This is a genomic window from Collinsella aerofaciens ATCC 25986 (genome assembly GCF_964259375.1).
Taxonomy (GTDB): domain Bacteria; phylum Actinomycetota; class Coriobacteriia; order Coriobacteriales; family Coriobacteriaceae; genus Collinsella; species Collinsella aerofaciens_BO.
In genome coordinates, this window is sequence record NZ_CAXVJM010000001.1 from 115,344 (window position 1) to 173,014 (window position 57,671).

The following is a 57,671-nucleotide window of genomic DNA, read 5'->3' on the forward strand; positions in this document are numbered from 1 at the left end:
CGCATGCGCAGGCTGAGGAGCTGGCGTTTGACATCGTGACCGGTCGCGCGAGTGCCGCGGATGTCGCTCGCTTTGATGCTGTGGGCGATGCTGCGGGCGCAGGTGTTGCGCCCGTGGTCGCTACCGGTTCTGTTGCTTCGACCAAGAAGGAGGCGTAAGTGCCATGGGTAAGCCCGGTGCTTTTCTTGATATCGATCGCGTGGCCCACGAGCTTCGCCCCGTGGAGGAGCGCAGCCGCGATTTCGATCCGCTGTACGTGGAGCTCGATGACGATGCGCGCCGCGCCCAGGCGAGCCGCTGCATGATGTGCGGCGTGGCGTTTTGCCAGATGGGTGCGAGCTTTGGCAAGGCACGCCCGAGCGGCTGCCCGCTGCACAACCTGATTCCCGAGTGGAATGAGCTGGTGTACCGCGGCCGCTGGGACGAGGCTGCCGAGCGTCTGTCGCTCACCTCGCCCATGCCCGAGTTTACGAGTCGCGTGTGCCCGGCGTTTTGCGAGGCCGCGTGCAACCTGGGTTCGGTTGACGGCCAGCCCACGACGATTCACGATAACGAGCGCGCGATTAGCGATCATGAATGGGCAAATGGCGGTCCGCGTCGCTTTGAGCCGGCAGGGAAGGATGCGCCCTCGGTTGCCGTGGTAGGCTCCGGTCCTGCTGGTCTGGTGGCTGCATGGGAGCTTGCGCGTCGTGGCGCCCGCGTGACGGTGTTTGAGCGTGACGACCGCCCGGGCGGCCTGCTCATGTACGGCATTCCCAACATGAAGCTCGAGAAGTCTGTGGTCGAGCGTCGCGTGGCGCTCATGCGCGAGCTGGGTATCGTCTTTGAGCTGGGCGCTGACGTGAACGACCCCAAGGTTGCCGCCAAGCTCGATGGCTTTGACGCCGTTGTGGTGGCTGCCGGTGCTCGTGCGCCCCGTGGTCTTTCGGCTACGAATGTGGATGCCCCGGGCGTGGTGTATGCCGTGGACTACCTGACGGCTTCGACCGTCTCGGTGCTCGATGGCGGTGAGCCCGCGGTGAACGCGCACGGCCTGGACGTCGTGGTCATTGGCGGCGGCGATACTGGCAACGACTGCGTGGGTACCGCGGTGCGCCAGGGTGCGCGCAGCGTGCGCCAGTTTGAGTTCTTGCCGGCGGCGCCCGATGCGCGCGCGGCGAACAACCCCTGGCCGCAGTGGCCCAATGTGAAGAAAACTGACTATGGCCAGCAGGAGGCCATTACCGCCATGGGTGGCGAGATGCGCGCCTGGGGAGTGGATACGCTCGAGGTGCTGCTGGACAAGAAGGGTGCGGCCGCGGGCCTGCGCGTGGTCGATCTGGATTGGTCGGCCGGCAAGCCGGAGCGCATCGCAGGCTCCGAGCACGAGGTGCCGGCGCAGCTGGTGCTCATCGCCTGCGGCTTTACGGGTCCGGAGCACAGTGTGTTCGATGCGGTGAGCGTGCCTGTTGCCACGGCGGGCCGCCCGCTGCCCGTGATGGCTTCCGAGGGCTCGCACCTTGCGGCCCGCGTGGAGGGTGTCGCCGCCGATGCCGCGCCGGTGTATGTGGCCGGTGATGCCCGCAACGGCAGCTCGCTCGTTGTGAACGCCATGGCCGATGCCCTGGCCTGCGCAGCCGAAGTCGCTGAGGCGCTGGAGCTGTAAAGTAGTCATTTAAGAACGTCCCCAACGACTAGTCATTGGGGACGTTCTTTTTTTGTCTAGTCGTTGGGGACACTCTTTGTGGGGCGCCTGTTCGTTTGTCGACGTGCAAGTGTTCATTCGTCGACGTTTGCGACTGTGCTACTCTGCTCTTTCTGTGGTGGCTGCGGGCATCTGGCTCAAAAGGGCGGGTTGGCTGTCTATGCCTACCTGCCGTTTCTTTGCGGTGCGCTCATTCGGTCAAGTGTCCCGTCAAGTGTTTGGTTAGCATCTGGTTTGCAGTCGAAGGCCTATTTTGCCCGCGCTGACAGTGGCTGCTCGCCCTCCTCGTAAGCTCAAATTGAGGCCCATCAGTTTGAGGAGGATGCCATGACTGACCAAGTTTTTGACCGAGCAGAGCTGGCCGAAGCCGTCGGCAACGATATTGCCGACATGGCTCACTTTTGGATGCTGCGGAAGTTTCAATTCCTGGAGCCGGCGCGCGAGCAGTTCGAGATTATCGTCGATCCGTGGCTCAGCTATTGCGAGGAACCTTCTCAAAACGAAATTATGGCCTACAACATGGCGTTTACCGATTGGCTGCTGTTTGAGCGCCCCTATTACCACGGCAAGACGCTGTTGGAGCTGTATGTGGACGAGCCGCCAGCGTCAATTTCTCCTGCTTCGCTCGGGCGACTTAAGCAGGTGTGCGACACGCAGTATTTCTCGCGCTTTGGCATTTTGGACAAGGATCCCGCGACTGGCATGGTCGTGCTGAAGGACACGCGCACCGACCGTCGCTTTGACGTCTACGACCCACATATCGTGCAAAAGGAGCATTGGAACGATGGCGCGATTGCGGTGCGACTCGCGTGCGTCGACGATGTCTGGCTGACGGCGGGGCAGCTCTACCTGTATGACGTCGCGCGGCTGAGCGACACGGCGGTCGACGGGCCGGGCGCGGTGCATCCCGAGGACCTAGAGGACGGTTTCGACACCTCGTGCATCAGCTTCTTTTTGCGCCTGGTTCGCGACATCATGGGCGCTCAGGGGCGGTACGTGAAGTCGCTCAATATTTACGAGCAGGAATGGGAGTAGGGAGTGGGCTGTCGCAGCGCCGCCGCCTGTCTATTTGTCTCGGTCTGTAACGTTTAGGGACAAAAAACCAGTCTAACTGTTACAGATTGAGACAAAGGTTGGGCGCACGACTGAAAATCTCGATCTGTAACAACTAGAGGCTCAAAGACTGTCTTCCTGTTACAGATTGAGACGTTTGTCGACAGCGGCAACGGTGACAATGGCCCATTTCTCCGATGTGGTGGTGATGGAAGTGTCTAATACCGTTCTTAAACATAAGCAGGCGACACGGAACACCTTGGCGCGGAATAGGATGCTTGCCAGGCTCACGGAGGCGGCTGAACAAGGCGTGCTGCTTGTGACGCACGACAATGCCGAGCTCATGTGGCTGCGGCGTCATGTGGGAACCGATGATATTGCGGAGCCCGAGCCGTATTTGTTCTGCTTGCAACATGATTGGGGTGTACTGACACCGGCGGAGCGAGCGCTGCGCACCATCAAAGGGCTTGCAGAGTTTCATCCCGATTGGGCGTTTTGGGGTTATGACGCGGCGCTTTTGTGGGGTCTGGAGGTGCCGAATGATCTGCTCGGGCCACGATATCTTGTTAAGACAGGTTGCTCAGTGCCGCTGAGTGCAGGATGCCGGCTGTTGCGTCCGCAGGCGGCGGGTGCGCTTGAACAAGTCGACGGCGTGCGGGCGACGCCGTTTTGGCGCACGGTAGAGGATTGCCTGCTGCGCGTGCCGTTTTCGTATGGCTTGGCGATTGCCGATTCTGCGTTGCGAGCAAAGGGCGTATCGCGCGATGACTTTTGTGAGCGGCTTCGTATGGATTGTGAAGGCAAGCGCGGGTATCGTAGAGCGCAGGTGATTGCGTCGTATGCGGACGGGCTGTCCGAAAACGGCGGCGAGTCTCGTTTTCGGGCGTTCTTTATTGCGTACGGCTTTCCAGTTCCGGAGCTGCAGGTGGAGTTTCGTGATCCGCTCGATTCGAGCCAAGTGTTTCGCGTTGATTATTTTTGGAGGCTCGAGGACGGGACGTGCGTGATTGGCGAGCTCGATGGAAAGGGAAAGTATGCCTTACAGAACGACGAGGGTCGGGAGTCGATCGACCCATTCGTGGCAGAACGTCAGCGGGAGTCCCATCTGACAATGCTCGGGCACAAGGTGCTTCGGTTTACGTTTGATGAGCTCAAGAATCCGGGGAAGCTGGTTGAGAAGATGAGGCTGGCGGGTATTCCGCGACGGGCCGATCTGGCTGAGGAATGGAGATGCCAGTGGTATGGGCGCTGAGGGGTGCAACTGACGCGGATGTGGTTGTTCCTGTCGAGTTTGTCTCAATCTGTAACAACAAGGGGCCGTTTGGCCTCGTAACTGTTACCGATCAAGACAGAAGGTCGGCGCCTGCTGAAAGATCTTAATCTGTAACATCTTGAGGTCGAAAACCTGTCTACTTGTTACAGATTTAGACGTTTGACGACAGGGCTGGAAAATATCTCGATCTGTAACATCTAACGGCCAAAATTCGACCTAACTGTTACAGATTGAGACAAAGGTTGGACGCGGTGCCGAAAGATCTCGATCTGTAACATTTGGAAGGTTAAAGACGGTCCACCTGTTACAGATCTAGACATTTCCCGGATGTCGCTGGGGTGGGACTGCAGTGCATTCCATTCCCCGCATCTCCTCCTTTCTCCGTTAACCGATATGTCTGCAGCAATCCTGCCGTGCTGGGTAATAATGGACAAATGTTCAAGTTAATCGTGAGGGAGGAGCTCGATATGACGACTGCCGATCGTCCCACGTTGTTTATCAATGCGACCGTTCTGGATGGTTCGGAACATATGGAGCCGCAGCCCGATATGGCCGTGGCCGTCGAGCGTGGCATCATCACCTGGATGGGACCGAGTGCTGTGGCGCAGGCGCCTGCAGGTGCCGAGGTCATCGACCTGGCAGGGGCGTATCTCATGCCGGGCCTCATCAACATGCACGTGCATCTGTGCGGTTCGGGCAAGCCAGTCTCAGCGGGCGATGCGGGCGCGCTGATGAAGAAGCTTGATAATCCGGTGGGCCGCGCCGTCGTGCGCCATATCCTCAAGGGCAGTGCCCAGCAGCAGCTGGCAAGCGGCGTGACCACGGTGCGCGGCGCGGGCGACCCGCTGTTTGCCGACATTGCCGTGCGTGACGCTATCGATGCCGGCAAGTATCAGGGTCCGCGCCTGGTAGCGCCGGGAACGGGCGTCACGGTGCCGGGCGGCCATGGCGCGGGCTTGTTCGCCCAGGTGGCCAACAGCCCCGTCGAGGCAGCCGAGCAGGTGCGCGATCTGTATGCGCGCGGCGCCGACGTCATCAAGCTGTTCGTGACGGGCGGCGTGTTCGACGCGACCGAAGTAGGCGAGCCGGGCGTGCTGCGCATGCCGCTCGATGTCGCCGCGGCAGCGTGCAAGGCGGCGCACGAGGTTGGCCTTCCGGTCATGGCCCATGTCGAGAGCACCGAAGGTGTGAAGGCCGCGCTTCAGGCCGGCGTCGACACAATCGAGCACGGCGCTCCGATGACCTCCGAGATTCTGGAGCTGTACCGCGGCGCCGCGGGAACACAGCTCGAGGGACGTGCGCCGAGTGTGACCTGCACGATTAGTCCGGCGCTGCCGTTTGTACTGCTCGATCCGGGAAAGACCCATTCGACCGACACGCAAAAGAAGAACGGCGACATCGTGTGCTCGGGCATTATCGAGAGCGCTCGTGCGGCGCTGGAAGCCGGCGTTAAGGTGGGCCTGGGCACGGACTCGAGCTGCCCGTTCGTGACCCAGTACGACATGTGGCGCGAGGTGGCTTATTTTGCCAAGTACGTGGGTGTGAGCAACGCGTTTGCGTTGCATACGGCCACGCAGGTCAATGCTGAGCTACTGGGCCTGGGTGACGAGACCGGCACGATCGAGTGCGGCAAGGCGGCCGATATCCTGGTGACGCGCGAGAACCCTCTGGGTGACCTGGCGGCCCTGCGCGATCCGATGCACGTGATGTGCCGCGGTGACCTGGTGCGCAAGCTGAAGGTCAAGCACATCCCCGAGGTGGACACCGAGCTCGACGCGATTATGGCCATGCCTGCAGAGGCGCTGGCCGAGGAGCTCGCTCGCGACGGCATAGCTTAGGCGCTGGCGCGACGGGGCGACAGCTTCATCGAATGCTGCCGTCATATACAAAAAGCCGAGGTCTAAACACGAGGCCTCGGCTTTTTATCGAACAAATACTTCAGATTTGGGGAAATAAACCTGGTAAGTTTGCCCCACATACGGGCGTTAGGAGCGCGTCTCCATCTTGGCGTGGCACTTGGGGCAGGTGACGCGGATCTTGCCCTTGCCCTTGGGGACGGACAGCATCTGACCGCAGTTGGGGCACTTGAGGTAGGCCGTGGTCTTCCGACCCTTCCACATCTTCTTAGCCGTGCGCTTGGCACGCTCAAAGTCTTCCTTGCTCGTACCCGATGCGCGCGAGGCGTTGGCCGCCGCCGTGCCGCCGCCCAGGCTGGCGACGAACTTGCCCAGGCAGGGGACGTTCGCAGTCGCGGCAACGAAGGCATCATTTTCCTTGCGGCGGGCGCCGATGTTTTTGGACAGGCCACGCAGCACGCCGAGTACGATTACGGCGATGGCGATCCAGATGAGCCACTGGTGGCGGGCCGACGATCCGACCATCGCGAAAATAATTCCTATGAAGCCCAACACGATGGTAAGTTCGTCGGCGCCGTTGCGACCTTTCATAAAGTCATTCATGCGAATTGCCTTTCATTCGATCTTCTGCACGCCTTTATACCCCTTTTGGTGCAAAGGGGACAGGTTAATCTGCACCAAGGTGGTGCAAACGTACCTGTCCCCGATGCACCAAGATGGTGCAAAGAAATCTGTCCCCCTTGCACCAATTACTTGGTGAGTTTGTCGACGACGCGTTCGATCTCGGCGAGCTTGGCGGCTTTGAGGTCTTCGTCGCCCGATTCGATGGCCGAGGCGACGCAGCCCTCGATGTGCGCCTTCAACACATCGGCGTTGATGCGCGCGATGAGCGCCTGCGTGGCCATGAGCTGCGTGGAAATATCGACGCAGTAGCGGTCCTCATCGACCATCCGCAGGATGCCGTCGATCTGGCCGCGTGCCGTCTTGAGCATGCGGGTCACCGATTTATGGTCTGCCATCATGGCGGGTCCTCGTTTCTGGTCGATGGGGTCGAATGCCTCTGGTAGCTGCTACGCTGCGGTCACAGACAGGGCGTGGAACTTCTCGCCGGCGCCCTCGACGGCGGCGGCGAGCTGCTCGGCGGTCACGGTGTCGGCGCACTCCACCTGGACGGTCTGGGTCTCGTGATCGGCGTCGGCGTCGGTCACGCCGGCCACGTTGAGCAGTGCCGTCTCGACAGTAGCGTCGCAGTGGCCGCACATGAGGCCGGAAGTCTTGATTGTGTAACGCATGGGTGTACTCCTTATCGATTGAGTTTATCTGACAGTTTAGTCGTGAACAGAGTCATCTTAAAGGCACGCTGAGGTGCCCGAGATTGCCCCGAAAGAGGAGCGAAGCGTACTTTGGTACGTGAGCGACGGTTTGAGGGGCAAGGTCGGGTGCATCAGTGCGCCGTCTTAGGCTTAAAGGTTCGTAGACGCAGCGCATTGCTTACGACGCACACGCTCGACAGGCTCATGGCCGCGGCGCCAAACATCGGCGAGAGCTGCCATCCGGTGAGCGGGAAGAACACGCCCGCCGCCAGCGGAATGCCGATGCCGTTGTAGAACAGTGCCCAGAACAGGTCCTGTTTGATGTTGCGGATCGTGGCGCGCGACAGCTCGATGGCCCGCGCAACATCCATAAGGTCGCTGCGCATGAGCACCACGTCGGCACCCTCTTTGGCGATATCGGCGCCGGTGCCGATGGCAAGGCCCACGTCGGCGCGCGCCAGGGCGGGGGAGTCATTGATGCCGTCGCCCACCATGGCGACCTTGCCGCCCGCATTCTGCAGTTCGCGCACGTGGCGTTCCTTGTCGGCAGGAAGAACGTCGGCGATGACCTGTTCGCTGCTCAGCCCCACGCGGCGGGCGATGGCCTCGGCCGTCACGTGGTTGTCGCCGGTGAGCATGCGCACATCGACGCCGAGCGAACGCAGTGCGGCGATGGCCCCGGCGCTCGTCTCTTTGACCTCGTCGGCCACGGCGATGGTGCCGACGAGCTCGCCGTTCTTGGCAAAGAACAGCGGCGTTTTGCCCTCGGTGGCAAATTGCTCGGCAAGGTCCGTAGGCACGGCAGCGCCCAACTCGCCCATGAAGCGCACGTTGCCGGCTGCGATGATATTCTGCCCCTCGCGCGCCGTGACGCCGCGACCGGGCACAGCGGCAAAGTCCTCGACCATGCGTGCGACGATTCCGCGTGTCTCGCACTCGGCCATAATCGCTTCGGCCAGCGGGTGCTCGCTCGAGCGCTCTAACGCGGCGGCCAGCTTGAGCAGCGCCTTTTCGCTCATGGCGGGCGAGCCGTCAGCGCGCGTGGCTACCACGATATCGGTCACGGCAGGCTTGCCGCGGGTGACGGTACCCGTCTTATCGAGCACCACGGTGCCCACGCTGCGCAGGTTCTCCAGCGTCTCGGCGCTCTTAAACAGAATGCCCATCTCGGCGCCCTTGCCGGTGCCAACCATAATGGCGACGGGCGTGGCCAGGCCCAGCGCGCACGGGCAGCTGATCACCAACACGGCCACGGCGGAGGTGAGCGCCTCGTTTATGCTGCCGGTCAGTGCCATCCACACCGCAAAGGTCACGGCCGAGATCACAAACACCACGGGCACAAACACGCCGGCGACCTTGTCGGCCAGGCGGGCGATGGGCGCCTTGGTGGCGTTGGCGTCCTCGACGAGCTGGATGATCTTGGCGAGCGACGTGTCGGCGCCCACGCGCGTGGCACGGAAGGTAAACGATCCGGTGCGGTTGACGGTTGCGGCGTTGACGGTGTCGCCGGCGGTCTTTTCCACGGGGATGGACTCGCCGGTGAGCGCACTCTCGTCGACGGCCGAGCCGCCCTCGAGCACCACGCCGTCGACGGGGATAGACTCGCCGGGGCGCACGCGCAGCACCTGGCCGGGTAGGATGCTGTCGACGTCGACGGTGGTCTCGGTGCCGTCGTCGGCAACGACGGTCGCGGTCTTGGGTGCTAGGTCGATGAGTGCCTCGATAGCGCCGCCGGTTTTGGACTTGCTGCGCGTCTCGAGATATTTGCCCACGGTGACGAGCGACAGGATGGTGCCGGCGCTCTCAAAATACAGGTTGTCCATGCCTGTCATCATAGCCTCGTGAACCTGCCCGGCGGCCAGCTGGTCGGCCATGGTAAACATGGCGTAGAGCGACCAGGCAATGGAAGCGGTGGCACCGACGGCGATGAGGGCGTCCATGGTGGGCGCGCCGTGCACGAGTGATTTGAAGCCGTTGATAAAGTACGCGTCGTTGATGTAGACGATGGGGATGAGCAGGACAAGCTCGGTGAGGGCGAGCGTCATGCTGTGGATATGGTCCGTGAAGATGCCGGGCAGCGGCCAGCCGAGCATGTGTCCCATGCCTATGTAGAACAGCGGGATAAGAAAGATGATTGAGATGATGAGTCGGGTGCGCATAGCGGAGGCAGTGGCCTCTAGCTTTTTGGTGGGCGACTCCATATGGGTGGCTCCGAATCTGGCTTGCGCGTTGCCGCTTGAGTTGGCGGCATCGGTGCCCGTGCTGACGGGCGAGGCCGAATAGCCCGCGCGGTCGACGGCGGTGCAGATATCGTCGGGGGAGACCTGCGCGGGGTCATAGTCGACCATCATGGAACCGGCGAGCAGGTTGACCGCGACGCTTTGGACGCCGTCGAGCTTGCTCACGGCGCGGTCCACGTGCGCCTGGCAAGCGGCGCATGTCATGCCGCCCACGTCGAACTTATCTTGAGCCATGGCTTCTCCTTTCTGTGGCGTAGTGTTGGAATTGTTAACCTGCCGATACTATACACCCATACCCCCTGGGGGTGTCCAGTACAGAAAGAAATGTATGACATTTCGATACAGATGAGGGTGGCTGCTCAATCGTTGGCAGCCCCTGTCAAACATCTCAACCTGTAACATCTAACAGGGAAAATGACCTCTAACTGTTACAAATCGAGATTTTGTTTTGCGTGGCTGAGTTCTGTCTTGATCTGTAACGGTTCGGCCGGTTTTTGCTGAGCAGCTGTTGCAGATTGAGACAATCGGCCCAGACCCGCCCCGTCCGCCCTGTCATCTGTGGTTTACGTGGGGGCATGCGAAGCGCGGGTATACTAACCGGCGGCGAATCTGCTCCATCGCTTAGAGCTGCTGCGTCTGGACGGCGCGTGATAGGGTTGCCAAAGCGATCGCCAGCGTGCTGAGCAACGTCCTCTCTGTGCGCACCTGTTTTGTATGTATTAGCGCACTACCAAGCACGCCCGCGCGGCCGCATGCCGTGCCCATAACGCGTGCAGATAAGGAACAACAACATATGCGTAATTCTGTATCCGACGTCACGGACGCCGAGATTCTGGACGAGACCCGCGAGGCCATGACCCAGGCTGCCTTCGATGCTGCTGACGAGGCCAGCGCCGCCGAGACCGTCGAGTCCGCGACCGAGAACCTTCCCGCCTTCAACGAGCTGGGACTTTCGGACGAGATGCTTCGTGCCATCGAGAACCTGGGCTACACGGCGCCCACGCCTGTCCAGGCCGGCTCGATCCCCGTGGTGCTCGAGGGCCGCGACCTGCTTGCCGCCGCTCAGACCGGCACCGGCAAGACGGCCGCCTTCTTGCTGCCGACCATGAATAACCTGGAGCACATCGCTCCGCCCAAGCCCGTGCGCGAGCGTGGCGGCCGCAACCGCCGTCGCGGTGCCAAGAAGCCCGAGGGCAACGGCCGCGGCCCCGTGATGCTCGTCATCACCCCCACGCGCGAGCTTGCCCAGCAGATCGATGAGGTCGCCGGCAAGATTGCCGACGTCACCGGCCATGTCGCCGTGACCGTCGTGGGCGGCGTGAGCTACAAGCCCCAGACCGCGGCACTCAAGTACGGCTGCGATATCCTGGTCGCCACGCCGGGCCGTCTGGTCGACCTGATCGAGCAGGGCGCCTGCCACCTGGACGAAGTCAAGGTGCTGGTGCTCGACGAGGCCGACCGCATGCTCGACATGGGCTTTTTGCCCGCTGTCCGCCGTATTGTGCGCGAGACGCCGGCCGGGCGCCAGACGCTGCTGTTCTCGGCCACGCTCGACGAGGAGGCTGTGGGCGAGATCACCGACCTGGTGAGTGACCCGGCCCGCGTGGAAATCGCGCCTGCCACGTCGACCGCCGACACCGTCGACCAGTTTGTGTTCCCGGTGTCCATCGAGGCCAAGAACAACCTGCTGCCCGAGTTCCTCAAAAAGGAGGGGCCGGAGCGCACTATCGTCTTTATGCGCACCAAGCACCGCGCCGACAGCTGCTGCCGTCGTCTGGAGCGCAAGGGCATCAAGGCCGCCGCAATCCACGGCAACCGCAGCCAGGCCCAGCGCGAGCGCGCGCTTTCGGCCTTCCGCGACGGCACCGTTGACGTGCTGGTGGCAACCGATGTCCTCGCCCGCGGCATCGACATTAGCGACGTGCGCTACGTCGTGAACTTTGACGTGCCGGCCGAGCCGACCGACTACATCCACCGCATTGGCCGCACGGGCCGCGCTGGCGAGCTGGGCTGGGCCATCACGTTTGTGACCGAGCAGGATATCGATGAGTTCTACGAGATCGAGAAGCTCATGGACAAGACGGCCGACATCTACGAGGCCGGCGACCTGCATGTGGGTCCCAACCCGCCCGCGGTTGACCCCGAGCGCGACCCTGCGGCCTTTAAGGTGAAGAAGAAGACCAAGCGCGGCAAGTCCAAGAGCAAGAAGAAGCTCGAGCAGGCACGTCGCGACGGCAAGCGCAACGGCGACGATTACGGCGATGTTGCCGGTCGTTCCAACCGCGGTCGCGACGAGCGTCGCGGCGACGGCGAGCGTCCGAGCCGTCCCAAGCGCGGCGGCAAGACCCGCGTGCGCGAGGGCGTTCAGGCTCGCGTGGACGAGGCCGTTGAGAGCGTGGCCCGCGAGGTGGCTGCCGAGGAGCGCGGCGGTGCTGCTGAGCAGGGCCCGCGCGGCAACCGTGCCGAGCGTCGTGCCAAGCAGTTCCAGGGCGAGGCACACCGCCGTCGTCGTGAGGACGAGGACCGTGGCGGTCGTCGTCGTGTTGAGCGCGAGGACGAGGGCCGTGGCTCGCGTGGCGGCAAGCGCGGCTCGGGTGACCGTCGTCGCTCCGGTCGCGATGGCGAGCGCGGCGAGCGCGATGAGCGCCGTGGCGGCGAAGGCCGTGGTTCGCGTGACGAGCGTGGTGCCCGCGGCGGCAAGCGCTTTGACGAGCGCGGAGGCCGCGAGGGCGGCCGCGGTGGTGAGCGTCGCGAGGGCGCTCGTGGCAACGGTTGCCGCAGCGGCGCCGGTCGTTCGAATGAGTCGCGCGATCGTCGCGACCCGCGTGCCAGCCGCGATCGCCGCGATGACTGGCGCAACTACGACGATACCCGCGAGGAGCGCCGTGGCGGCTATCGCGGCGGGCGTGGCGGCAACCAGGCCGGCTCCCGTGGCGGTCGTGCCGGCGGTCGCGATAACCGTGGCAGCTATGGCAACAGCCGTGGTGGCAAGCGCGGCGGCAGCTCCCGTCGCCCCGGTGACGGCGGCGGCAAGCGCAAGTAACATACGCATCGCGCTCTAAGTCGAGGCGACCAGAGGGCTCCGGGCATGTTTTTTGCTCGGGGCCCTTTTTGGTGCAAGGGGGACAGATTGGTTTGCACCAACGTCTTGAAGTTGCGGTGGAATACGGACTGTTTTGGCCTTTTGAGCGGCTTTTCAGTCCCTATTTCACCGCAACTCATGATTGGTGCAAAGTAGCCTGTCCCCAATGCACCAAACAAGGAGTGTCCCTGGGTGCCGGCAGAAAAGGAACGTCCCTAAGTGTCGCCTAAATACCGTTTATCGGAGAAAAAATACCGTTCATCGGTCATAATGGTTGTTCCGGCTTTGGGCTTGTCTACAATATCCCCCGTAAAAAGAAATGCGGAAGGTTACCGAGTCCCTCGGACGTGGGCCTAACCAAAGTCTTTGAACGGGTGTGTCTCTATGGATGCATTCGTTTGATTTTGGTTGGGCTATATTTATGAAGGGACATGCCACCATGGGTTTCTTTTCTCGCCTGATGGGCGGTTCGGATGAGCAGAAGACTGCGGCTTCCGAGTTCGAAATCCTTGCTCCCGTTTCCGGCGAGCTTGTTCATCTAGAAGATACCAATGACCCCGCTTTTAGCAGCCGTGCCGTGGGCGATGGCGTTGCCGTGGTTCCCCAAGAGGGAACGGTGTGCGCTCCTGTTTCCGGCACCGTCGCGGCGCTGTTTCCGACTGAGCACGCGCTGGGCATCATGTCCGACGACAGCTCTGCTCAGGTGATGCTGCATATCGGAATCGACACTGTTAAGCTTGAGGGCAAGGGCTTCCATGCGCTTGTTGCCCAGGGTGACCATGTCGACGCGGGCCAGCCCCTCGTCGAGGTCGATTTCGACGCGGTCCGCGCCGCCGGCTTCGATCCCACGGTCTTCGTTATCGTGTGCGAGCGCTCGGAGAACTCGACTCTTCGTGAGCATGCTTCCGGCCCTGTTGCTGTTAAAGAGCCTGTCGTCTGGCTTTCCGAGTAAATTCTTGTGGTGGGTACCGTGGTTATCAAGCGAGTTTTTAACAACAACGTCGCAATGGTCACTTCGGACGATGGCTCCGAGCTCATCGTCATCGGTCGAGGCCTCTGCTTTGGCCGTCATGCCGGCGATGCCATCGATGAGGCGTCGGTCGAAAAGACCTACGCGTTGCAGGAGGGAACTTCTCAGGACTCGCGTACGATTGACCGCTTGGCACATCTTTTGGAGTCCATCCCCACCGTCAACCTCGTGATTTCCGAGGACATCGTTCAGATGCTTCGTCGAGAGCTCAATGTCGACATCAACGACAAGATTCTCATTGCTCTCGCAGACCATATCAGCCTCGCTTTGGAGCGTGAGCGCAAGGGCGTCTCCTGTGAGAATCCATTGCTGCTCGAGATCCAGCAGTTCTATCGCAAGGAGTATGCACTTGCGGGCCGTGCGCTGCAGATTATCAAGGAGTATATGGGCATCCAGATGAGCGAAGAAGAGCAGGGTTTCATTACCTTGCATATCGTCAACGCCACCATGCCGCAACGCTCCGATCGTCTAATCGTCTCGGTCCAGCTTGTTCGCGACGTGCTCGCGATTGTTTCTGAGCGCTATGCTACGACCCTCGATGACACCTCGTTGCCTTACGAGCGTTTCGTCCGCCACCTGCAGTTTTTCGCACAGCGAGCGCTCGATCCTACGGCCGGGCAAATCAACGGAGACGCGCTGTTCCGAATCGATGAAACGGCGTATCCGTGCGCATTCTCGTGCGCGGACGCCATAGCCGCCCACTTGTCGTCTACCTATAACGTTGTCGTTACCGATGCCGAGAAGAGTTATCTCGCATATCACATTGTTAACCTGCTTGGAGAACCTGGTCTCTAGGCATAACGTGCCCACACATCGATTGATATAAGGCAAGGCTCACGGTCTTGTCCAGGGCACATCTGTCTTAATTTGCGGAAAAGGAAGGGGAGTACCGCTATGACCGCAAAAAAGAAGTTCAATTTCAAAGCGCCGTTGGAGGTGTTCGCGAAGTCGATCGTTCAGCCGATGATGTATCTCTCGGTTGCCGGCATCCTGCTCATCGTGGGCATCATTCTGACCAACAAGACCATCTGCGCTTTGGTTCCCGTACTGGGCTCCGGTCCGTTCCAGCTTGTGGGCGCCGTTGTCTACCAGTCGCTGATGTTTATCATCAACAACCTCTCGATTCTGTTCTGCGTGGGTATCGCCGGCGCCATGGCAAAGAAGAACAAGGGCCATGCTTCGTTGATCGCCCTGATGTCGTTCTTCCTGTTCCTGCAGGCTAACAACATCGTGCTCAACGCCACCGGCTCTCTTGCCGATGCGAGCGGCATGCTCGGCCTTACCGGAACCGGCCAGGCCACCGTTATGGGCATCCAGGTGCTCGATACCGGCGTGTTTGGCGGCATCATCCTGGGCTGCATCACCGGTGCCGTGTTCAACAAGTACTCGAACAAGCAGTTCCCCATTGCCCTTTCGATGTTCTCGGGCGTTCGCTTCCCGTTCCTGATCATGATCATCATTTCCTGGATCATGGGCGCTGGCTTCTGCATCGTTTGGCCTCCGGTTCAGGGTGCCATCTCCTCAGTTGCCGGCATCATTAAGGAGTCGGGCAACATCGGCCTCTTTATCTACGGCATGCTCAACAAGCTGCTCGTTCCCACCGGTCTGCACCACCTCATCTACACCCCGTTCCAGTTCTCCGATGTGGGTGGCACCCTGACGCTGGGCGATCAGGTTATCGCCGGTGCCTACCCCATCCGTGTTGCCGAGATGGCAATGACGGGCCAGCCCTTCTCCGATAGCACCTACTTCAACAGCTACACCTTCAACAACCTGTGGCCCTACATCGGTATCGGTCTCGCCTTTATCGTCACCGCTTACAAGGGGAACAAGGATAAGACCAAGGCCGTTATCATCCCGCTGATCATCACCGCCGTGCTCTCCTGTGTCACCGAGCCCATGGACTTCCTCTTTGTCTTTGCCGCTCCCGTGCTCTTTGTCGTTCACTCGGTTCTTTCCGGCATCTTCCTGGTCCTGCTCAAGGTCCTCTCCGTGCCCGCTTCGACTGCAGGCGGCATCATCAACATCGTGGTTTCCAACCTGGTCCTCGGTGTCGACAAGACCAACTGGCCGGTTATGCTGGTGCTTGGAGTCGTTAACGCCGCTCTGTACTTCTTCCTCTTCACCTTCCTCATCAAGAAGCTCAACCTCCACACGCCTGGTCGCGAGGAGGAGTCCGAGCTCGCCGAGTCCGTTGCCGAGGGCGAGGCCGCCGCGTCTGTCGCGGTGAAGCAGGGCGCTGTTGCCGCGGCTCCCGCAGAGGGCGTCGATGCAGGTATTGCCGACCTGGTCGCAGGTCTTGGCGGCAAGGACAACATCGAGGAGCTCGAGAACTGCTTTACGCGTCTCCGCGTGAACGTTAAGAACCCGGACCTCATCAATGAGGACCTCATCAACCACGTGCCCAACAGCGGCATCAACCGCAACGGCAATAATATCCAGATCATCTTTGGCATGAAGGTCGCCGAGATGCGCGACAAGGTCGAAAACGCAATTGAGAAGGAGCAGTAAACAATGATCATTACTCTGTGTGGTGGCGGATCCACCTTTACCCCCGGCATCGTCAAGTCCATCGCCCTGCGCAAGGACGAGCTCGACGTTGATGAGATTCGTCTGTACGACATCAACGAGGAGCGCCAGCGCAAGATCGGCGTGCTCGTGGACTGGATTTTGCACGAGGACCTCGGGCTGGACATCAAGCTCACGGTGACCACCGACAAAAAGACGGCTTTTACCGACGCGAGCTTCGTGTTTGCCCAGATGCGCGTGGGCGGCTACGCCATGCGCGAGCAGGACGAGAAGATTCCGCTGCGTCACGGCTGCGTGGGTCAGGAGACTTGCGGTTGCGGCGGCCTTGCCTACGGCATGCGCACCATCTTCCCCATGGTCGAGCTGATCGATGACGTTGAGAAGTACGCCAAGAAGGACTACTGGATTCTCAACTACTCCAACCCTGCCGCCATCGTCTCCGAAGGCTGCCGCGTGCTGCGTCCCAACGCTCGTATCATCAACATCTGCGACATGCCGATCGCGATCATCGACGTGGTTTGCGCCGCGCTCGATATCGACAAGAAGGATGTCGAGTACGATTACTTTGGCCTCAACCACTTTGGTTGGTTCACCTCGATCCGCCACAAGGGCGAGGAGGTGCTCCCGCAGCTGCGCGAGTACATCAAGGAGCATGAGATTCTGCTGCCCGACTCTTACCTCAAGGGCATGGGCTCGCTCATGGCAAAGAAGCCCGAGGAGGCCGTCGACGAGCACCCCGAGCAGAACCGCCACACCAAGGGCAGCTGGTACTACGTCTGGAAGGGCGAGTACGAGATCATGGAGTGCTTCCCGGAGTACCTGCCCAACACGTATCTGAACTACTACCTGCAGCAGAAGGAGTTCGTCGAGCACTCCAACCCCGAGCGCACCCGTGCTAACGAGGTTGAGGAGACGCGTGAGAAGAACCTCTTTGATGGTATCGACCATTACGAGAAGACGGGCGAGATCGACGAGAGCACGTTCTATGCGGGCAGCCACGGCGACTGGATTGCCGATCTGGCTATCGCTCTGAAGAACGACACCAAGCAGCGCTTCCTGGTCATTTGCGAGAACAAGGGCGCCATCCCCAACATGCCCTACGACGCTATGGTCGAGCTGCCTGCCTACATTGGCAAGAACGGCCCCGAGGTCATCAGCCGCGACAACATTCCGCTGTTCCAGCAGGGCCTCATGATGCAGCAGCTGAACTCCGAGAAGCTCATTGTCGAGGCTACGATCGAGGGTTCGTACGAGAAGGCGCTTAAGGCCTTTACGCTCAACAAGACCGTGCCGTCGATGAAGGTCGCCAAGGAGGTTCTCGACGACATGATCGAGGCCAACAAGGGTTACTGGCCCGAGCTTAAGTAAAAGCAACAGGGTCGCTGGCCGCATGCCTGAAGCAATGCCCCGCCCACGTGATTGCGTGGGCGGGGCATTGTCGTTTGGTAACGCGTTTTATCAAATATGGCATTTATCTGCGGTAATGTTCTATTTCACCGCTGAGGGTGACATTTTATACCGCCTGCCGAACCGTATGGAGACCTCACAACTTTTTAGGTCAGTGTTGTGCGTGTAGCAATTTCGCCCGGCCTCGCCTCCGGGCTGCCATGTGAGAGGGGACCTTATGGCTCGACTGCACGTAATGGAACGCAGCCACGCTCAGGCCGTCATGGACGACCTGCACGATGCACTCGGACGTCGTCTGGCGGTGAGTTCGCTCGCCCCGTGCCCCGTCGAGTTTACGGCGGCGCTCGTCAACCTGTGCTCCACCCAGAGCTGCGGCAAGTGCACGCCCTGCCGCGTGGGCCTGAGCGCGCTGAGCGACCTGCTCGCCGATGTGCTCGAGGGCCGCGCCGACGAGTCCACGCTCAACTTGATTGAGCGCACCGCCCGCACCATCTATCTTTCGAGCGACTGCGCCATCGGTTACGAGGCCGGCGCCATGGCGCTTACGGCTATCCGCGGTTTCCGCGACGACTTTGAGCACCACATCCGCGAGCACTCCTGTGGCTTTGACCGCGAGGCCCGCGTCCCGTGCGTCTCGGGCTGCCCGGCGCACGTCGACATTCCCGGTTACATTTCGCTGGTCGAGGCCGGCCGCTATGCCGATGCCGTCAAGGTCATCCGCAAGAACAACCCGCTGCCGCTCGTTTGCGGCCTGGTGTGCGAGCATCCCTGCGAGATGCACTGCCGTCGCGGCATGGTCGACGATCCCATGAACATCCTCGCCCTCAAGCGTTTTGCCGTTGAGCACAGCGACCTCAACGATTACAAGCCCAGCGTGGCCGACAACACCGGCAAGCGCATCGCCGTGATCGGCGGCGGCCCGGCCGGCCTTTCCTGTGCCTACTACCTGGCCGTGATGGGCCATAAGGTGACCATCTTTGAGCAGCGCCACCACCTGGGCGGCATGCTGCGCTATGGCATTCCCAGCTACCGTCTGCCGCGCGAGCGCCTGCAGGCCGAGATCGACTGGATCTTGAGCGCCGGCATCAACGTGGAACTCGACCACTCCGTCAATGGCGAGGAGCTTGCCCGCCTGCGCGACGAGTTCGATGCCGTCTACCTGGCCATTGGTGCCCACAGCGATAAGAAGCTCGGCCTTCCGGGCGAAGAGGCGCCCGGCGTGGAGTCGGCCGTCAAGATGCTGCGCGCCATCGGCGACGACGAGCTGCCCGACCTGAGCGGTCAGCGCGTGTGCGTCATCGGCGGCGGCAACGTGGCCATGGACGTGGCGCGCTCTGCCGTGCGCTGCGGTGCCGAAAAGGTGAGCATCGTCTACCGCCGTCGCATCTGCGACATGACGGCCCAGGATGCCGAGATTGCCGGCGCCCAGGCCGAGGGCTGCGAGGTTCTTGAGCTCACCGCACCGCTCGCTATTGAGACGGGCGAAGATGGTCGCGTGAGTGGTCTGCGCGTGCAGCCGCAGATTATCGGCGAGCCCCGTCGTGGGCGCCCGGCCCCGCGTGCCGCCGCGACGCCCGAGCGCGTCATTCCCTGCGAGCGCGTGTTTGTTGCCATTGGTCAGGACATCGATTCCAAGCCGTTTGAGGAGATGGGCATCGCCTGCAAGTGGGGCTGCGTCGTCACCGATTCGGACGGCGCCGTGCCTAACTTCGACGGCCTCTTTAGCGGCGGTGACTGCCAGACCGGTCCCGCCACCGTCATCCGGGCCATCAACGCCGGCCGCGTTGCTTCGGCAAATATCGACCGCTACCTGGGCTTTGACCACAAGATCAAGCTCGACGTTGAGCTGCCGACCGTGCAGTTTAAGGGCAAGCACGAGTGCGGCCGCTGCGAGCTGGGCGAGCGCGAGGCCGGCGAGCGCATCCACGATTGGAATCTGGTCGAGCAGGGCCTTACCGAGGAGGAGGCACGCCAGGAGGCAAGCCGCTGCCTGCGTTGCGACCACTTTGGCTTTGGCGCGTTCCGCGGAGGGAGGAACCTGGAATGGTAGAGCCCAACAACCCCACTGTCAGCGACAACACCGAAAGCGGAGCACTCAATATGGTCAAGCTCACTATCGATAATTGCGAGGTCATGGTACCCGAGCACACCACGATCCTGGACGCGGCCAAGTCCGCCGGCATCCAGATTCCCACCCTGTGCTACCTGCGCGATCTAAACGAGATCGGCGGTTGCCGCGTGTGCGTGGTCGAGGTTGAGGGCTGCGACCAGCTGGTTGCCGCCTGCAACAACTACGTGCTCGACGGCATGGTGGTCCACACTAACAGCCCCAAGGCCCGCGAGGCGCGTCGCACCAACGTGCAGCTGCTGCTGTCCCAGCACGACTCGCGCTGTACGAGCTGCGTGCGCAGTGGTAACTGCAACCTGCAGACCATCGCCAACGACCTGGGCATCTTCTATCTGCCGTACGAGCAGCACCTGGCGCGCGAGGGCTGGGATTTCGATTTCCCCATCATCCGCGATAACGACAAGTGCATCAAATGCATGCGCTGCATCAAGGTGTGCGAGAGCGTGCAGGGCTTAGGGATTTGGGATCTGACCAACCGCGCCACGCATACCGCCGTGGGCACCCGCGGGCGTGCGCCGATCGGCAAGACCGATTGCGTCGCGTGCGGCCAGTGCATCACGCATTGCCCGACGGGCGCCCTGCGCGAGCGTGACGATACCGAGACCGTGTTCGATGCCATCGCCGATCCCGACAAGATCGTGCTGGTGCAGATTGCGCCGGCCGTGCGTAGCGCCTGGGGCGAGGAGCTCGGCATTCCGCGCGAGGAGGCTACTGTCGAGCGCCTGGCTTGTGCGCTGCGCCGCGTGGGCTTTGAGTACGTGTTCGATACCGACTTCTCGGCCGACCTCACCATTATGGAGGAGGGCTCCGAGCTGCTCGAGCGCCTGGGTAAGGCCGCCAAGGGCGAGGGCGACAGCCGCAGCTGGCCCATGTTCACGAGCTGCTGCCCGGGCTGGGTACGCTTTGTGAAGGCGCGCTACCCGGAGTTTGTCGACAGCCTGTCCACGTCCAAGTCGCCGCAGCAGATGTTTGGCGCCATCGCCAAGACCTACTACGCCAAGGTGCTGGGCGTGGAGCCCGAGCGTCTGTTTGTGGTGTCCGTGATGCCGTGCACGGCCAAGAAGGCCGAGTGCGCGCTGCCGAGCATGGTGGGCGAGGACGGCACGCCCGATGTGGACGTTGCGCTGACGGTGCGCGAGACGGTGCGCATGATCCGCGCGAGCCACGTGAGCGTCGACACGCTGGTTGAGGAGCCGCTCGACACGCCGCTGGGCTTTGGCACGGGCGCGGGTGTGATCTTTGGCGCCACGGGCGGCGTGATGGAGGCTGCCGTGCGCTCGGCCTATTACCTGGTGACGGGCAAGAACCCCGACGCCGACTTCTTTACCGATGTGCGCGGCCTGGACGGCTGGAAGGAGGCCGTGGCCGGTATCGATGGCACCAAGGTGCGCGTCGCCGTGGCGCACGGGCTAGGCAACGCCGCCCGTCTGCTCGACGCGATTCGCGACGGCCGCGTGAGCTATGACTTCGTTGAGGTCATGGCATGCCCGGGCGGCTGCGTCGGTGGCGGCGGTCAGCCCATCCACGACGGCTGCGAGCTGGCAGCCGAGCGCGGTCAGGTGCTGTGGGGCCTGGATGCCGCTGCGGACATTCGCTTCTCGCACGAGAATCCCGATGTTCAGGCGTGCTACCGCGAGTTCTTGGGCGAGCCGCTCTCGCCGCTGGCCGAGGATCTGCTGCATACCGACCATCACGCATGGACGATGCCTAACGAGGGGACGTGCTAGCGATGCGCGCGTTTGATGTTGAGATGTCGCGCCGGGGGTTTGCCTCGGCGCTCGCCGCGGGCGCCCTGTCGCTTGCGCTCGCGGGCTGTGGCGGCGGAGCCGCCGGTGCCGGGTCCGCCGCAGGCTCGGCTGCCGGGTCTGCTGCGGGCAGTTCTGCTGCCGAGCCGGTCGAGGTGCACGTCGCCTCGCTCAAGGGTCCGACGTCGATGGGTCTGGTGCAGTTTATGGACCGGGCGGCCGATGGTGAGACGGACAACGAGTTCGACTTTGCGATCAGCACTGCAGCCGATGAGATCGTGCCCAAGGTGATTCAGGGCGATGTCGATATCGCCCTGGTGCCTGCCAACGTGGCGAGCGTGCTCTACAACAAGACCGAGGGTGCGGTGCAGGTCATCGACATCAACACGCTGGGCGTGCTGAACGTTGTGACGGGCGACGCGAGTGTGGCCTCGTTTGGCGATCTGGCGGGTCGCACCGTCTACATGACGGGCAAGGGCACCACGCCAGAGTACGTCATGAACTACCTGCTGGAGCGCGCAGGCCTGACCGGCCAGGTGACGCTCGAGTTTAAGAGCGAGCCCACCGAGGTGCTGTCGGCCCTGCTTGCCGACCCGTCCGCCGTGGGCGTGCTGCCGGAGCCGTTCAAGACCGCTGCCATCGCCAAGAGCGAAGGCAGGCTGTCGGCTCCGGTAAGCCTGACCGATGTGTGGGACGAGTTGGCAGGTGACACGGGTTCGCGCCTGCTGACGGGCGTGACCGTGGTGCGCCGCGCGTTTGCCGAGGAACATCCCGAGGCTGTGGCGGAGTTCTTGAGCTGCCATGCGGCGAGCGTTAAGGCTGTCAATGCGGCGCCGGCAGACTGGGCGCAGGCCGTGGTCGATGCCGGCATCGTGGACAACGCCAAGATCGCCGAGAAGGCGATTCCCGGGTGCATGCTCGTGTGCCAGACGGGCAAGGATACGAAGGCGGCACTTAGTGGGTATCTGCAGGTGCTGTCCGACGCGGACGCGAGCGCCGTGGGTGGTAAACTTCCGGCTGACGATTTCTACTACATGGAGTAGCCCGTGCGTGCGTTTGCTCGACAAATGACAGAGCGTATGAAGGCGGTGGCGGCAGCAGGTGCCGTCGCCGCCTTTTGGCTTGCCGTGTGGGTCTTCGCGGCGGTGCTGGTGGCGCAGCCACTGATCTTGCCGGGGCCGGGTGCTGTTGCCGTGGCGCTGCTGCGCCTGGTGTGCGATGGCGGTACCTGGGCGATTTTGGTGGGCTCGGGCGCGCGGATACTGGGCGGGCTGGCGCTTGCCGCGGTGTGTGGTGGCGTGCTTGCCGGGATTTCGTCACGGTTGCGGGCGTTTGCGCGCCTGGTGGCTCCGGCACTTTCGTTTGTTAAGGCGACGCCGGTTGCCTGCGTGGTGGTCCTGCTGCTTATTTGGTTGGGATCGGCGCGCGTGAGCATCGCCGCGGTCTTTTTGATGGCGCTGCCGGGCGTGTATTTTTCGCTGGCCGAGGGCTTGGCACAGGTGAATAAACCGCTGGAGCAGATGTTCCGTCTGCATGGCGTGCGCGGCTGGCGCCTGTTTTGCGCCCATACCTGGCGCGAAGTCCTGCCGTTTGTGCTTTCGTGCGCCCGCGCCGTGATCGGCATGAGCTGGAAGGCCGGCGTGGCAGCCGAGCTGATCGGCATGGCGGTGGGCACCGTGGGCGAGCGCATCTATCAGGCAAAGCTTTTGATTGAGACGGCTGATTTGCTGGCGTGGACCGTGCTGGTCGTTGCCGCCTCGTGGGCGTGTGAGCGCGTGCTGGTGTGGCTGCTGCGGGTTTCGGGACCCGTGGCGTGGCGCGCGGCCGTGCGGGCGCATGGGCATGGACTGCGCGGGCGTGCGGGGGCTGCGAGCGATGGCACTGCAGCGGAGCTTGCGCTTGCCGTGGGCGATCGTGCGCCCTGGGCGCCGGCGCTGGATGGTCTGGTGCTCAACGTGCCTGCGGGTGGGCGTGTCTGCGTGATGGGCGCTTCGGGGATGGGCAAGTCGACGCTGCTTTCGTTGGCAGCGGGGGAGTGCGCGCCGTGCTCGATGGTGTTTCAGGATGCACGCTTGGTAGAGGGCAGCTCGGCTTTGGATAACGTGCTGGTGTGTGCCGATGCGCGCGTGGATGCTTCGAACGCTACGACCTTGCTGCGCCGGTTGGTGCCGGGAATCGACGTGCATGTTCGCGTGGCTGAGCTTTCGGGCGGGCAGCGCCGTCGTGTCGAGATCGCTCGAGCCCTGCTGTGTGGCGGCTGTGCCGTCATTCTGGATGAGCCCTTTACCGGCCTGGACGCCGCCGCGCGCGATGCGACGGCCGAGGCCGTGCTAGACCTGCTCGACGGTCGCACGCTCTTGCTCGCCACGCACGATGTCGTCGACGTTCAGGCCCTCGATATCTCGGACATCATCACGCTCTAAATACTAACTGAGCAACAAAATGATTCGTTTTCCTCCGTCCCCATGGGGTCGGGTGTGGTATTCTATCTGCGGGGTAATACTTAGGGATACCAAGTAATACCAACGCCGCAGAAACAAACTCCGGATGCGGGCCAATCGGGTTGCCTTCACAGCCCGTCGCCCAGCCGCGTGGCCCGCATCTATCCGCACTACCGTCGTTTCAAAAAGGAAGCGCCATGGCAGAACACATGACCCCCGTAGTCGCGAAGGTCTTGCCCGAGGAGAAGGCAGCCTTCGCGGCGGCAACCCAGCTCGTGGGCACCACGCCGTCCAACGCCATCCGCATGTTTATCGCCGCGTTCAATCGCTGCGGCACCTTCCCGTTCGACATCTCGCCCAGCGGGGCCTTTGGCAAAGAGTGTCCCCAACAGCTAGTCGTTGAAGAACGTCCCCAATGACTAGTCGTCGGGAGGAGGTTGGCATGCTCAATGCGATGATTTGGGCGCTTGCCTGTTTTGGCGTCGTCGCTGCCGATATTGCCCTGAGCGTCGTTTTGTTTTCCGCCCTTGGCGTCGCATCGGTGTTCATGGGTTTTTCGATCGATGACCTCGACATTCAATTGCTTCAGGCCGTCGCGCAGACAGCATCGTTTTTGATGGCGCTGCTGTGGTGGCGTTATCTGTGGCCGCGTTCGTTTATGGCACGCCGGCAAAGCGAGCACCCGCTCGGCGGGGGAGCGCGTGGGGCGTGGAAACGCATCGCCTGCGTTATCGTGATCGGCCTGGCCCTGCAGGTGGTTGTTGGCTACGTGACCGACGCCGCGCTGTCGTTGTTGCCCGATGCCGCGGCCGACTACAGCGAGCTTGTCGAGGAAACAGGCATGGGCGACACCAGCTATCTCGCCGTCCTGACCACGGTGCTCGGCGCCCCGTTTTGTGAAGAGCTGCTGGTGCGCGGCATTATTTTTGAGTTTTCGCTCCGAGCGTTTAATCCGCAGTGCCGCCCACTTTGGAAGCGCCGGCGTCGTGCGAGCGCGCAGGACGGCGCCATGGTGCCCTGGGCGGCCCCAAGCACGTGGGGTATCGCCGCGGCGATTGTGCTGCAGGCGGCAATCTTCGGTTTTATGCACATGAATTGGGTGCAGGGTTGCTACGCGGGTGCCGCCGGCCTCATCTTTGGTTGGGTGCTCGTGACGACCGGAAAGCTCCGCTACACGATCCTGCTGCACTTTGCCTTTAATGCCGGGTCGTATCTCATGACGTTGCTCTGGTTTGTGAACACGCCGCTCGACGTGGCGGTCACGGTTGCCATCGCCGGTTTCGTACTGGTAGAGGCGATGCGCTCGCTGCGCCACGCGTGTGGGATGGACGCAGCGAGCGCACCGCTTCCCTAGTTGCGACGTCCGCCTCCGTTGGCACCCTGACGCCCCTGGGCCGCGCGATTGCGCCCTGCGGTGTTCTGCGCGCGCGACATGCCGCCGTGGCCCTTGCTGCCCTTGGGCCCCTTGCCAGCGCCGCCGCCATGCGGTTTGCCGCCCTTCTTGCCGGTGCCATGCCCACCGCCAGCAGATGTCTCGCCCGGGCGCGGGGGCACGGGGCGAATCAGGCAATGCTTGGTGTAGCCGATCAGGTCGCGACGGCCAGCCTTTTCCAGCGCCTCGCGCACGAGCTTGTAGTTCTCGGGCTTGCGATACTGGATGAGCGCACGCTGCATGGCCTTTTCGTGCGGGTCGCGCGCCACGTAGATCGGCTGCATGGTGCGCGGGTCCACGCCGGTGTAGTACATGCAGGTCGACATGGTGGACGGGGTGGGGTAGAAGTCCTGCACCTGTTCGGGCATGTAACCCATGTCGCGCACGGCCTCGGCAAGGTCCACAGCTTCCTTCATCGTCGAGCCGGGGTGGCTCGAGATCAGGTATGGCACCACATACTGCTTGAGTCCGTATTCGCGGTTCAAGCGTTCAAATTTGCGGCAGAACGCATCGTAGACGGCGCGGCTCGGCTTGCCCATCACGGACAGTACCGCGTCGCTCACGTGCTCGGGCGCTACGCGCAGCTGACCCGAGACATGGTGCTCCAGCAGCTCGCGCAAAAACTCGTCCGAGGCATCGGCCATGGTGTAGTCAAAACGGATGCCGCTGCGGACAAAGACCTTCTTGACGCCCGGCAGCTGGCGCAGGTCGCGCAACAGCTGCGTGTAGCCGCTCTCGTCGACCACCATGTTCTTGCACACACTCGGCCACAGGCAGCGCTTGTTTTTGCACACGCCGTGCTTGAGCTGCTTGTCGCAGGCAGGACGGCTAAAGTTGGCCGTCGGCCCTCCCACGTCGTTGATATAGCCCTTAAACTCGGGGTCGTGCGTGAGCAGCTCGGCCTCGCGCACGATCGAATCGTGGCTGCGCATCTGCAACACGCGACCCTGGTGGAAGGTGAGCGCGCAAAACGAGCACTCACCAAAGCACCCGCGGTTGGAGCTAATGGAAAACTTGATTTCGGCAAAGGCCGGCACGCCGCCCGCTGCGTCGTAATCGGGATGCCAATCGCGTGCGTAGGGGAGCTCGGCCACCTCGTCCATCTCATCGGTGGTGAGCGTCGCCGATGGCGGGTTCTGCACCACATAGACGCTGTTGGGGTAGGGCTCTACCAGGCGGTGTCCGGTGATGGGGTCCATATTCTGCTGCTGCACATTGAAGCTGCGTGCGTAGTTGAGCTTGTCGGCGGTAAGGTCGTCCCAGCTGGGCAGCAGGTCGTAGTCGTAGACCTCGTCGAGCGAACCCGTGCGGTAAACGGTGCCGTTGATATAGGTGATCTGATCGACGGGCAGCCCCGCGTCGAGCGCGTCGGCAATCTCGACAATCGCGTGCTCGCCCATGCCGTAGATGAGGATATCGGCGCCCGAGTCGAGCAGTACCGAGCGCTTGAGCTTGTCCTGCCAGTAGTCGTAGTGGGCCAGGCGGCGCAGGCTCGCCTCGATGCCGCCGATGATGATGGGGGCATCCTTAAACGTCTGACGGATAAGGTTGCCGTAGACCGTGACGGCTCGGTTGGGACGGCGCCCCTCCTCGCCACCGGGGGTATAGGCGTCGGTGTGGCGGCGGTGCTTGGTCACCGAATAGTGGTTGACCATGGAGTCCATGTTACCGGCGCTGACCAAAAAGCCCAGGCGCGGCTCACCGAGCACGCTGATGCTGGCGGGATCAGTCCAGTCGGGCTGGCAGATGATGCCCACCTTGTAACCGTGTGCGTCGAGGACGCGGCTGATGATGGCCATGCCAAAGCTGGGGTGGTCCACGTAGGCGTCGCCGCAGATGTAGACAAAGTCGCACTGGTCCCAGCCGCGCGCATCCATGTCGGCGCGGCTGACGGGGAGGAACTTGTCGCGGCCCGGGCGCCAGGGACGGACAGGCGCTGCTGGGGCATGAGTGGTGTGGCCGCTCTGGGCCTTGCCACCGCGCTTTTGCTGCTGGCCCTGTTTGCCCTGCTGACTGCGCTGGTTGTTCTGAGCGTGCTGAGGCTTTTTTGCCACGATCCCTCCCGGTGTTTGTATGCTGCACGTAATTGTAACCAGTCTTTTTGGGACGGAGCTAAAAAGACTGGTGGAGTACACGAGCTAGCGGATCGGCGTGTCGATGCGGGTGTCGGCGCCGCGCTCGCTGTTTGTTTCCAGACTGTGTATCTGCGCGTTGGAGAACCCGTCTCGCGCGCACGCCATGTTGTCAATGGGTTACAGTATGAACGGCGGCTATGTTTCCGCCAACGCACGAGAGAGTCGTCAACAAGGAGGATGCACGACGATGCAGCGTGCCAAACAGATATCGGAGTCTATTGAGCTGGGCATCATCTTGGCGCTCGCCGGTGGCTTTATGGACGTGTATTCGTACATTGGGCGCGACCATGTTTTCGCCAACGCGCAGACAGGCAACATCCTGCTCGTGGGCGTGAGCATCTCGGAGGGCAACTGGGCACTTGCGGGGCGCTACTTCTTCCCTGTGGTGTCGTTTGCCGTGGGTATTATGCTTGCCGATCTGGTACACGAGCGGTTTGGCAGCGTGATCCACTGGCGTCAGGTGACGGTGTTCTTTGAAGCCGTCATCTTGCTGGGCGTGAGCTTTATCCCGGGCGGCAATTTCAACCTGCTCGCCAACTGCCTCACCTCGTTTGCCTGCGGCATGCAGGTCGAGAGCTTCCGCAAGATCCACGGTCACGGCATCGCTACGACCATGTGCATCGGCAACTTGCGCAACGCGCTGCAAAACGTGGACGATTACATCATCACCCACAGGCGCGGCTTTTTGGAAAACGGCCTGCTGTACTTTGGCGTGATCCTTACCTTTGTGTTTGGCGCCGTGTTGGGCAACTGGTGTATTGAGCGCATGGGCCTGCACGCCATCGTCGTGGCGAGCTTGCTGCTGTTTGTCGCGTTTGCCATCATGTTCATCGACCGCGAGCGCGACTTGCACAGGAAATGGGCCCGCATCATAGCTGACTGGCAGACCGCGAGTCTTAAGCGCTAAGGTGCATGTTCGTAACAACATCCAGGAGCCAGAAAAAACTATCCAGCTCCTGAATGTTGCTACGAACTGCTTTTTGCGATTTATTCGAGATGCTCTTCAATCCGAGCCCTAAGAAGGGCAATGGCTGTAGGTATTCCAATTGCGGCGGCTAATTCGGCTTTATCCAAAACCTGTATGCTAAAGCACGATTGTTTATCACATTGAAGGACGATAACTGAAGATAGTTTCACTTCCCGTTGGCTGAATATATCGTAATCTCCAAATAGGAAGTTACCTTTTATTGTGTAATTCGGTATGTTCGTTACGCACTTCATCTCAAGTCTGTTTAGGCCATAATCAAACACCGCAACTTCCTCGTGTTCGATGATGAGCGCAACCCTGGGCATGTTGCTAAAACCACCGTCGACGACAGTGAAGAGTTTTTCATTTGCATCGTCATAAACGGTATATTTAAGACTCAATAGCTGTCCTAGTGGACCCGTGAACCCATGTTTTTTGATGTTGAGGTTGTCTCCCGCTGGGTTGCTGAGAGCCAGAGTATGCGGATAAGGGTTACCTTCAATTGAGATTTGATATTGGTTTGTAGCCGTCTTGCTCGATTTAGGACCACTAGCCACCATGTGTCATCGCCTCAATCGAATTGGAACCGTCTTCTGCTTCGTGCGGAGAATTACGCTGTGCGTTGCGGTAGATGCAGCTGCAATAACCGCATGGGCAATTTCTAACAAAATGAATGACGTTATTTGCTGCATGCATGTTATTCATTACAAAGTATCTTTTTATAAACGTATTGTCAAACATATATTGCTAAAACAGAAACAATTTATAGACTGAGTCGGTCGTATTCTTTGGGCGATTGCTCCTATAATCTAGCCTTCGCTGCTGTCGGGAGGGAAGGATTAGGGCTCCGTTATTCTGTTGAAACGCTTTAACACTTTTGATGTTCTCACGCGTTTTTTGTTTCAAAAGCGTTAGGATGGGACTTATAGCGCGGGGCGTAATGGGTGCCTCGCACACGATGGGAGGCTATCAATGGCTAATCGTTTCGTTCTCAATACCATCTCTTATCATGGTTCCGGCGCCATCAAGGAGATCCCCGGCGAGCTCCAGCGTCGCGGCTACAAGAAGATCTTCGTCTGCTCCGATCCCGATCTGGTCAAGTTTGGCGTTACCGCCAAGGTGACCGACGAGCTCGACGCCGCTGGCATCGCCTGGAGCCTCTACTCCGAGATCAAGCCCAACCCCACGATTCAGAACGTCAAGGACGGCGTCGAGGCCTTCAAGGCCGCCGAGGCTGACGCTATCGTGACCATCGGTGGCGGCTCCTCCATGGACACCGCTAAGGCCATCGGCATCATCATCAACAACCCCGAGTTTGCCGATGTCCGCAGCCTCGAGGGCGTTGCTCCGACTAAGAACCACGCCGTGTTCACCATCGCTGTGCCGACGACCGCCGGTACCGCTGCTGAGGTGACCATCAACTACGTCATCACCGACCCCGAGAAGGTCCGCAAGTTCGTGTGCGTCGACACCAACGACGCCCCCGAGGTCGCCGTCGTCGACCCCGACATGATGGCTTCCATGCCCGCCGGCCTGACCGCTTCCACTGGCATGGACGCTCTGACCCACGCCATCGAGGGCTACACCACCAAGGGCGCTTGGGAGCTTTCCGACATGTTCCACTTTGAGGCTATCAAGCTGATCAGCGAGAACTTGCGCGACTCCGTCGCCGAGGCCAAGTCCGGTCAGCCCGGCTCCGGCCGCGAGGGCATGGCTCTTGGCCAGTATGTTGCCGGCATGGGCTTCTCCAACGTTGGCCTGGGCATCGACCACGCCATGGCTCACACCCTGTCCGCTCACTACGACACCCCGCACGGCGTCGCCTGCGCCATGCTGCTGCCGATTGCCATGGAGTTCAACAAGCCGGTTTGCGCCGAGCGCCTGGCCAAGGTCGCCGTCGCCATGGGCGTTGACACCACGGGCATGAGCACCGACGAGGCCGCCGATGCTGCCATCGCCGCCGTCAAGCAGCTTTCCGCCGACGTGAACATCCCGCACGTCTGCGAGGCCATGAAGGCTGACGAGATTGAGGTCCTGGCCAAGGACGCCATGGCCGACGCCTGCTTCCCGGGCAACCCGCGCGAGGCGACGCTCGACGACGTCATCGAGCTCTTCAAGAAGATCTGCCCGGCTGCCTAGCCTCGTTTGGTGTTCTTTCGCCTGTAGGCGTGCGGTCGCTTTTTGACTTGCCGCTGGCCCCGCCGCGCTACGCGCGGCGGGGCTTTTTGTGCTGCGTCGATGTCCCGAAACGGGCAAAACCAAGGCATACTGCCCGCTGCGGATAGGTGGTGCACTTCCCAGCGTGCATTTTTGGGAGTATTCAGCAGGCTCTGAAAAATGCATAACGTTTTGAATGGCCCGTAGTGGCCCGCAGGCGCCCATCGACAGCCATTGTGGGCGGGCTATCGATGAGTGGAGGGGGCTGTCGCCGCGTTTTTGGTTTGCGACGACCTGCAACACTGCTGTAACCGCGTCGTTTTGTCGTTCGCGATGGGGTCGTTGGGGCCCACGGTGCTGAATACTCCGTTTTTTGCACGGCCCAAGGTGGGGTACCCTGAGACGAAGCAAAAAGATTCCTCATTTCTATGCAGATACCGATAGGATTTATGCAAGATTGGGATTGTAAGCCGTGCGCGTGCGTAAAATCGGCGGGAGGACGTCTGGAGGTGGCTCGGCTCCCAGAGCCTTGCGCGTGTAGAACGGTTAAAATCGGGACTCGGTCTTAGTTTTGCTTGGAAGGATGCACATGGCTTCTGTAATCGATGCTTCTCTAGAGGAGACGCTCTCCTATATCGCGGGACAGCTTAAGACGCTGACTTCTATCGCTTCGCCGACGGGCTATACCCGTGCGGCGACTGATTATCTGATGGAAACGTTGCGCGATATGGGCTTTGGGCCCGAGCGTTCTAACAAGGGCAATGTGCTCGTTGAACTTGGTGGCGAGGGCGAGCCGCTTGTATTGGCGAGCCATGTCGACACCCTGGGCGCCATGGTGCGTTCCATTAAGGACAATGGTCGTCTGCGCCCCACGACCCTCGGCGGGCATCAGTGGTCTACGGCCGATGGCGAGAACTGCACCGTTTATACGCGCGATGGCAATGTGTACACGGGCGTGGTTCTCAACACCGAGCCTTCGGCGCATGTGGCCGATGAGCCGGTCAAGACCATCGAGAAGAACATGGAAATCCTGCTCGACGAGAACGTTGACAGCAAGGATGACGTGCTTGAGCTGGGCATTCAGACGGGCGACATCATCGCTATGGATCCGCGCACCACGGTGACGGAGAGCGGCTACATCAAGAGTCGCTTCCTTGACGACAAGCTGTCCGCGTCGATTCTGCTGGGTTTGGCCCGCGCCGTCGCCGACGACGAGGTGACGCTTTCGCGCAAGGTATCGCTGCTCTTTACGGTGTACGAGGAGGTCGGCCACGGCGGTGCCTTTGTGCCGGCCGACACGCGCGAGATGATCAGCGTGGACATGGGCTGCGTGGGCGACGACCTGGGCTGCACCGAGCGCATGGTTTCGATTTGCGCCAAGGATTCGGGCGGTCCGTACAACTACGACCTGGTAACCACGCTGTCCAACATCGCGCGCGAGCTGGAGCTCGATTACGCCATCGATGTGTACCCGCACTATGGCTCCGACGTCGAGGCCACGCTCTCGGCCGGCTACGACATTCGCCATGGTCTGATCGGCCCCGGCGTGTACGCGAGCCACAACTACGAGCGCAGCCACATCGACGGCGTGCGCAATACCTACGAGCTGGTTCGCGCCTACGTTCAGCGCTAGGGGAGTAGCTTGCGACTCGGCTGACCATCGCTAAGGCCCGATTTCTCGGGCCTTTTTTCGCTTTGGGTTGTTTAGTATTATGATGTATATAATGTATTAACTAAACGTTTAAATTACTTAACGAGGTGATGCGGTGTATGGATACGTCTGAGTACTTGTCTATGGGTGATGCTGCCCGCCTGCTGGGCGTTACGAAAGCCCGCATATCTCAACTTGCCTCATCGGGAACGCTCGCGTGCGATATTGTGGGCGGACGGAAGATGGTCGAGTACAATTCCGCGGTCGCTTATCAAAAGGTCCGCAAACGTGGACGCCGTCCTGCGGCCGATGTGGGGCGCAAGTTTACGCTGATGTCCGCCGACCATGAGGTCGCGCATGTCTCATTTGATCCGACGCGTGAGTTTCCCTTCGAAATCGCCGAGGTCCTCGATGCGCAGAGGATGCCGTTTGGCACGTGCTCGAGCTCTTCTCCTACGGTGAATAAACGGGAGCTCAACGTGTGGTGGAGCCATCGGTCGGTGCCTGACGTCCGCCCTGGGCTTATCTCGCGTTACCGCGAGCTGGGGATTGTCAACGGCGTTGAGGTGCCGGTTCAGTGCCTGGGCCTCTCGCTTTCGGATTGCTATTGGCTGCGGCCGGCCGATTGCGCCGAACTCAAATGGCAAAACATCAATTACTTTGAGAACGAATTTGAGCGATCGGCGCCCGAAGAGCGTTCGGGTTGGCTGGAAGGCATCGGTCTTAAAAATCCGGATAACACGTCCGAGGGCGAGCTTCCTAAATCGTGGATGATCCGAAACGGCATTCGCGTTTTGGCTAAAGGGCGCGGGATGGACGATCAGCGTCCCTTTAACGAGGCGGTTGCAACGGCTCTACATCGTCGCTTGCTGTCAGTGGGCGAATTTGTTCCTTATACGGTTGAGCGGATGTTCGATGGCCCTGTGTGTCTGTGCGACGACTTTCTTGATGGCCGCGAGGAATACGTTCCGGCTGTTTACGTTAAGAACGCCCTTGGCGGCCAGCGAGGAAGCTCGACATACGATCGATACTGTCGCTACCTTGGCAAGCATGGTGCCGATGAGGCCGCTGTGAGAAGGTCTATGTCGCAGATGATTGTCTGCGATGCCCTTTTGGCCAACAGCGACCGCCATTGGCGAAACTTCGGCATCATCCGTAATGTTGACACCCTGGAGATAAAACCTGCTCCGCTGTTCGATAGCGGCAACTGCCTGTGGTACAACGTACCAACTGCCGTGCTCGCAGCTGGGGAGTTTGGGTTTTCCGCTAAGCCGTTTGGGCCCGACCCTTCCGTCCAGCTGGCGCTTGCGGACTCACTCGATTGGTTCGATTCATCGCGGCTCAACGGATTTGTTGATGAGGCGATCGAGATTCTTTCGCAGAGCGAATGGGCGACGGCGGAGGGTCGACTCGAGGCCATTTGCCGCGGCCTCGAGCGTCGCGTAATCGAGGTTAGTGCCGCTGTTGAGGTGCTTCGACACGTGCAGCGATAAACCTGCGGCTACTTAAGTGCGCCGGTCACCGTGCCGCCGCCCAGGACGATGTTGCCGCGATAGACTACAACGGCTTGGCCGGGGGCGATGGCTCGTTGCGGCTCGTCAAAAGTTAGCAGCATTTGCCCGTCTTCGTCACGCGTAAGGGTCGCTGCCTGGTCTTTCTGACGGTAGCGGTACTTGGCACCTACGCGAATGCCGCCGGCATCCAGCTCGGCCTCCATGCGTGCGTCCGGCGCGCTCCAGATCCACTCATCGGCCGTGAGGGCAGCGGCGGTCAGGTCCTCGGCCTCGCCCAGATGCACGGTGTTGTTGGCGGCGTCGACGCCCGTTACATACACGGGATGCGCCATCGCGACGCCCAGGCCCTTGCGCTGGCCGATGGTGTAGCGCAGCGCGCCGTTGTGGCGTCCGACCACGCCGCCATCGCGCCATACGATGTCGCCCGGTGCAGCGGGATGTCCGCAGCGGCGCTCGATATAGCCCGCGTAGTCACCGTCTGGAATAAAGCAGATATCCTCGCTTTCGGCCTTCTTGGCGTTGGTAAAGCCCTGCTCGGCGGCAATGCGGCGCACGTCGCGCTCTTTGTCTAGGCCCGCCAGCGGAAAGATCGTGTGCGCCAGGCGCTCCTGCGTAAGCGAATACAAAAAGTAGCTTTGGTCCTTTTTGGGATCTTCGCCGCGATGTAGCCGCCAGGTGCCGTCTGCCGCCTGGCTTGTTTTGGCGTAATGTCCCGTGGCGATGTAGTCGCAGCCCATATCCATCGCCGCATCGAGCAGCGCGCCAAACTTAATGTGGCGGTTGCAGATAATGCACGGATTGGGCGTCAGCCCCTCCTGGTAGGCGTTCACAAAGCGCTCGATAACGTTGCGGTCGAAGGTCTGCTGCAGGTCGAGCACATGATGGGGGATCCCCAGACGCTCGGCGACGGCCTTTGCATCGGCGATGTCGCGGTCGACCTTACTCATGCCCGTGGCGGGGTTGGGTACGGGGCAGGTGAGGCGCATGGTGGCGCCGACGCATTCGTAGCCCTGGCTTTTGAGCAGGTACGCGGTCACGCTGGAATCGACGCCGCCGCTCATGGCGACGAGCACGCGCTTGTTGTGCATGGGGAGGTTCTCCTTGGTGGCATGTGGCCAAAAAAGAAAAGCGGCGCGGGAGGCTGGTTCCGCGCCGCAGACATTGTAGCAAGTTCGGACGTCTCGTGGGACACCCTAACGAGATGGGCTCGGGCAGCCAGAAGAGAGGGTAGACCGGCGTGCCATGGGCCTATCGACAAGTGACGGGCCCTTAGTCCTGGAAGAGCGCCGTGGACAGGTAGCGCTCGCCGGTGTCGGCAAGCAGGGCCACGATGGTCTTGCCCTCGTTCTCGGGGCGCTTGGCCAGCTGCAGCGCGGCCCACACGGCGGCGCCGGACGAAATGCCCACGAGCACGCCCTCCTTGTGGCCCACGGCGCGGCCGGTCGCAAAGGCGTCGTCGTTCTCGACGGGGATGATCTCGTCATAGACCTGGGTGTCGAGGACGTCGGGCACAAAGCCGGCACCGATGCCCTGGATCTTGTGCGGGCCGGCCTGGCCCTTGGAGAGCACCGGGGAGGTGGCGGGCTCGACGGCGACGACCTTAATCTCGGGGTTCTGCTCCTTGAGGAACTCGCCCACGCCGGTCACGGTGCCACCGGTGCCAACTCCGGCGACGAAGATGTCGATCTTGCCGTCGGTGTCGTCCCAGATCTCGGGGCCGGTCGTGGCCTTGTGAATGGCGGGGTTGGCGGGGTTCACAAACTGGCCGGCGATGATGCTGTTGTGAGTCTCCTTCTGCAGCTCCTCGGCCTTGGCGATGGCGCCCTTCATGCCCTTGGAGCCGTCGGTGAGCACGAGCTGCGCACCGTATGCCTGCATCAGCTTGCGGCGCTCGACGGACATGGTTTCGGGCATGGTGATGATCACCTTGTAGCCGCGGGCGGCCGCCACCGAGGCGATGCCGACGCCGGTGTTGCCGCTCGTGGGCTCGATGATGGTGTAGTCGCCGCCGCGCACGAGCTTGCCAGCCTTCTCGGCCTCGTCAATCATGTTCTTGGCGACGCGGTCTTTAACGGATCCGGCGGGGTTGAAGTATTCCAGTTTGACGAGCACGCGAGCCTTGAGGTCCTCGTCGGCCTCAAAGTGAGTGAGCTCCAGAAGCGGGGTGTGGCCGATAAGCTGATCGATGGACGTGTAAACCTTGCTCATGGTGAACCTCCAAAGTGTTCAAGTTGCTGGTTGCCGTGTGGTTTCACGGTGCGTGTAGCAGCTAAACCCATAAACCTTATAGGTTGTTCGTTTAGCTGTTGGCAAGCATAGTAGACACTAAAGCCTAGTAATGCAATAGGAAATAGAAGATTATTACGAGTCGATTAACCATCTTGACCGGAACGGGTATTTTCAAACCCAATTTTTCGGCTAGAATTTCAACGGACTAAAAGACCGAAAGGCAGCACTATATATGTTGGTTTCTACTAAGGGCAGGTACGCCCTGCGCGTTATGGTTGACCTGGCCGAGCACCAGGCGGCCGGTCGCATCCCACTCAAAGAGATCGCGGCGCGACAGGGGATTTCCGAGAAATATCTCGAGAACATCTTGGCTACGCTCGTGCGCGCCAACATGCTTTCGGGCATGCGTGGCAAGGGCGGCGGCTATGTGCTCACGCGCCCGCCCGAGCAGTACACGGTGGGCGAGATCCTGCGCCTGACCGAGGGCAGCCTGGCGCCGGTCGCCTGTCTGGATGGCGACTGCAAGGGTTGCTCGCGATCTGATGAGTGCCCCACGCTCGACGTGTGGAAGAACCTGGACAAGCTCATCAACGATTACCTCGACGGTGTGACGCTCGACCAGCTCGTCGCCCCCAGCGAAGGCTACGACTACGTCATCTAACCCACACCTGCCATTTGGGGACGGGGTGGAAATGGTAGATTTTCTTGCCCTCTGAGGATTGACAAATAAGAAGGCCGCCCATTTTTGCGATGGGCGGCCTTCGTTTTGGGCTGTTGAGACGGACACGGTCGGAATGGGCGTTTTAGTCCTCGGCAAGACTATCGAGGATGCTGCGCATGATGGACACTAGGATGCTGCCCATAAAGGCCGAGCCAAAGCCGGCGATGGAGATGCCGACGCCCAACAGGTTGACCGACAGGTAGCTGGCGAGCTCCAGCATAAAGCTGTTGAGCACGAGCTGGAAAATGCCGAGCGTAATGATCGTGAGCGGCAGCGAGATGACCGTGAGGAACGGTTTGACGAACGAATCGACGATGTTGAGGAACAGTCCCACAAAGGCAAAGCAGACCCAGGCCTCGGCAAAACCGAAGGGTTGGATACCGGGGACGAGGAACGTGGCGATCGCGATGGCGATCGAGGTGAAGAGCCAGTTAAGCATAAAGCGCATGGCGTGAATCCTTTCTTGCGCCGGGGTTGCTGGCGTCGCGTGAAGCGGCTTGCGGCGGCGACTTGGATGGTTGCGCGGGCGCGCCGCGGTGTTTGGGCGCCCATTGTCTCAAATAATCGTGGAGCTTACGTGCGCATTCGGTTTCTAAACGGCGTTCGTCCTGAAAAACGTGCCGCTGACAGAGAGTCTTGTCGCTTTAGTTTGGTGGTGTGCTACACTGCTACGGGCAAATAGCCCATGCATAGTTTTATTGCATATTACGGGCGAACGATGCCCGATGTCAGTATCAACTTCGATGCCTTATGGCGGGTTTGGCGGTGATCGATGAATATCGAGAACATGTTTGACAAGCCTGATGTCAAGCAGCTGGTCCACGCATTTAGTCTTTTGGATGACGAGAACGATATCCAGGCGTTTTTAACCGATATCTGCACGCCGCGCGAGATTTGCGATCTTTCTCAGCGCCTGCAGGTCGCGCGCTATCTGGATGAGGGCGAGCCCTATGTTGAGGTTCAGGCCCGCACCGGCGCTTCGTCCACCACGGTGAGCCGCGTTTCAAAGGCGCTGAACGGCGAGTACGGTGGCTACCGCAAGATCCTCATCAAACTGGAGGATGGCGAGTAGGCCAGCGGCAAAAACGAATTTCGCAGAACCGTTCCTTCGGGGGCGGTTTTTTGATCCCTTGGGGACGGAGGAAAACGGATCGTCGGGTTAGACTGACCCCCTCGGTGATCCGTTTTCCTCCGTCCCCAAGGGATCAAATCTGTTGGCGCGGGGCAAATCTGTCCGCATGGGCGGGTAGGATGGATGCATTGATTATTGCGAACGGTTTGAGTGGAGGACCATGCCTGTTCGAATCTATACCACCAATACCGGTACGGACTTGAGCGATGCCGAGGCGGCGTTGCTCGCCGACCTGGTTGCCCGCCACGGGCGTGTCGTTTTGCTGGCGCCCTCGTTTGCCGAGCTCGACCTGTGCCGTCACGATGCTGCGGTTGCTGGCGCCTCGCTGGGTGTTGACTACAAAACCCCCGCGTCGTGGCTTCGTTCGCTGTGGGAGCTTATGGGCGATGGCCGCAGCTTCGTCGACAACATGCAGCGCCAGATGCTGTTCTCGGACATGATCGCTCGTCGTGACGATGCCGACCTGCAGCCGCTTTCGCGCAGTCAGGGCACGGTGCGCATGCTCGCGCGCATGGCCCGCGATGTGCTGCCGGGCGTAGCGGGAACGGGTGCCGAGCGCTGCTGCGGCGACGTTTGCCAGCCCGATCCCAAGAGCGACGCCGAGGCTCGCGTGTTCGAGCTGTTGAGTGCCTATGCGGGCGGCTTGGACCGTCGAGGCATGGTCGAGCCCTGCGAAGCCGCCGATATGATGGCAGAAGCCCTGGCGAACAACCTTCCGGCGTGCGCCCGCGCGGTATGTGTGCGCGGCGTCACGTCGTTTACGCACGGCCTGCTCGAGTTGCTGTCCGCCGTGGCAAACAACGGGGGAGAGGTCGTTGTGCTGCTTGCCCGCGAGCAGGCGGCAATGCGCGAGGACCTGGCTGCTGCCTTTGATGCCCGCGGTGTGCTGTTTGAGGCCGCGCCGCTGGGGGAGGGTGCCGCCGCGCCCCAGACTGCCTTCAAGTCCGCCGCTCAGCCTGCCTTTATAGAGGTTGCCGGCCCTCACGCCCGTGCCCACGCCTATGTGGATGCAATCGATGAGCTGGTAAAAACGTGTGAGGACGCCGCGGTCGACGGCGGTGTCGCGGCGTCCGCGGACGCCGTGCGCGTGCTCGTGGTGTCTGCCCGGGCGCCCCAGCTGTTCGGTGAACTCGCTGCCCGTTTGGCGGCGCGTCACATTGCTGCTGAGACAATCGAGTTCACGGCGTTTTCCCAATCCATCGCGGGCAGGCAGTTCACGGCGCTCGCCAATCTGATCGAGCGCATGAAGGCCGCCGACGAGGGCACCGCCTCCAAGACCGAGTGGTGGCCCGCGCCGGAGCTTACCGACTGGATTTACAGTCCGCTTTCGGGTGCCGACGCCGCCAGCGCGCGCACCTTCGACAAGAACATGCGCCTGTCGCGCGGCAAGACCGCCATGGCCGTCAAAAGCCTGCTGCAGAGCGTGCGGGGCCAGGTCAGGGGCACGCGCAAGGCCGCCAGCGATGAGAACTGGTTTAAGAACGTGCCGTGCGTGGTCTCGGACGTGTTCCAAGCGCTGTGGCGCGACAAACCCGTGACGGCGCTCAAGGCAATGCTCGCCGTCGCCGAGGCGTTGCCCGATCGCGCCCTTGGAGGCTTTGACGGTCAGGCTCGTCGCCAGGCGGAGACCGCCCTACTGCGACATGCCATCGACATCCTTATGAACGACGCCCGCGCGCTCGACGTGTCGCAGGCCGCGACCGTGCCCGTGCTCGACGGCGTTCGTACCAAGGTGGACAAGCGCAGCGCCGCATACGATTACGAGACCTACGAGGTCGACCGCACGCCGCGCGCCCAGGTGCGCTTTGCGTCGCTTGCCGATGCGGCAGCCCTGCGCCCCGCCAGCTACGATGCCGTGCTGTTTGCCGACGTCGACCTGGACAGTTATCCGCTCTCACATGAGGAGGGCCCGCTGGCCACGCTGACGGCAGAGTTGGATCGCAACGGTGTGACGCTTGAGCCCGCGGCCCTGCTGCGTGTGCGCTTTGGCCGCGCGATGCAGGCCGCGCGCGGTCCGGTTGTGCTTGCCCGCGTGACCCACGATCGCCAGGCGCACGAGTGCTATCCGGCTGCCGTGTGGACCGAGTTGCGGGCGCACGCCGAGGCCACTGGCGCTGTCAAACCCACGCGCGTGGGCGAGGGCGGTATCGTCGCCGATTTTGATCCAGCGGCCGGCGAGGGCATCGAGTGCAAGCGCGTCGCGTGCGAGGCTCCTCAGCATTTGAGTGAGGCGGCTGTGCCGTACCTGGTCCTGCGCCGCCGCGATGGCGAGGACGAGAACGCGCCGCTCGTGCCGCGCCTGACGTCCGCCTCGCAGATTGAGGCGTACTCGACATGCCCGCTGTGCTGGTTCGTGTCGTATCGCGTGAAGCCCCAGTCCATCGACGCGGGCTTTGGAAATATGGAGAAGGGCAACTTTGTCCACGATGTGCTGGAGCACCTGCATGCCCGCCTGCCCCAGGAGGGCATGGAGCGCGTGACGCCCGAGAATCTGTCGCGCGCTCAGGAGCTGCTGCACGAGGTCTTTGACGAGACGTTGGCCGAGCACGCCGGCAAGCGAGGCACGGAGGGCCCGCTGGTGCCGCTCTCTGCGGTAGAGGAGCGCCAGGTGGCCGAGATCTTGCCGCAGCTGGAGGGCGTGCTTGCCTACGAGTCCGAGGCACTTGCCCCCTTTGCCCCGCGCTACCTGGAGTTCGCCTTCAACGAGCTCAAGGTCGAGTATGCCGGTTGGCCGCTTGGCGGGCGCATCGACCGCGTGGACGTGGACGCCGAGAATCGTGCCGTGGTGATCGACTACAAGCATCGCACGGGCGTTGAGGAGTTTAAGCTCGCCGACCCCACGGTGCGCGACGAGGAATCGGGTACGGCGCCCATCGACGATCCGCGCTGGTTGCCGCCCCATACCCAAACGCTCATCTACGCGCAGGCCATGCGCCGGGCGCTGGATTTGGACACCCGCGCGGCGCTCTACTTTTCGACCAAGGGCGGCAAGCCGGCGCTGCGAGGCGCCGCGAGTGCCGAGCTGCTCGAGGAAGAGCGCGGCGACGGTCGCATCCCGGGCCTTAAGAAGGGCTTTCCGGGCGAGGGCGGCAGCATGGACTTCGACGCCCTGCTCGATCGTGTGGAGGCCGGCATCGCCGAGCGCCTGCGCGAGCTCGAGGCGGGCAACGTTGCCGCCGTCGACCCGATGTCGGCTCAGGCCGCGCATGCGCGCTGCTCGTATAACCACGAAGGAACGTTTGTAAGGAGGGACGTGTAGACCATGGATCTTTCGACTTTGATGCCGCAACAGCTGCGGATCGTCAAAACGCTCGACCGTCCGCTGTTTGTCTCGGCGGGCGCCGGTTCGGGCAAGACCTTTACCCTTACGCGCCGCATCGTCTACGCGCTCTCGCCCGAGTCTGGTCCGTTCGTTGAGCATCTGGACCAGGTGCTCGCCATTACCTTTACCAAAGATGCCGCGGCCGAGATCCGTGACCGCGTGCGCCGCGCGCTCATCGACGAGGGCATGGACGAGGAGGCCCTGACCGTCGACGATGCGTGGATCTCGACCATTCACGGCATGTGTTCGCGCATCCTGCGCGCGCATGCGCTGGAGCTGGGCATCGACCCCGAGTTCACGGTGCTCACCGATACCGACGAGCTTATGGACCAGGCTGTTGAGCATGTGCTGGCCCGCGCGACGGCGCCCGATGCCGCCCCCGAGCTCGCGGCATCGCTCAAGGCCCTCTACGCCTGGTATCCCATGGCGGGCGAGGGCGGCCCCTTTGGCGCCGGCACCACCATCAAGGGCCTGGTGCGCGAGCTGCTGGAGCTGTCGAGCCAGCTGCCGGGCGGTATGGACGACGTGCGCGTGGCGCGCGGCCAGGCCGATACCTCGGCACTCGCCGATGCCTATCGATCGGCGTTGGGTGCAAGCAAGGCGGCGACCGAGAAGGCGCAGGTTGCACTCGACGCCATCGATGCGTTCGAGGCGAGCGGCAAGACCATGGCCGATGCGGCGCGGCTCATGATGTCGTGCACCATGCCGCGCGCGAGCAAGGCGTTCCCCAAGGAGCAGGTCGAGCTGCTCAAGGCCGAGGCTGCCGATGCATTTATCAATATCGCGCTGGCCTGCGGTGGTCCCGCGCTCGATGCGCTGGTGGGCTTGGCCCGCTCTGTAGAGGCCGAGTATCGCGCGCTGAAGGCCGGCCAGTCTGCCCTCGACAACAACGACCTGCTGCGCATGGCCTACGAGGCCCTGCGCGATTACCCGGCCATTCGCGCTGCGTACGAGGGCCGCTTTAAGATGGTCATGATCGATGAGTTTCAGGATACCGACCAGATGCAGGTCGATCTGATCCGCTACCTGACGGGTGCGGGGGAGCGCGCGCTGTGTACCGTGGGCGATGCGCAGCAGTCGATCTATCGCTTCCGCGGCGCCGAGGTCGAGGTCTTCCGTCGCCAGGAGCGCAAAGTGGGATCGACGGCGGCGTCCGAGACGGTTGCCACGCTGGATGTCCCCACCGGCGAGCTCGTCAAGCTCGTGCGCAACTTCCGCAGTCACGACGAGGTACTGCGTTACGTGGCACGCGTTTTCGACGGCGATGACGGCGGCCTGATGCAGGGCTTTTTGGATCTTGAGGCGAGCGACGGCCGCAAGGACACGCTGGTGGCAGATGCCTCGCGTCGCCAGGCCCTCTTTGTTGCCGGCGGCAGCACGCAGGAGCGCACACAGGCCAAGGCCCGTGCAATCGCGGAGCGATTCCGCGCGCTTGCCGATGCCGGCCAGCCCCAGGGCGGCATGGTGCTGCTGCTGGGTCGCATGACCAACGCAGACGTCTACGCACAGGCCTTCCGCGACCAGGGGCTCGACTGCGTCATCGCGGGCGGCTCGGTCTTTGCCCAAGCCGCCGAGGTGCAGACGGTGCGCGCCCTGGTTTGTGCGCTCGCCAATCCGGCCGATACGGCGCAGGGCCTTATGCCGCTGCTGGCCTCGCCGATGTTTGCGCTCGGCGCCCAGGAGTTCCTAGCGCTGGCGACCAAGCTCGACGAGCAGACGGGGGAGACCTCGCGCAGGAATATCGACGTGGGCATCATGAGCGATTCCGATGTGCCGGGCCTGCAAGACCTGCCGCTCGTGACGCGCGCCCGCGAGGTACTGCGGTATGCGCTTCGTCGCGTGGGCCGCGATTCGTTCGCAGCCATCGCGCGCGACGTGGTCAACGCCTCCGGCTGGTTTGTGCGTCTGGCACAGCGTGGTCCCGAGGGCAAGGCCATTGCCGCCAACGTGCTCAAGGCGCTCGACGCTGTGGCCGAGGCGGAGGCCGAGTTCGGCAACTCGCCGCGTTCCATCGCGCTTGCCTTCGATCGCTTCCTAGCGGGCAAGGAAGCCCCGGGTGCCCTCAACGAGGAGGGCGACGGCGCAGTGCGCATCATGACGGTGCACGCATCCAAGGGCCTGGAATATCCGGTCGTGGCGGTCGCCGAGTGCTTTGGCGTGCGCAAATCGTCCGGTGCGGCTCAGATGGGGCGTGTCGAGGGCGGGGCGCAGGTTGTGGCACTGCCTGCACGCTTCGACGGCGTTAAGCTCGCCGACGGAACCTTTGTGAAGGGCGACGACGTTAAAAAGCAGTTTGAGCATGCGTTTAAGGGCAAGGGCACGTCGCTATGGCTGCCGCCGGAGCTCATGGAGGACGTCTGCGCGACGGGTTCTCCCGCTGAGGCATTTGCTCGCCTGCGCAACGACGACCTGCAGCTTTCGCTCGAAGAGCGGGCTCGTTTGCTCTATGTCGCCATGACGCGTGCGCGCGAGCTGGTGATCTTGGCGATGGATGCCGGCGTGAGCCGTGGCAAGGTGACGGCGCCGACCTTCGACGTCGAGACCGATCTGACCTACGACGTGCTGCGCCGTATTCTGCCTACCGACGCTCTGGACATGCCGCAGCTCGATGCCGACCGCCTGGTGTTCGACAACTCCCAGCCGGGCGACTACGAGCTCATTTCGCTCGCGGACTTTACCTTTGGCGAGCAGGCGTTTGAGGCCAACGCTTCGCTGGATGCCGAGGGCAGGCTTGTCCGCGGCGATGCGGAGCCGGAGGGCGCCGGTGCAGATGCCCGCGCCGCCGTTCCCGGTCCTGCCGACCCTGAGCCCGATGCGTTTGAGCTCGTGTATCCCCAGGCGGTGGGCGTGCGAATGGGCATCTGCCCGTATCCGGCGCGCGATTCGTACAGCTACTCGTCAATTGCAGCGGCGCTGCATGCCGAGTCCGAGGACCGTGCTGCCGAGACGCACGTGCCCATGGACGAGGCCGGCGATGATGCGGAGTCGGATGGTTCCGAGATGACGGATGCAGACGTGGCCGCCGTTGAGCCCGCCGGCAACCCCATGGCGCTGGGCTCGGCGTTCCATGCCGCCTGCCAGTGGCTGATCGAGATGGGTGCCGATGCGCTGCCCGCCGCGCGTGCCGATGCACTGGCGCGTCTGTGGTGCCTGACGCCGGAGCAGCGCGAACGCTTCGACGTTGCTCTGGACCGCTGGCTCAAGTCGGCCGTTCGTGCCGACCTGCTCGCGTGGCCGTGCGTTCGCGCCGAGGTGCCGTTCTTTTCGCTGGGCTGCGAGGACGAGGACATCGCTCGCTACGGTGCATATGCCGAGGGCGCCATCGACGCTTTGGCGACGAACCCGGCCGATCCGTCACGCGCGCTGGTCATCGACTACAAGACGGGCGGCACGCCGGATGAGACGCCGGAACAGTTGCAGGAGAAGCACGTCCTGCAGGCGCGCGTCTACGCTGATGTTCTACACAAGGCGGGCTTTGAGGCCGTGACCGTCAAGTTCGTCCGCGTGGAACAGGCCGATCCGACTCTCTTCGTCAATCCCGCCGAGCCCCAAGTAGTCACCTACAATCTCTAGCCCTCAGATAACTTGCGGTGGAATAGTTCCTGTATTGCGGCCCAGATGGCCCAAGCGGGAACTATTTCACCGCAACTGCAAGAGGAGCCGTGTGGGTTTGGCTAGGTTCGGGTGCTGTCCGTGCCGTGGGGTAAAATCGTTCAGTCAGAACACGAACCCGCATCGGAGCTCATCACATGGCATTCGTCCATCTGCACAATCACACTGTTTTCTCCATGCTCGACGGCGCAACCCGTATCCAGGATATGGTCAACCGCGCCGTTGAGCTGGGCATGCCCGCCGTCGCCATTACCGACCATGGCTACATGTACGGCGTGCCCGACCTGGCGCTGGCCTGCGACGCCGTCAACCACAACACGCCCGAGTACAAAACCTGGAGTCACGACAAGGCCTTCTTAGAAAAGGACCGCCGCGACGAGCTGGTGGAGCCCGATCCCGAGGAAAACCCCCGCGAGCATGCCCAGTATGTGAAGGACATGGCCATGTGGGACGAGAAGGGCAACATCGACGAGCTCAAGCCGCCCCTGGTCATCAAGCCCATCTTTGGGTGCGAGGTCTACTTTACGCCGGACGAGACGCTCGCCCGCGACCATAAGCCCGAGCTCTACCACATGATCCTTCTGGCCAAGGACCAGGAGGGCTACGTCAACCTGATGCAGACGGTCTCCGAGGCCGCCGTGCAGGGCTTTTACTACAAGCCGCGCGTGACGCTCGACAACCTGCGCCGTCATGCCAAGGGCATGATCTGCACCAGCGCCTGTATCGCGGGCATTATTCCCAAGTACATCGACCGCGGTGACATGGAAGGCGCCATTAAATGGGCCGAGACCTTCCGCGATACCTTCGACCCCGGCGACTTTTATATCGAGATTCAGGAACACGGCATTACCACCGATAACGGCCTGACCGACGAGCAGATGGACCGCACGCTCATCGATATCGCCAAGCAGGTGGGTGTCAAGGTCATCGCCACCAACGACTTCCATTACCTGCGCCGCGAGGACGCCCCCGTGCAGGACGTCATCATGTGCATCGGCATGAACGCCAAAGTCGACGACCCCAACCGCATGCGCATGACCGGCTCGGAGTTTTACATGAAGACCGAGGAGGAGATGCGGGCGATGTTCCCGTATTGCCCCGAGGCCTGCGACAACACGCTCGAGATTGCCGACAAGTGCTACGTGGAGCTCGACTGGGACTCCATCATCCTGCCGCGCTTCCCGTTGCTCGATCCCGGCGAGACGCACGAGAGCCAGTTCCGCCGCGAGTGCGAGAAGGGCCTGCGCCAGCACTACGGTGACGACTGGGCCACACGCGAGATCGGTGGCGTCAACATCAAAGAGCGCTTTGAGTACGAATACAAGGTCATTTGCGACAAGGGCTTTGCCGCCTACTTTTTGATCGTTGCCGAGTACGTGCAATGGGCCAAGGACAACGGCATCGGCGTCGGCCCCGGCCGTGGCTCGGCCGCCGGCGCTATCGTCGCCTACGCCATGAACATCACCGCGTTCGACCCGCTCGAGAACGGCCTGATGTTCGAGAGGTTCCTGTCTCCGCAGCGTACCGAGATGCCCGATATCGATATGGACTTCGACGATGAGCGGCGCCTCGAGGTCGTGGAGCACGTTCGCCAGCTCTACGGCCCCGAGAAGGTCACCCACGTCATCACCTACTCGACCATTAAGGCCAAGCAGGCCATCAACGATGCCGCGCGCGTCTTGGACTACCCGGTCTACATGGGTCAGCGTCTGTCCAAGATGGTCTCGAGCGACCCCAAGGTCAAGCTCAAGCAGGTGCTCGACAAACAACCCGGCAAAGAGGATCTGTTTAACCCCGATTTTGCCGAGGCATATAAAAAGGACGACGACGCCCGCCGCATCATCGACACGGCGCTCTCGATCGAGGGCCTCACCCGTGGCGAGGGCGTGCACGCGTGCGCCGTTCTGATCTGCCGCGACCCCGTCAACGAGCACGTGCCCACCAAGCTCGACACCAAGGGCGGCGTCGAGATTACCCAGTACGAGGGCCATACCGTTGCCGACATGGGCCTGCTCAAGATGGACTTCCTGGGCCTGCGTACGCTGACGGTTATCTCCAAGGCCAAAGCAAACATCAAGAAGAACTTCGGCATCGACATCAAAGAGGAAGAGATTCCCTTTGACGATCCCGAGATCTTTAAGCTCATGGGCTCCGGCCACACTGCCGGCGTCTTCCAGGTCGAGTCCGCCGGCATGACGGCCACGATCAAGAACATGAAGCCCACCGAGTACAAGCACGTCGTGGCATTGATCGCCCTGTACCGCCCGGGCCCGCTGGGCGCCGGCATGGTTTCGTCCTACATCAACCGTATGAACGGCAAGGAGCCGGCCGTCTCCTACGACGACCGTCTGGACGACATCCTGGGTGAAACCTACGGCACCATGGTCTACCAGGAGCAGGTTATGCTCATCTCCGTCGAGATGTGCGGCTTCTCCAAGGGCGAATCGGACTCGCGTATCCGTAAGCCCGTGGCTAAGAAGAAGATCAAGCTGCTCACGTCGACGGTGCTCCACTGGGAGGATGGCTCGGACGAGACCACCTACGACCACTGGATGAACGGCGCTATCAAGAACAACTACACGCGCGAGGTCGCCCAGAAGATTTGGGACGATGTTCTCGAGTTCGCATCTTACGCCTTCAACAAGTCGCACTCCGCCGGCTACGCCATCCTGGTTATGCAGACGGCGTGGCTCAAGGCGCACTATCCACACGAGTACATGGCGGCCGTTCTGACGTCCTATACGGGCAAGACCGACAAGATCGTGCACTACGTCTCGGCGTGCCGTCACGACGGCATCCCCGTGCTGTCGCCAGATGTCAACGAGTCCGGCACCGAGTTCACGGCTACCAAGGAGGGCGTGCGCTTTGGTCTGGCCGGTATTCGAGGCGTGGGCACCGGCGTGGCGCAGGCGATTATCGCTGAGCGCGAGGCAGGCGGTCCGTTTAAGACGCTGCACGACTTTGTTGAGCGCGTGGACTCGAGCCAGGCCAACCGCCGCGTGATCGAATCGCTGATCAAGGCAGGTGCCTTCGACTCCACGGGCTATCCGCGCCGCCAGATGATGCACTTTGTGGACAAGAACAACCCCGAGAACATCATCGATGCCGCGGTGAAGCGCCAGAAGGACCGCGCAAGCGGCCAGACCTCGTTCTTCGACATGTTTGGTGACGTTGAGGGCTCGGGCTTCGAGGTCAGCGTGCCCGATCCGGACGGCCAGGAATGGGACCGCCACCTTAAGCTGAGCCAGGAGAAGGAGGTTCTGGGCATCTATGTCTCGGACCACCCGCTGCGCCCGTTTGAGTATGCGCTCAGCAAAGCGCGCGACTTCTCGTTCTCGCAGATCGACACCGGCTACGAAGTTCAGAATTCTACGGGCGGCACCATCAACCAGGAGATTCCCGAGGGCAAGGCGCTGTGGTGGGCCGGCATGGTCTCGAGCGTGTCCAAGCGCGTGACCAAAAACGGCGACCCCATGGGCATCGTGCAGCTCGAGGACATGGAAGGCGAGGCCACCGTCGTCGTGTTCCCCAAGACCTATAAAGAGGCCGAGGGGTACCTGTACGGCGAGGTCGATCCCGAGACCGGTGCGCAGCTGTCCGACGCCTTTGTGCGCATCAAGGGCAAACTCGAGCGCTCGGACCGCGGCGACCAGATCATCGCGCAGGAGATCGTGCCGCTGGAGCTCAACGAGGAGAACAACAAGCCCAAGGTGTTTGAGGTCATGGTGCCCAACAGCCGCTTTAGCCAGGGCAATATGGCGCGCCTGGCCACGGTGCTCACCACTAACCCGGGCGGCGACCGCGTGGAGATCTTTATCGAGCAGGTGGACGGACGCGTGCTGCGCGCCGAGGTACCTGCCAAGGTCAACGCGCGCTCGATTCCGCTGCTGGCCGAGGCCAAGGCCATCGTGGGTAACCAAGGCAGAGTGACGGTTATCTAAAATGATTTTGCCTGGGTAGCTAATTTGGGACGGGGCTATTTTAGCTACCCTTTGGCTGACGGCGAATGAGTCGGGGTCGGAATGCATCTCAACCGACATATGGGGGTAGCTAAAATAGCCCCGTCCCAAATTAGCTACCCTGTGTGGATTGGAGGAAGTGATGGCGCAGGGGACGTTTGTGCAGGCGCTCCGGAAAGAGGCGGCGCTGAGCGGCACCTTTATGAAGGGCCGCTCGCTCATGCTCAACGGCGCCGTGCTGTCGATCGAGGACAGCGGCTCGCGCTTCTCCAAAAACGTGACGGTTGAGGGCTCAGTGCGCGGCTCGCGCGGTGACCTGTACAAGACGCACGTGGCGCTCGACATGGACGAGCACGAGGTGATCGACTACGACTGCGATTGCCCCGCTGCCTATCGCTACCCCGGCATGTGCAAGCACGCCATCGCCACGGCGCTGGCGTACCTGGATGCCAGCGGCATTGAGCCCGTCGAGGGGCTGCGCACGCCGGTCCGCACGTTTACGGCGGCGCCCAAGCAAGCCGCGCGTCCCTCGTCCGCCGCACCAGCGGTCAACCCTAACTTTCCCTTCCCGGCGCCCGTCCCCACGAGCCCGAGCCTCATGAAGGCGCTCTCCGATCTTTCGGACGCGCGCATGGATGAGTTGGCGGGCATGCGCCGCAAGCTCGCCGGCACTGTCGACCCCGATGCCCCCAAGGCGGTGTTGGAGCCCTCGCTGGTGCCGTACTACAATCCGCTGTTTGCCGACCGCTTTAGCTGGGCGCTCGAGCTTCGCATCCGCTGCGGCTCGGTGTCCTACGTGGTCAAGGACATCGACGGCATGGCCGCCGCTTACGTGCGCGGCGGCACGTTCTCGTACGGCAAAAAGCTTACATTCCTCCATGCGCCCGAGGCCTTCGACGAGGTTTCGGTGCGCCTACTCGACCTTGTTGTGGCAACGGTTGTGTATCTGAGCGACATCACAAGTTCGCGTTCGGCGTCGTACGATTTTGCACGCAGTGGCTTTGTCGCCGAGCGCCAGCTGCCGCTGTCCGAGCATGACATCGTATACATGCTGGACTTGCTGCGTGGCCGGACCATTTCCTTTGAGCCCGCCTGGTCGCGGGGAACGACGACGCATCGTTCCTACGAGGTTGCGGTTGAGTTATCGCCGGTGGGGGAGGACGAGGCCTCGGCAAAACAGCCGCCGCTCCTTGCCGCCAAGATCGCGCCGGCGGCCGGTGGCAGCTACGACCTGCGTCTGCCCGCCGATATGTACTGCTTTGTCTCGGGCGACGTTGCCTATCTGGTCGACACGCACCGCGCGCGCCGCGCCGATGCGGCGTTTGCCCAGCATGCCGCACCGTTTCTGTCGCGTCTGCTGCCCTGTCGCACGCCGGTCCATATCGCCGCCGAACAGGTGGGCGAATTCTGCCGCATGGCGCTGCCCGTGCTGCGCGAATACACTGACCTCACCGCTCCCGCCGTGCTCGACACCGTGGCGCCCGAGCCGAGCTTTGCCATGGCAATCGGTGTCGACGATGGGCTTGTGACCTGCAAGATTACGGTTAGCTACGGCGATTGGTCGGCAGATCTCTTTAGCCTGGGTGCCCCGGGCAGCCCCTTCGAAGAACAGCGCCCGGGCGTGCCGCCGCGCGACGAGATAGCAGAGTTTCGCGTTATGGACACGGCGGCCCTGTATTTCGACTTTTACGAGGGCGGCCTGGCGTTTGAGGAGCGCGACGACGAGAGCCTGTTCTGCCTGCTCACCGAGGGCCTGTCTGCCCTGTCCGAGCTGGGCGAGGTCATGCTCAGCGACCGCCTACGCCAGATCTCGGTCCGCCCTGCGCCCAAGCTTTCGGTGCGCGCGACCGTCAAGAGCAACCTGCTCGATGTCGAACTGGGCGCGAGCGGTCTTTCAGCGGCAGATCTTGCCATCTATCTGGACTCATACAAGCGCCATCAGACGTTTGCGCGCCTGACGTCCGGCGACATCGTGCGCCTGGACGAGGGTGCCCGTGCCGCGTTTGGCCTTGCCGAGGACCTGGGGGTCGATGCTGTCGACCTGCTCGACGGCGTGTCGCTTCCCGCGTCGAGTACCCTGTTTGTCGACAGCATGCTTGCGCGCACGCCCGAGCTCGAAGCCGATCGCGACGCTGCGTTCCGTCGCACCGTCGAGCGCTTGGATACGCTCGGCAAGATGGACTTTACGGTGCCGGTCTCGCTCAAGGCCACACTGCGCGGCTATCAGGTCGACGGCTACCAGTGGCTCGGCTCGCTCGAGCACCTGGGCCTCGGCGGTATCTTGGCCGACGATATGGGCTTGGGCAAAACACTGCAGATGATCGCGCATATCCTGGCGCGCGTGGAGGCGGGGGATGCCAAGCCCACGCTCGTGGTGTGCCCTGCGTCGCTCGTGTATAACTGGACCGCCGAGCTGGAGCGCTTTGCGCCTTCGCTCGACGTGTGCGCTATCGTGGGCGCCAAGGCGCAGCGCCGCGTGCAGATAGCCGGCGCTGCCGAGCATAACGTGGTCGTGACGTCGTATGACCTTATGCGGCGCGATATCGACGAGTATGATGAGCAGGACTTTGTCCGCGTTGTGCTCGACGAGGCCCAGTACATTAAAAACCCGCTCACGCAGGTAGCGCGCGCCGCCAAGCGCCTGCCGGCCGGTGTGCGCTTTGCCCTGACGGGCACGCCCATCGAAAACCGCTTGTCCGAGCTCTGGAGCATCTTCGACTTTTTGATGCCGGGCCTGCTTGGCTCGCGCGAGTCGTTTGCCAAGCGCTTCGAAAGCCCGGTCGAGCACGCCGAGGGTGACAGCGCCGCTCGCTTGCAAGCGCTCGTGTCGCCGTTTGTGCTGCGCCGCGTTAAGGAAGACGTGGTGGCCGACCTGCCCGAGAAGATCGAAGACACCGTCATGGCACAGCTCACCGGCGAGCAGCGCAAGCTCTACCTGGCCAACCAAGACCGTATCGCCCAGCAGGTGCAGCATCGCGAGGCATCCGAGTTTAAGAAAGACAAGCTCAAGGTGCTCGCCGAGCTCACCAAGCTGCGCCAGATCTGCTGCGACCCGCATCTACACTACGAGGACTACAAGGCAGGGAGCGCCAAGCTCGACGCTTGCATGGAGCTCGTGCACGGTGCGCTCGACGGCGGGCACCACATTCTGCTGTTCAGCCAGTTCACGGGCATGCTCGATATCATTGGCAAGCGCCTGGCCAAGGAGGACATCGGCTTTCTTAAGCTCACGGGCGCATCGTCTAAGGAGAGCCGCGCCAAGATGGTCGCGCAGTTCCAGGCGGGCGAGGTGCCGGTGTTTCTGATCTCGCTCAAGGCGGGCGGCGTGGGCCTCAACCTGACGGCGGCCGACGTGGTCATCCACTACGACCCGTGGTGGAACGTGGCCGCGCAGGACCAGGCGACCGACCGCGCGCACCGTATTGGCCAGCAACATACCGTGACCGTGTACAAGCTCATCGCCAAGGACACGATCGAGGAGCGCATCATGCAGATGCAGGAGTCCAAACGCGACCTGGTCAACAGTGTGCTCGGCGGCGACGGCATCTCCTCGGCGCTGTTTACCCGCGAGGATGTTCTGGCACTGCTCGGCGGCGACGGGCGCTAACCCGCTCGGGTGGGGCCGCCAGGGCGGATAGCGCACGTTGCCCCATCGTCCCCGCTCGTTATGTGTTCATTTGCGATGCCGTGGATGGTTCGCTTGCCTTTGGGCATAAGAAGCATCGAGAACATCGGCACATCAGCAAAGGAGAACATCATGGCGAAATTCTTTAAGGACCCCGACGGCAAGCTCATTGCCGCCCTTGGCAACGACGTTGCAACCCCTGCCGGCTGCACGGAGCTGACCGCGAACACCGAGGACGCGGCGCACGAGAAGCACGTGCCCGTCGTCGAGAGCGAGCGCGACGGTCACGTGATCCGTGCGCGCGTGGGCTCGGTCGAGCATCCTATGGTGCCCGAGCACTACATCGAGTGGATTGCCCTTGAGGCCGAGGGCCGTCTGGAGGTCCATTACCTTGAGCCCGGCATGAAGCCCGCGACGTTTTTTGCCGGTGGCTCCAAGACCGGTACCGTCTATGCCTATTGCAACCTGCACGGGCTGTGGTCCGCGACGTTCTAGGAGCGCGCCCCCGCTCGGGGTATCATAGCTAGCATATGCACATGCAAGCGCCGACTGCATCTTGCGGCCGGCGCTTTTACTGCGATAGCGACGGTTTACGACGGAAAGGGCTGAGCCATGAAGCTCGCACTTGCACAGATCGATATGCGCCTGGGTGATATTGAGGGTATCTGCGGTCGCATCGAGGACCAGGCGCGCCTGGCCCACGAGCGCGGTGCGCGCGTGCTGTGCGTGCCGGCTCCGCTTTTTATGGGAGCCCTGCCCGGCGGCCTGGTGGGCGCTGCCGACTTTGAGCACGACATGCTGACGGGTCTGACCGGCGTCGCCGAGCGTATCCAAGAGCTCGATATGATCTGCATCGTGCCCGCGGCGGTTTCGTTTGAGGGCCAGCCACTGCTCGACTATATGATGCTCAAGGACGGTCGCGTGGTACCCGCGCGTGCGAGCATTGCCCTGCAGCGTGGCGAGAACAACGACGCGCGTTGGGCGCCGCCGGTGTTCGACGTGGACGGCGTGCGCATCGCGGTTATCTTCGACCTGGACCGCGAGCTCGAGATGCTGCCGACCGGCGTCGACCTCATTGCCTATTTCCAGTTCAACGCATTCGATATGACCGACCGCGAGACCGCCGCGATCGCCGCCGTGCGCAGCGGAGCCTACCGCAAGATCGCATCTAAGCGCAGCGTGTGGTTTGCCTGCATGGCGCCGGTCGGTGCGTACGACGAGTCGGTGTATACCGGCGGCTCGTTTGTGCTCGACGACTGCGGCCGCGTGGTGGCCCAAGCGCCGTGTTTTGAGGAGAGCCTGCTGGTTCAGGAGATCAAGCGCGGCGTGATGCTCGATGCCTTGGAGGACCACGAGCTGCCCGAGTTTCGCTCCGAGGAATGGCTGTGGCAGGCGCTGGTGCTCGCCGTTCGCGATAACGCCCGCGCCCGCGGTACGTCGCGCGCCGTGGTGGCGCTCGAGGGCGACTTGCCGTCGTCCCTGCTGGCGGCGCTGGCCGTCGACGCTCTGGGCCCGCGCAATGTGGTCGGCCTGGTGCTGGGGCGCAACCGTATCTTTACGCCGGCGCAGGAAGATGCCGAGGCTGCCCGCTGTGCCGCCGTCCGCGCCATTGCCGAGCGCCTGCATATTCGCACGGTTGAGCGCGATGCACCGGATGCCGCGCGTGTGCTCGACCGCGATGTGTCGGCGGGCGACGCCGAGCGCCTGCGCTCTCGCACGCTGGGCCTCATGCTGGAGGACACGGCGCTCGAGCTGGGCGCGATGGCTCTGAGCCCGCTTTCCAAGACCGAGTACGCGTTGGCGGCACCGGCGCTTTGCGGTGGCTACCAGGGCGATTATGCGCCCTTTGGTGATGTGTATCTGTCGACCCTCGAGTTTGTGGCGCGCGTGCGCAACCGCACGTCTGCCGTGGTGCCGCAGGAGCTCGTGACGCTCAACGCGGTGGAGGATTGCATGGAGCGCGTACTGGCGCAAGCGCTCTCGACGCTTGACGGTCCGGTCGACATGCTCGATCGCGCGGCGCAGCTGCTCGGCGGGCTTGAGCCGGGCGAGGTCGATGGCACGCTCGAGGCGCACGTGGACCGCAGCCGACCCTTCGACGACATCCCGATGGCCGCCGGCAAGCCCGAGGCTTGCTCGCTGCTGCTGATGCTCGTGCGTCAGGGTGAGGCCGCCCGCCGCCAGCTGCCGACGGCGCCGATCGTCTCGGCCCGTTCGTTTGTCGAGCGCGCCTGGCCGTACATGCTCGCGTGGTCCGACCTGGGGCTGAGCGGTAAAGAGCGCATGACGGTCGATTCGCTGGCGCGCGCCGAGGTGCGCCGCTTTGCCGACGACGATACGAGCGACCGTATGCGTGGCGAGATGATGGGCATTTTGGGCGAGCTGCTGGGTATTTCGCCCGAGCAGATGGAGGAGCTGCGCTCTGAGGACGGCCAACGCCGCCTGCACGAGGGCATGAAGAAGTTTGAGGGCGAGGTCCAGGACGCCATCGATAAGATGATGGGCGGCCAGGGTGGCCCGCAGGGCGGGCCCCAGGGCACGCCGATGCCGCAACCGCCGGTTGATCCCCGACAGTTCCCGTTCTTCTCTCAAAACTAAACTGGGGACGGGATTCGCTCCCAACCCCGATACTTCAACTAAGCATCTTGGCCCCGTTGTGTTATTCTAGAACAGACGTTCGTGAATGATGCGCGGGGCCTTGTCTTGCGCTGTGCTTGTGGCGAGGGGAGGTCGGCTTGGTTATCTTGGGCATTGACCCCGGTTTGGCTCATACGGGTTGGGGGATTATCGAGGAGCGGCGTGGCGAGGTTCGCTGCCGTGCCTACGGCTGCATCGAGACCAGTGCCGGAAGTCCGCTCGCGGTGCGCCTGTCGCATATCGCCCATGACCTTAAGGATGTCGTCGAGCGTTATCGACCCGACACGGCTGCTGTCGAGAGCATTTACTTTGGCGCCAACGTTCGCTCGGCCATCCCCACGGCGCATGCCCGCGGTGCTGCACTCGTAGCGCTTTCGGAATGCGCGCTCGAGATTGGCGAGTACACGCCCATGCAGATCAAACAGGCTGTGGTGGGCACCGGCGCCGCGGACAAGCGGCAGGTCGCCTACATGGTACGCACGCTAACACAGCTCGACCACGACCCGCATCCCGACCATGCCGCCGATGCCCTGGCCTGCGCCATCTGCCACGTTAACCTCAGCCGCACCCGGGCGCTTACCGGCGGCGAGTTCTATCAACAGAGAGGAACCGGATACTGATGATCTCCCAGCTCCATGGAACGCTTGTCGAGGCCACGATGAGCTCGGCCGTCGTCGATGTATCGGGCGTGGGCTTTGAGCTCGGTATTTCGGGCAGCACTGCCGCCACGCTGCCTACGCCCGGCGGCGAGGTTCGCCTGTATACCCGTATGCAGGTGCGCGAGGACGCCATGACACTTTTTGGCTTTGCCTCCAAGGACGAGCGCACGATGTTTGACCGGCTCGTGTCCGTGTCGGGTGTTGGCCCGCGCCTGGCGCTTGCCGTGCTTTCCACCTATACCGTGGGACAGCTGTATTCCCTGGTGATGGCCGAGGACGACAAGGGCATGGCCAAGGTGCCCGGTGTGGGCAAAAAGACCGCGCAGCGCCTCATCTTGGAGCTCAAGAGTACCTTTGCCAAGGACAAGGGCTTTGTGCCGGTCGACGTGATTCCCGGCCAGGTTGCGATGCCGGTTCCCGCCGCCGCTCCCTCGGCAATCGATGACGCCCGTGCGGCGCTCCTCTCCATGGGCTTTAGCCCGCAGGAGACCGAGGTTGCCCTGAGCGGGTATGATGGGCAGGATATGCGTGTCGAGGATTTGCTCGGCGCGGCGCTTAAGCGACTCGGAATGGATGCGTGATGTGGGAAGCCGATGACTCTCAGGACCTGTGGGCGACGCCCGGCAACTCGCCGGCGGCATCCATGGCGCACGGTGAGCGCATGGTGGGCTCGGAGCTGACGCCCGAAGACCTCGATGTCGACCGTACCCTGCGTCCCCAGCGCCTGGACGACTACTGCGGTCAGGAGCATATCAAGCAGAGCCTTCGCGTGCTGATCGAGGCGGCGCAGAGCCGTGGCGAGACGCTCGATCACGTGATCTTCTCGGGCCCTCCGGGTCTGGGCAAGACCACGCTGGCTACCGTTATCGCCAACGAGCTGGGCGCTCAGATCAAGACGACGAGCGGCCCGGCCATCGCGCGCACCGGCGACCTGGCGGCTATCCTTACCAACTTGCAGCCGGGTGATGTGCTGTTTATCGACGAGATTCACCGCCTTAATCGCTCGGTCGAGGAAGTCCTGTATCCCGCTATGGAGGACTTTGCGCTCGATATCGTGATCGGCAAAGGCCCCGCCGCTCGCTCGATTCGCCTGGATATCCCCAAGTTTACGCTGGTGGCGGCAACGACCCGCTCGGGTATGCTGACCGGCCCGCTACGCGACCGCTTTGGCATTTCGTATCGCCTGGACTACTACACGGTCGAGGAGCTTGCCCAGATCGTGACGCGCTCGGCAACCATCCTGGGCGTGACGATCGACCATCCGAGCGCGCTCGAGATCGGCTCGCGCTCGCGCGGCACGCCGCGCTTGGCCAACCGTCTGCTCAAGCGCGTGCGCGACTACGCGCAGGTGCGCGGCAACGGTCCCATCGAGCTCGATATCTGCCGCCAGGCGCTCGAGTTTTTCGAGATCGACGAGCTTGGCTTGGACTGGATGGATATTCGCATCTTGGAGACACTTGCCAAGACGTTCTCCGGCCGTGCCGTTGGCTTGACCACGCTTGCCAGTGCGGTGGGCGAGGACCCGGGTACGCTCGAGGATGTCTACGAGCCCTATCTGCTGCAGTGCGGATTGATGATTCGCACACCGCAGGGTCGCCAGGCAACGCTTCGCACATTCGAGCATTTGGGAATTGAGCCGACCGTTTAGAACGGGTTTGTAGGCTATCGCTGGGCATCGGGTAAACATATCGCCGTTCGTCGGTTACGGGCGTTTTACTATTGCGCGCGCGTGCTATGCTGGATTGGTCTTTTTCTCATCCGGTAACGAAAGGACCGCCCATGCCTACTGACATCGAAATCGCACGTTCTGTTACGCCGCTGCCTATTACCGAGGTGGCCAAGAACGCCGGCGTCGACGTTAAGCATCTGATTCCGTACGGCTTCGACAAGGCAAAGGTCGACTATTCCCTGCTCAACGAGCCAACTGATCACCAGGCCAAGCTTGTCCTCGTGACCGCTATCAATCCCACGCCCGCAGGCGAGGGCAAGACCACCACGACCATCGGCCTGGCCGACGGCCTGCGTCGTCGCGGCGTCAAGAGTGCCGTGGCCCTGCGCGAGCCTTCGCTCGGTCCCGTGTTTGGCGTGAAGGGCGGTGCCGCCGGTGGCGGTTGGGCCCAGGTCATCCCCATGGAGGA

40 protein-coding genes and 1 pseudogene (2 of these 41 cut by a window edge) are annotated in these 57,671 nt (G+C 62.2%); 32 read left to right on the forward strand and 9 right to left on the reverse strand.

Going from position 1 to position 57,671, the window contains the following annotated elements; genetic code table 11:
• The 5 genes from gltB to ACEXKH_RS00585 all read left to right on the forward strand — a co-directional run.
• Positions 1 to 158 carry the final stretch of a glutamate synthase large subunit gene (gene gltB, locus ACEXKH_RS00565; RefSeq protein ID WP_373572682.1) on the forward strand. Its footprint begins 4,549 nt before the window's first position, so 158 of the gene's 4,707 nt are visible here — the last part of the coding sequence; the start codon falls outside the window, past its left edge; the stop codon is at positions 156 to 158.
• A gap of 5 nt (positions 159 to 163) precedes the next feature.
• Complete coding sequence (locus ACEXKH_RS00570) at positions 164 to 1,645, forward strand: glutamate synthase subunit beta (protein ID WP_373572683.1); 1,482 nt, start codon at positions 164 to 166, stop codon at positions 1,643 to 1,645.
• Between the two features lie 366 nt (positions 1,646 to 2,011).
• Positions 2,012 to 2,719, forward strand: coding sequence for a hypothetical protein (locus ACEXKH_RS00575; protein WP_373572684.1), 708 nt, complete (start codon positions 2,012 to 2,014; stop codon positions 2,717 to 2,719).
• Positions 2,720 to 2,918: 199 nt separating this feature from the next.
• A complete protein-coding gene (locus tag ACEXKH_RS00580) occupies positions 2,919 to 3,989 on the forward strand; it encodes a hypothetical protein (RefSeq protein ID WP_373572685.1) in 1,071 nt (356 codons plus the stop codon).
• A gap of 488 nt (positions 3,990 to 4,477) precedes the next feature.
• A complete protein-coding gene (locus ACEXKH_RS00585; protein ID WP_373572686.1) occupies positions 4,478 to 5,848 on the forward strand; it encodes an amidohydrolase family protein in 1,371 nt (456 codons plus the stop codon).
• A 147-nt stretch (positions 5,849 to 5,995) separates the two neighbouring features.
• Here ACEXKH_RS00585 and ACEXKH_RS00590 read toward each other — a convergent pair whose 3' ends face one another.
• From ACEXKH_RS00590 to ACEXKH_RS00605, 4 genes are all read right to left on the reverse strand, one after another.
• Positions 5,996 to 6,469: a hypothetical protein gene (locus ACEXKH_RS00590; protein ID WP_373572687.1), complete on the reverse strand. Its 474-nt coding sequence runs from the start codon at positions 6,467 to 6,469 to the stop codon at positions 5,996 to 5,998.
• 146 nt (positions 6,470 to 6,615) lie between these two features.
• Entirely contained in the window at positions 6,616 to 6,888 is a 273-nt protein-coding gene (locus tag ACEXKH_RS00595) for a metal-sensing transcriptional repressor (RefSeq protein WP_373572688.1), read from the reverse strand.
• 48 nt (positions 6,889 to 6,936) lie between these two features.
• Complete coding sequence (locus ACEXKH_RS00600; protein WP_006235338.1) at positions 6,937 to 7,158, reverse strand: heavy-metal-associated domain-containing protein; 222 nt, start codon at positions 7,156 to 7,158, stop codon at positions 6,937 to 6,939.
• A gap of 152 nt (positions 7,159 to 7,310) precedes the next feature.
• The gene (locus tag ACEXKH_RS00605; RefSeq protein ID WP_373572689.1) at positions 7,311 to 9,653 is read right to left on the reverse strand and encodes a heavy metal translocating P-type ATPase; all 2,343 of its coding nucleotides are present in this window, start codon (positions 9,651 to 9,653) and stop codon (positions 7,311 to 7,313) included.
• Between the two features lie 559 nt (positions 9,654 to 10,212).
• Between ACEXKH_RS00605 and ACEXKH_RS00610 the strand changes: the two genes are divergently transcribed.
• From ACEXKH_RS00610 to ACEXKH_RS00660, 11 genes are all read left to right on the forward strand, one after another.
• Positions 10,213 to 12,462 (forward strand): DEAD/DEAH box helicase, encoded by a 2,250-nt coding sequence (locus tag ACEXKH_RS00610; protein WP_373572690.1) that lies wholly within the window; start codon positions 10,213 to 10,215, stop codon positions 12,460 to 12,462.
• Between the two features lie 478 nt (positions 12,463 to 12,940).
• Positions 12,941 to 13,453, forward strand: a complete 513-nt coding sequence (locus ACEXKH_RS00615) for a PTS sugar transporter subunit IIA (RefSeq protein WP_373572691.1) — start codon at positions 12,941 to 12,943, stop codon at positions 13,451 to 13,453.
• Between the two features lie 18 nt (positions 13,454 to 13,471).
• The gene (locus ACEXKH_RS00620) at positions 13,472 to 14,326 is read left to right on the forward strand and encodes a PRD domain-containing protein (protein ID WP_324249481.1); all 855 of its coding nucleotides are present in this window, start codon (positions 13,472 to 13,474) and stop codon (positions 14,324 to 14,326) included.
• Between the two features lie 99 nt (positions 14,327 to 14,425).
• Positions 14,426 to 16,042 carry a PTS transporter subunit EIIC gene (locus ACEXKH_RS00625; protein ID WP_117769497.1) on the forward strand — a complete coding sequence of 539 codons (1,617 nt, stop codon included), beginning with the start codon at positions 14,426 to 14,428 and terminating at the stop codon, positions 16,040 to 16,042.
• A gap of 3 nt (positions 16,043 to 16,045) precedes the next feature.
• The gene (locus ACEXKH_RS00630) at positions 16,046 to 17,428 is read left to right on the forward strand and encodes a 6-phospho-alpha-glucosidase (RefSeq protein WP_117769499.1); all 1,383 of its coding nucleotides are present in this window, start codon (positions 16,046 to 16,048) and stop codon (positions 17,426 to 17,428) included.
• A gap of 256 nt (positions 17,429 to 17,684) precedes the next feature.
• On the forward strand, positions 17,685 to 19,517 hold the full coding sequence (locus ACEXKH_RS00635) for an NAD(P)-binding protein (RefSeq protein ID WP_346978961.1): 1,833 nt from the start codon (positions 17,685 to 17,687) through the stop codon (positions 19,515 to 19,517).
• A complete protein-coding gene (locus tag ACEXKH_RS00640) occupies positions 19,511 to 21,322 on the forward strand; it encodes a [FeFe] hydrogenase, group A (RefSeq protein WP_445012648.1) in 1,812 nt (603 codons plus the stop codon). The genes ACEXKH_RS00635 and ACEXKH_RS00640 overlap by 7 nt, the downstream gene beginning before the upstream one ends.
• A gap of 2 nt (positions 21,323 to 21,324) precedes the next feature.
• Positions 21,325 to 22,383, forward strand: a complete 1,059-nt coding sequence (locus ACEXKH_RS00645; protein WP_373572692.1) for an ABC transporter substrate-binding protein — start codon at positions 21,325 to 21,327, stop codon at positions 22,381 to 22,383.
• Positions 22,384 to 22,386: 3 nt separating this feature from the next.
• On the forward strand, positions 22,387 to 23,763 hold the full coding sequence (locus ACEXKH_RS00650) for an ATP-binding cassette domain-containing protein (protein ID WP_373572693.1): 1,377 nt from the start codon (positions 22,387 to 22,389) through the stop codon (positions 23,761 to 23,763).
• 215 nt (positions 23,764 to 23,978) lie between these two features.
• Positions 23,979 to 24,200 (forward strand): type II toxin-antitoxin system RelB/DinJ family antitoxin, encoded by a 222-nt coding sequence (locus ACEXKH_RS00655; protein ID WP_022093947.1) that lies wholly within the window; start codon positions 23,979 to 23,981, stop codon positions 24,198 to 24,200.
• A 23-nt stretch (positions 24,201 to 24,223) separates the two neighbouring features.
• Complete coding sequence (locus tag ACEXKH_RS00660; protein WP_373572694.1) at positions 24,224 to 25,135, forward strand: CPBP family intramembrane glutamic endopeptidase; 912 nt, start codon at positions 24,224 to 24,226, stop codon at positions 25,133 to 25,135.
• Here the strand turns inward: ACEXKH_RS00660 and ACEXKH_RS00665 are convergent.
• Positions 25,132 to 27,267, reverse strand: coding sequence for a YgiQ family radical SAM protein (locus ACEXKH_RS00665; protein WP_373572695.1), 2,136 nt, complete (start codon positions 27,265 to 27,267; stop codon positions 25,132 to 25,134). The two genes, ACEXKH_RS00660 and ACEXKH_RS00665, sit on opposite strands and share 4 nt — an antisense overlap.
• Before the next feature lie 268 nt (positions 27,268 to 27,535).
• On the opposite strand from ACEXKH_RS00665, the gene ACEXKH_RS00670 reads away from it, so the two are divergent.
• Positions 27,536 to 28,255 carry a YoaK family protein gene (locus ACEXKH_RS00670; protein WP_373572696.1) on the forward strand — a complete coding sequence of 240 codons (720 nt, stop codon included), beginning with the start codon at positions 27,536 to 27,538 and terminating at the stop codon, positions 28,253 to 28,255.
• A gap of 80 nt (positions 28,256 to 28,335) precedes the next feature.
• Here ACEXKH_RS00670 and ACEXKH_RS00675 read toward each other — a convergent pair whose 3' ends face one another.
• On the reverse strand, positions 28,336 to 28,875 hold the full coding sequence (locus tag ACEXKH_RS00675; RefSeq protein WP_373572697.1) for a hypothetical protein: 540 nt from the start codon (positions 28,873 to 28,875) through the stop codon (positions 28,336 to 28,338).
• 412 nt (positions 28,876 to 29,287) lie between these two features.
• Here ACEXKH_RS00675 and fucO point away from each other — a divergent pair, with 412 nt between their 5' ends.
• From fucO to ACEXKH_RS00690, 3 genes are all read left to right on the forward strand, one after another.
• Positions 29,288 to 30,454 (forward strand): lactaldehyde reductase, encoded by a 1,167-nt coding sequence (gene fucO / locus ACEXKH_RS00680; protein WP_022094861.1) that lies wholly within the window; start codon positions 29,288 to 29,290, stop codon positions 30,452 to 30,454.
• Positions 30,455 to 31,061: 607 nt separating this feature from the next.
• Entirely contained in the window at positions 31,062 to 32,105 is a 1,044-nt protein-coding gene (locus ACEXKH_RS00685; protein WP_373572698.1) for a M42 family metallopeptidase, read from the forward strand.
• Between the two features lie 137 nt (positions 32,106 to 32,242).
• Complete coding sequence (locus ACEXKH_RS00690; RefSeq protein ID WP_373572699.1) at positions 32,243 to 33,616, forward strand: hypothetical protein; 1,374 nt, start codon at positions 32,243 to 32,245, stop codon at positions 33,614 to 33,616.
• An 8-nt stretch (positions 33,617 to 33,624) separates the two neighbouring features.
• Here the strand turns inward: ACEXKH_RS00690 and mnmA are convergent.
• Both mnmA and cysK read right to left on the reverse strand, forming a co-directional pair.
• Positions 33,625 to 34,728: pseudogene (gene mnmA, locus ACEXKH_RS00695) on the reverse strand (tRNA 2-thiouridine(34) synthase MnmA); the annotation flags it as partial.
• A gap of 178 nt (positions 34,729 to 34,906) precedes the next feature.
• Positions 34,907 to 35,845 (reverse strand): cysteine synthase A, encoded by a 939-nt coding sequence (gene cysK / locus ACEXKH_RS00700; RefSeq protein WP_373572700.1) that lies wholly within the window; start codon positions 35,843 to 35,845, stop codon positions 34,907 to 34,909.
• 253 nt (positions 35,846 to 36,098) lie between these two features.
• Here cysK and ACEXKH_RS00705 point away from each other — a divergent pair, with 253 nt between their 5' ends.
• Positions 36,099 to 36,527: an RrF2 family transcriptional regulator gene (locus ACEXKH_RS00705; protein ID WP_346978940.1), complete on the forward strand. Its 429-nt coding sequence runs from the start codon at positions 36,099 to 36,101 to the stop codon at positions 36,525 to 36,527.
• 142 nt (positions 36,528 to 36,669) lie between these two features.
• Here ACEXKH_RS00705 and ACEXKH_RS00710 read toward each other — a convergent pair whose 3' ends face one another.
• Positions 36,670 to 37,035 carry a phage holin family protein gene (locus ACEXKH_RS00710; protein ID WP_342996892.1) on the reverse strand — a complete coding sequence of 122 codons (366 nt, stop codon included), beginning with the start codon at positions 37,033 to 37,035 and terminating at the stop codon, positions 36,670 to 36,672.
• Positions 37,036 to 37,359: 324 nt separating this feature from the next.
• On the opposite strand from ACEXKH_RS00710, the gene ACEXKH_RS00715 reads away from it, so the two are divergent.
• From ACEXKH_RS00715 to ACEXKH_RS00765, 11 genes are all read left to right on the forward strand, one after another.
• Positions 37,360 to 37,659, forward strand: coding sequence for a YerC/YecD family TrpR-related protein (locus tag ACEXKH_RS00715; protein ID WP_006235366.1), 300 nt, complete (start codon positions 37,360 to 37,362; stop codon positions 37,657 to 37,659).
• A gap of 220 nt (positions 37,660 to 37,879) precedes the next feature.
• Complete coding sequence (locus ACEXKH_RS00720; protein ID WP_373572701.1) at positions 37,880 to 40,978, forward strand: PD-(D/E)XK nuclease family protein; 3,099 nt, start codon at positions 37,880 to 37,882, stop codon at positions 40,976 to 40,978.
• Between the two features lie 3 nt (positions 40,979 to 40,981).
• Positions 40,982 to 44,614, forward strand: a complete 3,633-nt coding sequence (locus tag ACEXKH_RS00725) for a UvrD-helicase domain-containing protein (RefSeq protein WP_373572702.1) — start codon at positions 40,982 to 40,984, stop codon at positions 44,612 to 44,614.
• A gap of 176 nt (positions 44,615 to 44,790) precedes the next feature.
• Positions 44,791 to 48,594 carry a DNA polymerase III subunit alpha gene (gene dnaE / locus ACEXKH_RS00730; protein ID WP_373572703.1) on the forward strand — a complete coding sequence of 1,268 codons (3,804 nt, stop codon included), beginning with the start codon at positions 44,791 to 44,793 and terminating at the stop codon, positions 48,592 to 48,594.
• 160 nt (positions 48,595 to 48,754) lie between these two features.
• Positions 48,755 to 52,219: a DEAD/DEAH box helicase gene (locus ACEXKH_RS00735; protein WP_373572704.1), complete on the forward strand. Its 3,465-nt coding sequence runs from the start codon at positions 48,755 to 48,757 to the stop codon at positions 52,217 to 52,219.
• 150 nt (positions 52,220 to 52,369) lie between these two features.
• Positions 52,370 to 52,732, forward strand: coding sequence for a desulfoferrodoxin family protein (locus ACEXKH_RS00740; RefSeq protein ID WP_117786690.1), 363 nt, complete (start codon positions 52,370 to 52,372; stop codon positions 52,730 to 52,732).
• Positions 52,733 to 52,849: 117 nt separating this feature from the next.
• A complete protein-coding gene (locus ACEXKH_RS00745) occupies positions 52,850 to 54,835 on the forward strand; it encodes a hypothetical protein (protein WP_373572705.1) in 1,986 nt (661 codons plus the stop codon).
• Between the two features lie 137 nt (positions 54,836 to 54,972).
• Entirely contained in the window at positions 54,973 to 55,494 is a 522-nt protein-coding gene (gene ruvC / locus ACEXKH_RS00750) for a crossover junction endodeoxyribonuclease RuvC (RefSeq protein WP_022095142.1), read from the forward strand.
• Positions 55,494 to 56,114 carry a Holliday junction branch migration protein RuvA gene (gene ruvA, locus ACEXKH_RS00755; protein WP_118079535.1) on the forward strand — a complete coding sequence of 207 codons (621 nt, stop codon included), beginning with the start codon at positions 55,494 to 55,496 and terminating at the stop codon, positions 56,112 to 56,114. Before ruvC ends, ruvA begins: the two co-directional genes overlap by 1 nt.
• Positions 56,114 to 57,181 (forward strand): Holliday junction branch migration DNA helicase RuvB, encoded by a 1,068-nt coding sequence (ruvB, locus tag ACEXKH_RS00760; protein WP_117735946.1) that lies wholly within the window; start codon positions 56,114 to 56,116, stop codon positions 57,179 to 57,181. Before ruvA ends, ruvB begins: the two co-directional genes overlap by 1 nt.
• Before the next feature lie 131 nt (positions 57,182 to 57,312).
• Positions 57,313 to 57,671 carry the beginning of a formate--tetrahydrofolate ligase gene (locus ACEXKH_RS00765; protein WP_373572706.1) on the forward strand. The gene runs 1,309 nt beyond the window's last position, so only the first 359 of its 1,668 coding nucleotides appear in the window; its start codon is at positions 57,313 to 57,315; its stop codon lies beyond the right edge, outside the window.

Coding starts and splice junctions, on each gene's coding strand:
- ACEXKH_RS00570 (WP_373572683.1), top strand. CDS start 164: ATGGGTAAGCCCGGTGCTTTTCTTGATATCGATCGCGTGGCCCACGAG.
- ACEXKH_RS00725 (WP_373572702.1), top strand. CDS start 40,982: ATGGATCTTTCGACTTTGATGCCGCAACAGCTGCGGATCGTCAAAACG.
- ruvB (WP_117735946.1), top strand. CDS start 56,114: ATGTGGGAAGCCGATGACTCTCAGGACCTGTGGGCGACGCCCGGCAAC.
- ACEXKH_RS00600 (WP_006235338.1), bottom strand. CDS start 7,158: ATGCGTTACACAATCAAGACTTCCGGCCTCATGTGCGGCCACTGCGAC.
- ACEXKH_RS00705 (WP_346978940.1), top strand. CDS start 36,099: ATGTTGGTTTCTACTAAGGGCAGGTACGCCCTGCGCGTTATGGTTGAC.
- ACEXKH_RS00635 (WP_346978961.1), top strand. CDS start 17,685: ATGGCTCGACTGCACGTAATGGAACGCAGCCACGCTCAGGCCGTCATG.
- cysK (WP_373572700.1), bottom strand. CDS start 35,845: ATGAGCAAGGTTTACACGTCCATCGATCAGCTTATCGGCCACACCCCG.
- ACEXKH_RS00710 (WP_342996892.1), bottom strand. CDS start 37,035: ATGCGCTTTATGCTTAACTGGCTCTTCACCTCGATCGCCATCGCGATC.
- fucO (WP_022094861.1), top strand. CDS start 29,288: ATGGCTAATCGTTTCGTTCTCAATACCATCTCTTATCATGGTTCCGGC.
- ACEXKH_RS00745 (WP_373572705.1), top strand. CDS start 52,850: ATGAAGCTCGCACTTGCACAGATCGATATGCGCCTGGGTGATATTGAG.
- ACEXKH_RS00655 (WP_022093947.1), top strand. CDS start 23,979: ATGGCAGAACACATGACCCCCGTAGTCGCGAAGGTCTTGCCCGAGGAG.
- ACEXKH_RS00690 (WP_373572699.1), top strand. CDS start 32,243: ATGGATACGTCTGAGTACTTGTCTATGGGTGATGCTGCCCGCCTGCTG.
- ACEXKH_RS00660 (WP_373572694.1), top strand. CDS start 24,224: ATGCTCAATGCGATGATTTGGGCGCTTGCCTGTTTTGGCGTCGTCGCT.
- ACEXKH_RS00645 (WP_373572692.1), top strand. CDS start 21,325: ATGCGCGCGTTTGATGTTGAGATGTCGCGCCGGGGGTTTGCCTCGGCG.
- ACEXKH_RS00580 (WP_373572685.1), top strand. CDS start 2,919: ATGGCCCATTTCTCCGATGTGGTGGTGATGGAAGTGTCTAATACCGTT.
- ACEXKH_RS00675 (WP_373572697.1), bottom strand. CDS start 28,875: ATGGTGGCTAGTGGTCCTAAATCGAGCAAGACGGCTACAAACCAATAT.
- ACEXKH_RS00625 (WP_117769497.1), top strand. CDS start 14,426: ATGACCGCAAAAAAGAAGTTCAATTTCAAAGCGCCGTTGGAGGTGTTC.
- ACEXKH_RS00630 (WP_117769499.1), top strand. CDS start 16,046: ATGATCATTACTCTGTGTGGTGGCGGATCCACCTTTACCCCCGGCATC.
- ACEXKH_RS00720 (WP_373572701.1), top strand. CDS start 37,880: ATGCCTGTTCGAATCTATACCACCAATACCGGTACGGACTTGAGCGAT.
- ACEXKH_RS00735 (WP_373572704.1), top strand. CDS start 48,755: ATGGCGCAGGGGACGTTTGTGCAGGCGCTCCGGAAAGAGGCGGCGCTG.
- ACEXKH_RS00740 (WP_117786690.1), top strand. CDS start 52,370: ATGGCGAAATTCTTTAAGGACCCCGACGGCAAGCTCATTGCCGCCCTT.
- ACEXKH_RS00615 (WP_373572691.1), top strand. CDS start 12,941: ATGGGTTTCTTTTCTCGCCTGATGGGCGGTTCGGATGAGCAGAAGACT.
- ruvA (WP_118079535.1), top strand. CDS start 55,494: ATGATCTCCCAGCTCCATGGAACGCTTGTCGAGGCCACGATGAGCTCG.
- ACEXKH_RS00575 (WP_373572684.1), top strand. CDS start 2,012: ATGACTGACCAAGTTTTTGACCGAGCAGAGCTGGCCGAAGCCGTCGGC.
- ACEXKH_RS00605 (WP_373572689.1), bottom strand. CDS start 9,653: ATGGCTCAAGATAAGTTCGACGTGGGCGGCATGACATGCGCCGCTTGC.
- ACEXKH_RS00670 (WP_373572696.1), top strand. CDS start 27,536: ATGCAGCGTGCCAAACAGATATCGGAGTCTATTGAGCTGGGCATCATC.
- dnaE (WP_373572703.1), top strand. CDS start 44,791: ATGGCATTCGTCCATCTGCACAATCACACTGTTTTCTCCATGCTCGAC.
- ACEXKH_RS00595 (WP_373572688.1), bottom strand. CDS start 6,888: ATGATGGCAGACCATAAATCGGTGACCCGCATGCTCAAGACGGCACGC.
- ACEXKH_RS00590 (WP_373572687.1), bottom strand. CDS start 6,469: ATGAATGACTTTATGAAAGGTCGCAACGGCGCCGACGAACTTACCATC.
- ACEXKH_RS00585 (WP_373572686.1), top strand. CDS start 4,478: ATGACGACTGCCGATCGTCCCACGTTGTTTATCAATGCGACCGTTCTG.
- ACEXKH_RS00685 (WP_373572698.1), top strand. CDS start 31,062: ATGGCTTCTGTAATCGATGCTTCTCTAGAGGAGACGCTCTCCTATATC.
- ACEXKH_RS00715 (WP_006235366.1), top strand. CDS start 37,360: ATGAATATCGAGAACATGTTTGACAAGCCTGATGTCAAGCAGCTGGTC.
- ACEXKH_RS00640 (WP_445012648.1), top strand. CDS start 19,511: ATGGTAGAGCCCAACAACCCCACTGTCAGCGACAACACCGAAAGCGGA.
- ACEXKH_RS00610 (WP_373572690.1), top strand. CDS start 10,213: ATGCGTAATTCTGTATCCGACGTCACGGACGCCGAGATTCTGGACGAG.